This window comes from Ligilactobacillus sp. LYQ135 (assembly GCF_053711055.1).
In genome coordinates this window covers 57672-115342 of the sequence record NZ_JBSJYT010000005.1, presented here as the reverse complement: position 1 = coordinate 115342, position 57671 = coordinate 57672, and the positions used below count along the sequence as shown (strand labels likewise).

Sequence of the window (57671 nt, the reverse complement as noted above, 5' to 3'; positions counted from 1 at the left end):
GCGACGTGATTGTGGATCATTTCCGCCGGCTTTCATCATTGCATCCAAACGAGAAATGATTGCTACAAGTTGAGAATTATCCATTTTGTTTTCCTCTTTCTTTATAAAAATTCATCCTCTAAAAATAGGAACCATTGCCATTTTAGCAAATTTTGCAGAATAACAATAGACTAAATGAAGAAATTCACAAGTTTTTAACAAAATTTCCACTAACATACCACATTTTTACGGTTGATTTTTTCATACTTATTTTTCCTGCATTATTATAAAAACCATCAAATCACTTTATTAACTTGATGGCTTAACATTTATTATTCTTTTATTCTTTTAACTTTTTGCGGTTTTTGGACTAACGCAATCATTCCTAAAAACATTCCAAAGTAATAAGTTACAATTCGCCATAAAATCATTGCTAAAACTAATTTACTATTTGAATGAATATATAGAGAAAAAATTGCATCAAAACTAAATTCTGCTCCACCTGTGCCCCCAGGAACAGGAAAAAGTGAAATAACCATTACAATTAATACATGCAATGTCGTTACTTCAATTAAGTTTACGTGCTGAACTCCAAGTGATAGGAGAATAAAATAAGGAATAATGTAATATAGCATTAATTGAACTAGAGTAATTAACGCAATTTTTACAATTGATTTTTTATCACGCTTTAACCGTAAACTTTCTTGGTAAAATGTATCAATTTTAACATCAATTTTTTGTTTCCATTTAGGATATAATTCCTTATTTGGAATCCATTTTAATGGTTTTAAAACAATGTTCACCAATTTACGTGTAAATTTATTCCAATACATTACCATTAGCAAACCAACAATAACTGCAAAGTGAATCAAAAAACCAAATGCAATTAACACTGCCATTACATGCATTTTTGCAGCAATCAAATGGAATCCAAAAATCATGCAAATTATAAAGTTTACGACAATCATTGCTTGATACACAATAAATTTCATTAATAAAATTGAAGTTGCTTGCCCTGCATCGACTCCTGTTTGGGCTAAAGCAATAATTTGAGCTGGCTGACCACCTGATGCAAACGGAGTAATTCCATTAAATAATTGCTCTACCATTGGTACCCGTAAAATATCACGCCATCTTAATTTAGAGTATCTCTTTTTTAAAAGGAAGCGCACAATTATAGCCTCGCAAACAAGCGAAAGGAACATTAATCCAAATGCAACTAATAACCATTGCCATTTTAAATTTCTAAGACTCATTAATAGTGTATGTTTGGGAACATCTTTAATTGAGTATCCGAAAATACACACGCCAATTGCAATCATAATTGCAAGCATTATTTTATTTTTCCGTGACATTATTCTTAATCCTTTATTAAACTAGTGTAATAATCTAGCCAAATTTGAGCTAAGCGTTCTTCTGAATAATAGTTTGCTCCCATTTGAGATTTATTTTTTAAATCTGCTAAGGCCTTTTGATCATTACTTAATCTTACAAGTTGTTGATCCATTTCATCGACATTTTTAGCACCTTGATAATATCCTTTAATGATTGCTTTATATAGATCTAAATCACGTAACATTACAGGTAATCCAACGTTAAATGCTTCTAAAACACTCATTGGAAAAAGTTCATTATATGAAGGTAACAAAAATAAATCAGCAGCATTATAATAATCATTCATTTCTGAACGATCTAAAATTCCTGGAAAAATCAAATTTGCTGGGGGATTATCAACGACTTTTTTTAATTCGCTATATCCATCGGTCATTTTTCCAAAAGAAAACCCCCCTGCCCAAATAAATTCAATTTCTGGATGACGTCTTGCTAGTTCAATAAAATCAGGCACTCCTTTTCTTTCTTGAACTTGACCTACACCAATCACCGTAAATTTTTGTTCTTCAATTCCTAATTTCGCTCTTGTTTGTTTTTTCTTCGCTAAATTTTGCGGATAAAATTCCTTTTTAGAAACAAAATTAGGAATATACATAATCTTTTCACTTGGAATTCCATATTTTTCTAATTTTTTACCAAAAACAGGATTCACAACTACAATTTGATCCATTCGCTTATAAAAACTGATCATATACTTATAAAATACTTTTTTTGCAATCCAAGGAAGATTTAAACTTCCCTCAATTGTTTCTGGTAAAAAGTGAACGTATCCAACTTTAACTCCTCTTCCAGGTAAAAATGTTTCTAAATAAAAAAGCGGATCGATCGTATGATAATGACTTATATCCGCTTTTCCTAATTTATTGATCACAATTTTAATTTTATCTGGAAAACGTTCTTGTAATAACCGAATCAATTCTGAATAAGCACTTCCGACACCTTGTCCTTTAACGCTTAAAGCAGAAGAATACATATGAATGTTTAACATTGCGATCTCCTTATACATTTTTTGCACTTACAACTTTATTTTGTGGATCATATTGAGCAATACATTTTTGATAAAATTCAACTACTCGTTTACCAAATCGTTCAGCAGAAGTCGCTTTAAGCTTTTCTGCTAAAACTTGCGGATCATGGTATTGTTTAGGATTTTTCAAATATTCAACTACATCATCAACAAATTCATCTAAAGTTGAAAAGGTCTTTCCAAGACAAGCATGATCCAATAATTCATCCGTATATGGACTATGTGTAGTTACCACTTTAAGTCCTGATGCTAATGCCTCATTATAAGTAAGACCTTGTGATTCAGAAACGGAAGTTGATACAAATAAATCAGCCATATGATAATAATGTGCAACTTGATCATTATCAATTTCACCTGTAAAAATAACACTACTTGTTAAATGTAGCTTTTTCACCTGTGCTTCTAAGTCTTCTCTTGCTGGACCGTCACCACAAATCATCAACTGAGCAGTTGGGATTTTTTCTTTTATTTTTACAAATGCATCAATTAGTTGGTCAATATCTTTTTCATAAGCTAGTCTGCTTAATGTTAATAATAACGGCGTATTTGCAGATAATCCATAACGTTTACGATAGTTAGTTTGATCTTCTTTTTGAAATTTAACTAAATCAACGCCTGTGGGAATTACAGTAATCGGTTCTTTGACTCCATACCCTTTTAATGTATTTAACACCCGTTCACTTGGAGCAATAATTCCGCTCATATTTTGTAAATAGGTTCGCGAAATTTGCTTTACATGCACAGGTTTTAATAATTTACCATTAGCAACATAGTGTAAATAGTCTTCATACATCGTGTGGTATGTATGCACACATGGAATCTTCATTTTTTTAGCCACATACTTTCCCATGACTCCAAGAGAAAATTCTGTTTGAGTATGCACAATATCAAGTTGAAGTGCTTCGGCAATATGTAAAGCACGATGAGCGCCTCGAATTGCAATTCGCCGATCTGTAAATGATACAAACGGAATACTTGTAAAACGAAAAACATTACGTTCAAAAACATTTTTATCTACTCCTGGATCAGTTGTAGTAAAAATATAAACATTATGTCCTTGTCGCTCTAACTGATTACGTAAAGTCTTAATTGAGGTTGCTACGCCGCTTACTTGTGGATAATAAGTATCCGTAAAAATTCCAATATTCACGAGCATCCCTCGCATTTCGATTAGTCAGTGTTTATTATATTATTTTCAAAATTGATTTTCAATGAATGTTTAATGTTTTTTTAAACAAAAAAGACCATGACCAATGTCATAGCCCTTTATTACAATAATTAAGTCAATATAGTGCTTTTTATTAAGAAATTCTTACTTAGTATATTCTTCAACTAATTTTTGAACTTCAGCCTCTGTTTCGCAATCTAACGCTTTATCAGCTAGTTCTTTCATCTTATCAGTTGATAAGTTCTTAATGAAGCTTCTTGTCTTCAAAATTGAAGTTGCACTCATTGAGTATTCATCCAAACCTAATCCTAAAAGAACTGGAACTGCAGTTGGGTCGCCAGCCATTTCACCGCACATACCTGTCCATTTACCTTCTTTATGAGAAGCATCAATAATGTTTTTAATTAAACGCAAAATTGATGGATTAGTTGGTTGGTAAAGATATGATACGCGTTCATTTCCACGATCAGCAGCCATTGAATATTGGATTAAGTCATTTGTTCCAATACTGAAGAAATCAGCGTATTTAGCTAACTTATCGGCTAACATTGCAGCTGCAGGAATTTCCATCATCATGCCAACTTCAATATCATCTGCAACTGGAATATTTTCCTTAATTAACTTCGCCTTTTCTTCTTCATAAATTGCCTTTGCATCTTTAAATTCTTGAACAGTTGCAATCATTGGGAACATAATTGCTAATTTACCATAATGAGATGCACGTAATAAGGCACGTAATTGTGTCCGGAAGATTTCTTGACGATCTAAGCAAATCCGAATTGCCCGGTATCCTAAGAATGGATTTTCTTCATCTGGTAATGGTAAGTAAGGCAAATCCTTATCTCCACCAATATCCATTGTCCGAACAACTACTTGCTTGCCATTCATACCTTCTAATGCTTCTTTATAAGCTTTAAATTGATCTTCTTCAGAAGGTAATTCTGAAGCATCCATGTATAAGAATTCTGAACGGAATAATCCCACTGCTTCGGCACCGTTATCATTTGCACCAGCAACATCTTTTGGAGTACCAATGTTAGCGGCTAAAATAACTTCTTTACCATCAGCAGTTACTGATTTTTCATTCTTTAAACGTTCCCATTCAGCTTTTTGTTCAGCAAATTCTTGTGCTTTCTTAGCATATTCATCTTTTTGTGCATCAGTTGGATCAACAATGGCTTTACCGTTAATACCATCAATAATAACTGTGTCACCTTCATGAATATCAGTTGTAGCAGAACCAGAACCAACGACTGCAGGGATTTCTAATGTCCGTGACATAATGGCCGAGTGTGATGTGCGTCCACCAATATCAGTAATAAATCCTTTCACATAGTTACGATCTAATTGAGCTGTATCAGATGGTGTTAAGTCATGTGCAACAATTACAACTTCTTTATTGATTAAAGCTGGACTTGGCAAAGTTACTCCAAGTAAATGACTCATTACACGCTTTGTAACGTCGCGAATATCACCAGCACGTTCTTGCATGTAAGCATTGTCTTCCATAGCTTCAAACATTGAAATGAATGTGTCAGTTACACTCTTTAAGGCTGTTTCAGCATTAACTTTATCATCTTTAATCTTTGATTCAATTTGGCCAATCATTTCAGGATCAGCTAAAATTGTTAAGTGAGCTTCAAAAACTTCGGCTTCTTCTGCACCTAAGTTTTGCTTTGCTTTTTCTTTAATCGTTTCTAATTCCTCTTTTGAAGCTTCAATTGCTTTGTGTAAACGATCAATTTCTGCTGCAGGATCATCAATTGTTTTTTCACTAAATGATAAATCCGGTTCCACAAGCATGTATGCTTCAGCAGTTGCAATTCCATCACTTGCAGCAATTCCGTTTAATGTTTTTGACATTATTCAGCCAAGCCTTCCTTTTTCATTGTTTCATCAATTGCAGCGATTGCATCTTTTTCATCTGCACCATCTGCACTGATTGTAACGTCAGCATTTTGGCCTACACCTAATGACATAACACCCATGATTGATTTCAAGTTAACTGATTTGTCATTGTATGTTAATGTGATGTCTGAGCTAAATTTACTTGCTGTTTGAACCAACAATGTAGCTGGACGTGCGTGAATTCCTGTTTCTGCAATTACGTGAAAATCTTTCTTTTCCATGATATATCATGCTCCTTTAAAATAAATTAATTAAATTTCTAAATATAACATTTGAAAGCCTTTTTATTTTTACGAACACGTTTTCATAAAAGTAAAACAAAAAAAGACGTTCCGCATGGATAAATATTAACATGTTACAAATTAAATAGCAAGCGCTTTTTTTTATAAATTGGAATTGCTTCCATCATCGAAATGATAGACAACTCCGCCATTGCGTTTCGCTTCACCAACAATGCTTTTCTTATATTGATAATTCATTAATACCTTTTGAAATTCCATAAAGTGATCCATATCAACATCATATTCTTTTATTTCACCAGTTCTTAACTCATCAAGAATTTTTTGATAATCAGTCGCCATTGCAAATGCTCCTTTAAACTTATATTTTTCTAGATTATAACACGATTTAAAAGTTATAACTTGCACTTTCAGGTAAAATTTGTATAATATAATAGCAAAGGTCAAAGTTGGTCAAATGTTTTTTGACTATTGATCAGTTATTATATGAAAGGACGTGAGTCTATGCTATGTCAATATTGTCATAAAAATCCAGCAACAATCCATTTAACCACTAGCATTAATGGACGACAAGCATCAATTGATCTTTGTCAAAATTGTTATCATCAATTAAAAGATCAAGTTGCTAATAACGGAATGAATGATCCATTTGGCTTTGGCAATTTAGGAGACTTTTTTGGTGCAATGGCTGGAAATGGCAACGCTCAACGCCAACAAGTTCCTCCTACTCAAGGAGGCCGCATGGGTACAGGAAATGGAAATAATTCTATTCTTGACCAATATGGAATTGATTTAACTCAAGAAGCTCGTAAAGGACGAATCGATCCTGTAATTGGCCGTGATAAAGAAATCAATCGTGTAATTGAAGTTTTAAATCGAAGAACTAAAAATAATCCTGTTTTAATTGGTGAAGCCGGTGTAGGTAAAACGGCTGTTGTTGAAGGATTAGCTCAAAAAATTGTTGATGGCGATGTTCCGCAAAAACTTTTAAATAAAAAAGTTATTCGCTTAGATGTTGTTTCATTAGTTCAAGGTACCGGAGTTCGTGGTCAATTTGAACAACGCATGCAACAATTAATGAATGAATTGAAAAAAGCTGACAATATCATTTTATTCATTGATGAAATTCATGAAATTGTTGGTGCTGGTAATGCTGAAGGTGGAATGGATGCAGGAAATGTATTAAAACCTGCCCTTGCACGCGGAGAACTTCAATTAGTTGGTGCAACTACCTTAAATGAATATCGTTCAATTGAAAAAGATGCAGCATTAGCTCGACGTTTACAGCCTGTTCAAGTTAATGAACCAAGTATCCAAGAAGCATTGAAAATTCTTAAAGGAATTGAATCAAAATATGAAAGCTATCACCATGTGAAATATACTGATGAAGCTTTAAAAGCTGCGGTAACTTTATCTGATCGTTACATTCAAGATCGATACTTACCAGATAAGGCGATCGACTTGCTTGATGAAGCCGGTTCACGGAAAAACCTAACTTTAGAATCAGTTGATCCCGAAGTCTTAGATGAAAAAATTAAAAACGCTGAAGAACAAAAACAATCTGCGTTAAAAGAAGAAGATTATGAAAAAGCTGCATATTACCGTGACCAAGTAAATCGTTTTGAAAAAATGAAAGAAGATGCAGTTGAAGATACCACTGTTCCAACGGTTACTGAAAAAGATATGGAAAAAATCGTTGAAGAAAAAACTGGTATTCCTGTAGGTGAATTAAAGACTAAAGAAAAAGAACAACTTAAAAACCTAGCTGAATCACTTGAACAACACGTAATTGGTCAAAACGAAGCAGTTGATAAGGTGGCACGTGCAATTCGGCGTAACCGCATTGGATTTAATAAATCTGGACGTCCAATTGGATCATTTCTTTTCGTTGGTCCAACTGGAGTAGGTAAAACTGAAACTGCTAAACAATTAGCACGTGAACTTTTTGGAACTGAAGATGCAATGATTCGCTTTGATATGAGTGAATATATGGAAAAACACTCTGTTTCAAAATTAATTGGTTCTCCTCCAGGTTATGTAGGCTATGAAGAAGCTGGCCAATTAACTGAACAAGTTCGCCGTCATCCATATAGTTTAATATTATTAGATGAAGTTGAAAAAGCTCATCCCGATGTAATGCATATGTTCTTGCAAATTCTAGATGACGGTCGCTTAACTGATTCTCAAGGTCGAACTGTTTCATTTAAAGACACAATCATCATTATGACTTCAAATGCTGGTAGCGGCGATTCAGTTGTTAATGTTGGTTTTGGTGCTGACAGTGAGGGTCAATCAAATTTAGTCATCAATAAATTAACTAACTACTTTAAACCTGAATTCTTAAATCGTTTTGATGATATCGTTGAATTTAACCCACTATCCAAGAATGATTTAATGAAGATCGTTAACTTGATGCTTGAAGATGTCAACAACATGCTTTTACAACAAGGACTAACAATTCATGTGACTGGACCAGTTGAAAATAAATTAGTTGAACTTGGTTATGATCCTAAGATGGGAGCCCGTCCATTAAGACGAGTAATTCAAGAAGAAATTGAAGATAAAGTTGCTGACTATTATCTTGACCACCCTACTGTTAAGCATTTAACAGCTAAACTTGAAAATGATGAAATTAAAATTGGCAAAGAAGAAAAGAAGACTACTGATTAAAATTAGAAAAAGACTGTAACATAAGTTGCAGTCTTTTTTTACTATGTTTATTTAGATATTTTTACGTATAATCTTTGTTTTTTCTAAAGTTTTATTAGATTTTATAGCGGTTACACTATATGTTGTTCTATATTTAATGTATAATATAAATGAAGATAAAAGTAAGGAGGACATTATTTATGCAACTTATCGATGTCACAAATAGTTATGCCCGTATTATTAGCCAAGAGTTGCTTTCATCCTCGGCACATTTCATTAAGGTGTATACCCTCGGCAATTCAAAGGTCGTTTATAAAAAGAAACAAAAAACTGCTGAGATTGTCATTTCTAATAATGTACGTCCTGTAACAGATAAAGAAATTGAATTTGTTTCTGATCAATTATTAGGTGATAAAGCTGCTGATGCTACTGTGACTGATCAGAAAAAAGTGGTTGAAATCAGTTTACATCATTAATCGCTAAAAATCACAATCAAAAATCATGGCTTTAAGTCATGATTTTTTAAATTAGCTGTTAAAAAAAGACAATAATTAATGTATAATTAAAAGAGATAACCATTTATTTAGGAGGTGAAAAAATGGCATTTAAGTTTATGAAAAAAGTTCAGCAAACATTCAATGGTCGCCGTGCTAATCGCAAAAAAATGCATAAGCGTTTACCAGAGCGAACTAATGAATTAAATGAAAATAATTCTGCAGTAAAAACTGAACCTACTACAGCATCAACTGCTGTTGAATCATCTCTTAAAACTATTGATAAATCAACAGACAATAAAACAATTTCAACATCTACTTTCGATGATGCTGAAATTAAAAAAGAAAACCGACCTGATGATTCCGTAAACCAAGATGACATTTCTGCTAAAGAAAATCTTCTTGAAAATGCTAAGGAAAATCATCCTTCAGTTAAGCAAGAATTAAAAAAAGTTTCAACTCATCAAGATTCAACGATCATTGTTATTTATCAAGATGAAAACCATAAAAGTTTAAGTTCACCCCAAATTATTTCAGGTAAACGTGGTGAAACAATCAATTTTAATTTTAAAGAATTTAATCACTATGATTTAATCAATATTGCCGGATTTACATCTGTTTTTGTAGAACCATATGGCTCCATTACATTAACATACCGACGGCAAAGCGGTGCTAATATTTGGCTTTTCAGTCAAGATATTGACGATATGCATATGCTTGGAAAACCACGCTTTGTAACTGGAAAAGTTGATGAAAAGTATGCATTAACTCCCCCTGATTTTATTGGATATAATCTTTTACGTGCAGAAGGTCCAGTTAAAGGAAGTTTTAATGAAAAACAACAAGTTGTTACATATTATTATCGTGATGCAACTTGGAAAGAAGTTGACTTTAACGTTAAGTATTTAAAAATGAAAGTTTCTCAGCCCGGCTTTGATGCTCCAAGAGGAAATGATACTTATATTACTTTAGCTAAGGGAACGGTTTGGCAAGTATTTGAATCCGTCCACTTAACTAATGGCGAGCGTTGGCATTGTTTAGGAGGAAACTTATGGATCAAAGAAGACTATGATTTAGTTCAATTTGTTGATTCTCTTCCTCAATATGCAATCAGTGATACAGAAGGATATCAATTCTCAATTGATTTAAACGTGCCTGCAATCGTTGATTTTGTTCCTGGAAAGAAATTAACACTTTACAGTCGACCTTTTGGAGATCCTATTGACTCCATTGAAGATGGTTCCATTGTAACAATTACAGAACGTCAAGGTGGCCGTGAAATGCAATGGTTTAAGGTTGATGATCGCGGGTGGACAATTCGTCAATATCTTGATTTAGATATCGAACATAAAGTCGCTCAAGAACATGGTAGATTAAAATAATATAAATAAAAGACGATGACTTAAGTCATCGTCTTTTATTTATATTATAGTTTAGCCGTTAATTTAACATCTGGATATTTATCTGCAAACCACCGTTCAGCAAATTCATTTTCAAATAAGAAAAGTGGCTGATCTTGACTATCTTTAACTAAAATATTCCGTGAACTTGACATTTTTTCATCTAATTGTTCTGGATCAATCCAGCGAGCAATCTTATGTCCCATTGGTGTCATTACAACTTCTGAATTATATTCATTTTGCATTCTAAATTGAAAAACTTCAAATTGAAGTTGTCCAACTGCACCTAAAATATAATCCCCTGTACTATATGCACGGTAAAGTTGCACAGCACCTTCTTGAACTAATTGTTGAATTCCCTTGTGATATGATTTTTGCTTCATCACATTTTTAGGAGAAACCCGGACAAAAAGTTCTGGAGTAAATTGTGGTAATTTTTCAAACTTGATATTTTTTTTACCAGTATAAATCGTATCGCCAATTTGAAAACTACCTGTATCATATAGCCCAATAATATCACCAGCAACTGCGTTTTCAACGGTTTCGCGATTATCTGCCATAAATTGAGTTGAGTTTGAAAGACGAATTTTTTTGCCAGTTCTTTCTAAGTGAACGTCCATTCCCCGATCAAATTCGCCTGAACAAATTCTGACAAAAGCAATGCGATCACGGTGATTAGGATTCATATTTGCTTGAATCTTAAAAATAAATCCGCTGAAATTCTTTTGAATTGGCTCCACTTCCCCACCATTTGCAGTCTTATGTGCAGATGGAGCTGGAGCAAATTGTAAGTAAGCATCTAAAAATGTTTTTACTCCAAAATTAGTTAATGCTGAGCCAAAAAATACTGGTGTTAAGTCTCCAGTTGCAATTTTAGCTTCATCAAATTCGTTTCCAGCATTCTTGACTAAATCAACTTCTTCTAATGCTTGTTGGAAAATACTTTCTTCTTGTAATGGATTACTTTCAGCTAAATTACCTCCTTCATCTAATGCCAGGAATTTTTCGCCCTTATCTTCACGTTGGTAAAGTTCAATTCGATTGTTGTAAATGTCATATAATCCCTTCAAACCTTTACCCATTCCAATTGGCCAATTCATTGGATATGCTTCAATTCCAAGAGTTTCTTCTAATTCAGCAATTAAATCTAATGGTTCACGACCATCACGATCCAATTTATTCATAAATGTAAAAATTGGAATCCCTCGCATTTTACAAATTTGGAATAACTTTTTAGTCTGTGGCTCAATCCCTTTAGCAGAATCAATTACCATAACCGCAGAATCAACCGCCATCAAAGTTCGATACGTATCTTCTGAAAAGTCTTCGTGTCCAGGAGTATCTAAAATATTTATTCGCTTACCACTATAGTCAAATTGCATTACAGAACTTGTTACTGAAATTCCACGTTTTTTTTCAATTTCCATCCAGTCTGATTTTGCAAAATTACCTGTTTTCTTTCCCTTAACGGTTCCGGCTTGACGAACGACTCCTCCAAAAAGTAAGAGTTGTTCTGTAATCGTCGTTTTCCCTGCGTCAGGGTGAGAAATAATCGCAAATGTGCGGCGTTTATTAATTTCTTCTTTTAATTGACCTTCATCCATCATTTTTATTCTTTCACCTCAATGTTACTTTGGTACTGTCAATGTTTCACCTTGTTTTACATCTGTTGATGAACCTAAATTATTAAGTTCTTGAATCTTTTTGACAGTTGTTTGATATTTTTCCGCAATTGTTCCTATTGTTTCACCATTTTGAACAGTAATTGTTTGGGTTGCTTCTGAACTTGATTTAGCCGCACTACTTTCGGATGCTAAACTACTACTTTTACCTTGGTTAACTGAACTAGTACTTGATTTGGCAGAACTTGATAATAATGAAATTGAATCAGCATCTGCTTTACTTGATTGCTTTTTACTTGGACGGTTTTGGGCTAATAAGTATCCACCGCCTAAAATTAAAGCAACTAATAAAATAATCAAGAAAATGATTTTAGGAATATGCTTCTTTTTCTTCTTTTTCTTTTCATTTTCTTTTTGAAGTTGATCTTGATATATTGGATCAGCTCCCTTTTCGCTAAAGAAGGCTTTGCGCATTCTTGGTTCATCTTTACGCGTATACCCATTCCGGAATTGTTCAATTTTAAATTCTTCGTAGATACTACTAATATTGAAGTCCATTTGTTCTTGTTGTTTTTTAGCAATAAAATCATTTTTCTCTGGACGTGATAATGCGTTATACCAATCAAGTGAATAGTTATATTGTTGAACTACAGATTGAGTTGGCCCAAAGTCTTGGACTTCTCCATATTGAAGCCATAATGCACGTTCGCAAAAGCCTTCAACTACAATACTTTTAGAATCTGAAATAATAAATGAAATTCCTTTATCCTTTAATTCTTGGACTTTATTAGCCACCTTCAAATAAAATGGTTGGTCTAAAATGCCAAAAACATTGTCTAATAATACTAAATCAGGTTCTAAATAAACAGCTAAAGCAATTGATAAACGGGCATATTGTGCAGTTGAGTAATACTTTACAGGGACGTAAATCCACTCACCTAATTCTGTGAAATTTAAAATTGCGTTAGTAATATGGTCACCTTTAAAATCATCAATTTCTGACTTTAAAATTGCTTTACGAATATTTTCTAACCCAGTTAAATTCTCATCTAGTGAATCTTTCGTTCCGGCATAAGTAATTTTTGAACGAGTAGTAATAAATCCCGTTGTTTGTTCATCTAAACCAGCAATAATATGCATTAATTCAGATTTTCCAGCACTATTCGCTCCCACGATTCCAATCGCTTCACCATCATTAATATCTAACGTTACACCACGTAAAATCCAAAGCTTTTGTTCTTCATTTTTTTTATTTTTCTTTTTATTTGTTTTCTTACTGTTCTCTAATGGAACTTCTTTTGTAATGTATTTAATTTCTAATTTACCCATCTCGTCACCAAATTTCCGATATTATCCTAGAATAATACTACAAAATTATTTTTGATTAAGCAACAATCTATCTTAAAATTCTCGCATCTAAAGCCTTTTATAAATAAAAAAGTTGCAACCAATTGCAACTTTCTAATTATTATTAATAACTATCTTTTAGTTTTCATAACCGTAATCTTCAATTTCAGATTTACCTGGACGATTCATCAATGTTTCAATTTCATTAGGAATATTGGCGTCATTGTAAAGGACATTATACATTGCATTACAAATTGGTAAATTCAAGCTCAATTGTTGGGCTAATTCATATGCAGCCTTGCAAGTATTAATTCCTTCAATTACCATTCCCATATTTTTGATAATATCGTCTAATCTCTTACCCTGACCTAGTTGATCACCACAACGCCAGTTACGTGAATGAACACTTGTACATGTTACGATCAAATCACCTACACCACTTAATCCCATAAATGTAAGTGGATCAGCCCCCATTGCTACACCTAAACGACTAATTTCAGCTAAACCACGTGTCATTAAAGCGGCCTTAGCGTCATCACCATATTTTAATCCATGTAAAATTCCTGCACCAATTGCAATGATATTTTTAAAAGCTGCACCGACTTCAACGCCAACTACATCAGTATTAGTATAGATTCTTAAATAATTATTCATAAAAATCTTTTGAACTGCATGTGCATTATCAATATCTTCACTTGCAGCTGTAATTAAGGTAATGTCTTCATTAGCAACTTCTTCAGCATGACTTGGACCTGAGAAAACGACCATTCCTGAACGATATTGAGCTGGAATTTCTTCAGTAATGACTTGAGATAAACGTTTATGAGTACCTAACTCTAATCCCTTACTTGCATGGATTAAAATTGGCCGAATATTAAGTTCTTCCAAAACTGTCCGCAATTGTTGAGCAACTAACCGAATAACTTTAGTTGGAACTGCAAAAAGTACAAAGTCTGCACCTTCAACTGCTTCCTTTAAATCTAAAGTCGTATATAATTCTTCTGGATAGGTATAATCTTCAATATAATGTTCATTTGTATGGTTTTCATTCAACTCTTTTACTTGTGCTTCCGAGTTTGTCCATAACACAACTTTGTTTCCATTTTGAACAAGTACACTTGCTAAAATACTGCCCCATGAACCGGCACCTAAAACAGCGATTTTCTTTGTCATGTCATTTCATCCTATCTTTTTTTCGATTTAATCTACAATTAAAACTATCACAAATTTGTGCTTTCATCAATGATTAAGTCAATTATTATATTTTTATTTTGATTCCTGACTTACTTTTTCATTTTCATCCTTTAATTTTAAAACATTGTACATAAATTTAATAACTACCTTGGAAACCGCATATAATGGCACACCTAAAATCATTCCAAGTAAGCCAGCAATGTTTCCTGCAACTAATAAAATTACAATAATTGTTAATGGATGCAAATGAAGGGACTTTCCAATTACATTTGGATAAACTAAATTTCCATCAAGTTGTTGAACTACTACACAAACAACAATGACCCAAAAAACAGTTGGTAATGATTTAGAAAAAGCTAAAAATAATGCGGGACATAATCCAATGTATGGTCCTAAATATGGAATAATGTTGGTCAAACCAGCAAAAAGACCAACTAATAACGCATAAGGAATTCCAGTTAAACTATACCCAATTGCTGAAAAAGTACCTACAAAAAGGCATTCAATCATTTGCCCTGAAATATAACGTGATAATGTTTTACTCATTTCATGCATTAATTGAGCCACTTTACTTTGTTTACTTTTAGGAAAAACTTTAATCATCGAAGGAACGAACTTGGCTCCATCTTTTAGCATGTAAAACAAAATAAACGGAACAGTGACCGCCGTTACAGTCACATTTGTAATTGTGCCGATAATTGACCCAATACTTGTTGTAAGTGACATTGCAAAATTTTTCAACATAGATGTCAATGAGCCTTCAAATTTATTTAAGTACTCTTGAATGTTGAGTTTTTCAATCCATTCCGCATGGCCATTATTTACAATATGAGTAATAAAGCCTTGCAAATCATTTAAATATCCTGGTAAACCTAATAGTAAGGATTTAATTTGTTGAACTAACCGCGGAATAAAAAATGAAATAACTAACGCTAAAATTGAAATCAAAAGCAAAAAGACAATCGCAATTGCGAGTGGTCGTTTAACTTCAAACTTCCTAATTTTAATTTTAGTCAACAAATTAACAAGGGGATTCAATAAATAAAATAAAAATCCAGCAATCAAAAATGGTCCAAATAGCGTTTGGAAAAATGTAAATACTGGACTAAAAACAAATTGAATCTTTGTAAAAACAAAAATTACACACACAAGTAACAAAAACTCCGCTGACCAATACATCAGTTTACGCTTTCGTTCTTCGTTAAAAAACATAAGTTTCCTCCTGGTAATATCTAATTTATAAAAAAAAGACTGCGTGGATCGGTCGCAGCCTTTCAAGAGTTATAAACCGGTATTTACTGTCGGCGCGACAACTCTAGGTACCTATTATACCAAATTTCAACATACTCTTTTGAAAAAGGACCTTTTCCATTATTAATCCAATCAACTAAAGTTAATACATTATGTTTTAAGATCTTATCAATTTCCTTGGAGTAGTGCCATTTTTTACTGTGTTCCTCATATTCATCAACATCTAGTAATCGCTTTTCGCCATTCGGAAATATCTTTACGTCTAAATCATAGTCAATATATTTTAACGCTTCCCGATCCATAATCGATGGCGAAGCGAGGTTACAGTAATATGAAACACCATTGTCGCGAATCATCGTTACAATGTTAAACCAGTAATGCTTATGAAAATAAATTAATGCTGGTTCTCTAGTAACCCACCGGCGTCCGTCTGCTTCAGTTACTAAAGTATGGTCATTACAGCCAATAATTCCATTATCACTGGTTTTAAGTACCATTGTATCTCGCCATGTTCGATGTAAACTACCGTCGTGTTTATAACTTTTAATGGTAATAAACTCGCCTTCTTTAGGCCCTCGTGAATAATGCATATCGAATATCGAACCTGCTTTCTATAAACACAGGTGTGTATTACACCGACATCACGAATATTATACCAAAAATTAATCAAAATTCCTAAAAATTTTTTTATCATTAATTAACTTTTTATATACAGGAATGTCCATACTATAGTTATTATTAGCATCCCAATTAACTGAATTAGAAGAAAAAATCACTGCGGTTTGTCCATCTTTAGAAATATCACCAACCGTTTCAAAGCCAAATTCAGCTCCGTGAAAATGATACCCTTCATATTTTGTTGAAGCCATTCCCGGAAATTTTCGACTTAAAATATATAGTCCTGATACATATTTTGAATTTGTTTTCCCACTTGAATATAAATCCGCAGTTTGAGTTGGCGTTAATAATTTTGCACTTAAAAACGCGTGCAATGTTTGATATAAATCTCCATTTGACATGTATAAGTTACCTGTCCCTAATTGATTAGTGTAACCACTGGTAGGCTCATAACGCACTTTATATGGATTTTTTTTACTAAATGTATATCCTTGTGCCTTTTGCTTTTTATGTTGTGAAATTTCCTGATAAAAATACGTGTTCTTCAATCCTAGTGGTTTTTTAATTACTTTATTAAAATACTCATAATAACTTAACTTAGATTCTTTTTGAATAATTCCCGCAGCCAATACAAAGTTTACAGGCTGATATTGAAAATTTCCAATATGTGACTTAATAATTTTAGTATGCTTTACAGTGTAATTTACAAACTGTTGATCAGACATGGCATGAAATGGTAATTTTTCATCTAAAATTCCTGATGTCATCGTTAATAAATTACGTAACGTGACATTATTAGCATTTTTTATTTGCGGATAAAATTGACTTAACTTTGTATCCAATGAAAAATGATTAGCAAGTGCCACTTTCATCAACATCATTGCAGTCATTCCTTTTTGAATAGATGCAATTTGAAAAGTAGTTTTTCCAGAATTTTTAATTTTTTGTGCTTTATTAGCATATCCAAATCCTTTTTGGTACACTAAATGACCATTTTTTACTAAAGTTACCGTTCCAATAAAATTTTTCTTTTTAACTAACTGTAAAACTTCTTGTTCGGTATTTGTTCCTTTAATTAAGTTTACATCTTGATCAAAAGATTGTGTCGTTGAATTATTAGCACTAATTTTTCCAAAAGCTACTCCTAAACAAATCCCTAATGTCAAAATCAATGCAATCAATCTGTTTTTTTTATTTTCTCTTAAATTTAACAACTGCCTCACACCTTGCTGTTTGTGGAAACATGTCAATTGATTGAATATATTCAACCTCATAATCTTGAGTTAGTTTTACTAAATCACGTGCTAAAGTTGATGGATTACATGAAACATACACAAATTTTTTAGGCTTAAATTGGTGAATTGTTTTTAAAAGACTTTCATCCAAACCGCTTCGTGGCGGATCTACAACTAATGCATCTGGAACAAATCCTTGTTTAGTCCACTTATCAAACCATTCATCTGCTGTTCCGGTTTCGTAAATCGCATGTTTAATATGAGACATTGCTGCATTTTCGCGAGCATCTTGAATTGCTTCATCAATAATATCCATTCCACGAATTTCTTTAGCATCTTGTCCCACGTATAATCCAATTGTTCCTACCCCACAATATGCATCCACCAAAGTTTCGTCATTTTTCAAATCTAAAGCTTTTTTGACTTCATCATATAATTTAATGGTTTGTTCTGGATTTAATTGGAAGAAAGCACGTGCAGAAAGCTTAAATTCAATGTTTCCAAGTTTTTCATTTAAATATGATTCTCCAGCAAGTTTAATCGTTTCGTCACCCCAAATCAAAGAATTACGCTTAGGATTAATGTTTTGCATTACTGAAACGACTTGAGAAAATTTTTGACGTAATTCAGTAATAATTTGATTCTTTTGTGGAAAATTCAATCGAGTAGTAATAAAAACTACTTGAAGTTGGTTATATGCTTGTGATTGCCGAATAACAATTGTTTTTAAGTCACCTTGATGTTTTTTTTCATCATAAATGGAAACATTCCATTTTTTTAATAGTTTTACGATGTATCGCATTACTTCCATTGTTTCTGGCATTTGAGTACTAAAAGTTGGTAAATCCACCAAGTAATGTGAATTTTCCTTATATAATCCTGCCTTGATGGTACCATCTTTCATTTTCCGAACTTGAAATTGTGCTTTGTTGCGATATTCATATGGATAGTTCATTCCAATTGTTGGTTTAATTATAAAATTGCAATATCCTTTTGGCTTAAACTTTTCAAGTGATTGTTTAATAATATCTTGTTTAAACTTAAGTTGTTCAGCATATGCTAATTGCTCTAATTCAATTCCCCCAACATCATATTTATCTTTGGGTTCAACACGATATGGACTTTTTTCTAGAATTTTAACCATTTTCCCAGATAAATACTTGGGTTTCACCGTTTCAATTTTCACTTTTACGAGTTCATTTGGAAGTGCTTTGGGAACAAATACAATTTTTCGTTGATAGTAACCAATTCCCTCCCCATTAATTCCTAGTTTTTTTATTTTTACACGAATAATTTTTCCTGGATTTATTTTGATTGATTTCTTTTCTTGGTTTTGCATGATAAACTCCTCTCAGCAGCTTCAATTATAGCATTAATCCTAGATGCTCGTTATAATATTATTAAATATCATAAAGGAGCAAAGTTATGGCAAAAATCACTGCAATTCAAGCACAAAAACGTAAAGGACGTTATAACATTTTTATAGATGGCCAATATCGTTTTCCTGTTAGTGAAGAAGTCTTGATTAAATATCAACTTCATAAAGGACAAGAAATTACCAATGAGCAAATTACTAACATTACAAACGCTGAGCAAATCGCTAAAGCATATAATCGAGCACTTGACTTTTTATCATATCAATTAAGAAGTGAAAAAGAAATCATTGATGATCTTCAAAAGCATGAATTTGTCGCTGATGAAATCGAATTGGTTTTAAAAAAATTACGAACTAATCGCCTTATCAATGATTTAGAATATGCTAAAAGCTATGTTCGTACCATGAAAAATACCTCAGATAAAGGTCCGCGCATCATTCGCCAAAAATTACGCCAAAAAGGCATCGGCGAAAATGATATTGACAAAGCTTTGCAAGAATTTTCAGTTGAAGAACAACTTGAAAATTGTTTCAAAATTGCGTCAAAATTAAATAATAAATATCGCCGTGAATCATTTAAAAATAAAGTTCAAAAAATTAAGCAAGGTTTACTTACTAAGGGTTTTTCAAATCCAATCATTGCTCAAGTAATTGACCAGTTAGACATTGCCAAAGACGATGACACTGAATTTAATAAATTGAAAGTAGCTGGCGAAAAGCTTCTTAGACGTTACGATTACCATCCTAACTTAAAACAAAAGCAAAAAATAAAAATGTCTTTATACCGGAAGGGATTCTCTTTAGATGAAATCAACCGTTTTATTGATGAATATTAAAAAAGCCGCGTCTTCATGCGGCTTTTTTGTTCCTATCTTTGTTTTTGTGCTTGTTCCACTTTTTTCTTTATTTTATATCCAAATTTGTGTTCTTTAGGAATCACTTTTCCATAGCGGTGTTCTTCAATAAAGGCATTTAAAATTGCCCCTAGTAGAATAATTATATTTGAAAAATTCATCCAAAATAATAAAACTAAAAAAGTTCCTAAAGTCCCATAACTTAAAACTCGATATGCAAAGTACTTCACATAAATAGTGAATATTCCAGTTAATGCCATCCATCCTAGAGAAGCAATTAATGCTCCCGGCCATACTGAAAGCCAGTGAACCTTTACATTTGGTAATACAATATAAATTAAACACAAAATGATAAAAATGATTATAAATGTCACTGACCACCGATATTTCAGGAAAACTTCCAAATATGTCAGTGGTAATTGAAAAATAGGAGTTAAATATTCCAACACAATTTGACCAAAACTATAAATTACAAATACCGTTACAAGAAGTGCACCAAAACTAATTGTAATTAAGATCGATAAAACTGTAGTTGCAATAAAATCTTGGGAATCGCCTACTCCAAAAATTTGATTCATTGATCTTTTTAAAGCATTAATCCCCCGACTTCCGGCCCATAATGTAAAAAGCATTGAAAATGAAGCAATACTTCCAGAACCATGCATTAAAAATCGTTGTACAATGGGACCAAAAAAAGTATAAATTGGTTCTGGTAATGCCACTTTTAAATATGGCATGATCCGCGCCGCATTAATATGCATCAATGGTAAAATGTTCCCAATAAAAATAATTACTGGAACCACTGTTAATAATACATAATAAGTTACAATAATTGCTGTATTAAAAATATCGCCCTGGATCACCTTACTTAAAACTTCCTTGATAAAAGTTTTAAATTTACATCCTAGCTTTCTCATAAAAATAATTCCTTCAACAATATTCACGTACTTTTTCGTACACATATATATTTAACCACTAAATTAACCAATATTTTTTTAAATTATAGTTACAATTATTCAAATTTATGTAAAAAATTAACTTTAAACGCAACGAAGAGGCTGTGACAGTCGTCATGGCCTCTTCGTTTAGTCATAATGAAATTATTTAAATTGATTATTTAAGTGTTTTGGCTAATTCTTTAATATATTCTTTCAAATCAGCACTTACTTCTGGGTGTTTCAATCCAAATTGAATTGAAGTCTTCAAGTAACCGAATTTGTAACCAACGTCAAAGCGTTCACCTTTAAATTCATGCGCAAAAACGCGTTGAATTTGATTCAAACGATCAATTGCATCTGTTAATTGAATTTCGTTACCTGCACCTGGTTTTTGAGTTTCTAGCATATCAAAAATTTCAGGTGTTAATAAGTAACGTCCAATAATTGCTAAATCAGAAGGTGCTTTGTCAACATCTGGTTTTTCAACAAACTTGTTAACATCAAACAAACCTGGTTTTGTTTCTGTAACTGGATCGATGACACCATACTTATTAACTTCTTCATGAGGAACATTCATTACTGCTAATGTTGAAGCATGAGTTTCTTCATAACGATCAATTAATTGTTTTGTCAATGGAACTTTGTCTTCCATAATATCATCGCCAAGCATGACAACAAATGGTTCATTGCCAACGAAGTCTTTAGCCATCAAGACCGCATCACCTAAACCACGTGGATGTGATTGGCGAATGAAGTATAAGTTGATGTCTGTAGTTTGTTGAACTAATTTCAATAAACCTGTCTTACCTTTAGCAGTAAGATTTTGTTCAAGTTCTGGAACAGAGTCAAAGTGGTCTTCAATTGGCCGTTTACCCTTTCCTGTAACAACTAAAATATCTTCGATTCCAGATTTTCGAGCTTCTTCAACAATGTATTGAATTGTTGGTTTGTCGATAATTGGAAACATTTCCTTAGCTAAAGCTTTTGTAGCTGGTAAGAAACGTGTTCCTAAACCAGCTGCAGGAATAACAGCTTTTCTAACTTTCATTGTTATACCCCTTATCTACTTAAATTGGTATGTTATTCAAATAAAATAATTAAATATCTAGGTTAATTATACCAGTATATCATTGTATTACAAGTAAATTCTGAATTCTTAGTAAGGATTTACTTATTTAAAACGCTTAAAACCCGTAAAATTAATAAAAAGTCCTTCAAACCACACTCATTGTGCGATTTAGAAGAACCAACATAATACTTAAAATAATCAAACTATTACTTTATTTAAATTTATATAAATATTTTTCATCCATTGATGGATCTTGAGAAGTTAAAATTTTAGGACCATTTTTTGTAATTACAATTGTATGTTCATATTGACATGATAATCCTCCATCAGCAGTACGTGCTGTCCATCCATTAGGATCATCCATAACTGCTTGCCAAGTTCCGGTGTTAATCATTGGTTCGATTGTTAAAGTCATCCCTTCACGCAACCGAATTCCTTTACCTTTTTCTCCATAATGAGGTACATTAGGTGATTCATGCATTGTTGGCCCAATTCCATGACCAACAAATTCTCGAACATCACCATAATCATTTTCATCTTCTGTATAATGTTGAATGGCATAACCAATGTCACCTAAGCGATTACCTACTTGTGCTTGGTCGATTCCTAAGTAAAGTGCTTTTTTCGTCACTTCCATTAAACGTTCAACTTCTGGAGTGGGTTTGCCAACTACATAACTCCAACAAGAATCGCTCATTGCACCATGATAATTAACAACAGTGTCAACTTTAACTAAATCGCCTTCTTTAAAAATCAAATTCTTACGCGGAAAAGCATGGCAAATTTCATCGTTTATACTTACACAAGTGGCATATTTGTATCCTTCAAACCCAACTTGTTCTGGAATTGCATCATGTTCTTTAAAATATTTTTGAGCAAATTTTTCAACTTCCCAACTTGAAACCCCTGGCTTAATAATGTCACGTAAGCCAATATGCATTCCAGCTAGAATTGCTCCAGAAACTGCCATTTCTTTAATTTCACGCGGCGACTTTAATGTGATCATTAATCATCCTCCATTTCTAACTACATAGTTATTTTTAATTATAACTCAAATTATTGATATTTGGTAAATTCATTTTAAGATCCGTACTGTTTTACATAAAAATTTGATATAATAAAATAAAATGTCATTTAGAAAGGAGCGCGATTAAATTGGCTAAAGCTGAAATTGTTTTCGCAACTATTACTGGCAACAATGAAGATATCGCTGATATTATTGCAGAAAATCTTGAAGAAGCTGGATTAGATGTCCAAGTGGATGAAATTTCTCAAGCTGATGTAAGTGACTTTGAAGATGCTGATTTATGTATTGTATGTCCCTATACCTACGATGAAGGGAACTTACCTGATGAAGGAATGGATTTCTTTGATGATCTTCAAGAAACTGACTTAACTGGTAAAATTTATGGTGTTGCTGGATCTGGCGATACATTTTACGGAGAATATTACTGTACTGCTGTTGATGAATTTAGTCGTGTACTAAAAGAAGCCGGTGCAATCCAAGGGGCTCCAGATGTAAAGATCAATTTATCACCTGATACTACAGAAGATTTAGCTACATTGGATGAATTTACAAATAAATTAATTGTAAAATTAGAGGGGCAACACTAAATAATGACTAAAAAACTTTCAATTATTGTTCCTTGCTATTGTGAAGAAGAAGCAATTCCATTATTTTATGATGCAGTTCAAAAAATTGCACCTCAACTTAAAAATATTGAATTGGAATACTGGTTCATTGATGATGGCTCAAAGGACAATACTTTACAAGTATTAAGAAAATTAGAAAAGAAAGATCCACAACATGTTCATTATGCTGCTTTTTCAAGAAACTTTGGTAAAGAAGCTGGATTATATTGCGGATTACAACAAGCAACTGGGGATTACGTTGCTGTAATGGATGTGGATTTACAAGATCCACCTGAACTATTACCTAAAATGCTTGGTTATCTAGAATCTGGTGAATATGACTGCGTAGGAACACGCCGGATTAATCGCAAAGGTGAACCACCAATTCGTTCATTTTTTGCTCACATGTTCTACAAATTAATCAATAAGATTTCTGACACTGAAATTGTTGATGGTGCACGTGATTATCGTTTAATGACCCGCCAAATGGTTAATGCAATCCTTTCAATGAGTGAGTATAATCGTTTTTCAAAGGGAATTTTCAGTTGGGTAGGTTTTAGAACAAAGTATCTTGAATACACTAACCAAGAACGGGTTGCTGGTAATACTAGTTGGAACTTTTGGAGTTTACTAAAATATTCAATTGATGGCATTGTTTCATTTTCACAAACTCCTTTAAATATTGCTGCATACGTTGGGGTGCTTTCATCAGTAGGTTCAGTAATTGGAATTCTTTTTGTAATTATTCGTAAACTATTATATGGAGATTCTTCCGTATTCGGATGGGCTTCAATGGTTTGCATCTTCTTATTTATCGGAGGAATCCAATTACTTTGCTTAGGAATTGTCGGTAAGTATATCGGAAAAATTTTCATGGAAGTTAAACGTCGTCCAATTTATATTTTGAAAGAGAAAAAATAATAAAAAACTTGTATGTAAGACTACATACAAGTTTTTTATTCCTTAAACACATTATTTACAAAATTAATAAGCAACAAATAACTAGTAATACAAAGGAAAACTCTTATCTTTTATACATTGGCTCTAAGATTCATTTTCTAGTCCAGTTGATACTTAAACGGCTATATAAACCGTTTTTATGTCAATTTTAACTTTTTTAAAATACTTGATTCCTTCTTTAGTTTTCGTTATTTCATTTTTTACGGTAAAATAATAGTGAAAACTAAGGAGGTCTTTTTGTGGATTTTTCATTAAAAAAAAGAAATGCTAACTTATATTTAAAATATACAGGTCTATTTATTCTAGTGGCCTTCTTTGTGTATGGTACATATTTTATTACCGGACATTCTTTAATTTGGTATATTGATGCTGCTAATCAACATTTACCATTATTAATAGATTTTAAAGAGGATGTCACTAAGTTTATTCATCATCCCTCCTTTAGCAATTTACCAATGTGGTCATCTCATCTTGGATTAGGTAATGATGCCTTTCAAATCTATTCTTATTATTTACTAGGAGACATTTTTACCTACATTGCCTTGCTATTTCCAGCAAGTAAAATGATAATCGCATATCAACTAATGATTATTTTGCGTTTATATTGTGCTGGATTAGCCTTTTGTTGGTGTGCTAAATATTTTAATCTAAAAACTACATCTATTTTAACTGGTTCGCTTGTTTATGTTTTCAATGCATTTTTATTGTATTCAAACATTGCACAGCCTTTTTTCACTTTACCGTTCATTATTTTTCCATTTTTAATTGTTAATTTAGAGCGAGTCATTCAAGGAAAATCCATATGGCCGTTAATGTGGACCTTTACTTGGATGCTTTTAAATAATTTTTACTTTGCATATATTCTTGGAATTGGAACTTTTATTTACTTGGTTTTACGCTTGTTTTGGAGTCGTCATGTTCATCGCAACTACGTTAAATTATTTGCCAAATTAGCATGGGTAACCATTTTAAGTATTTTAAATAGTGCGATTCTTTTACTTCCAGAAATTATTGCCGTAAAAAATTCAACTCGAGCTGGAAGTGATTTCACCAATGGCCTTAAAGTATATCCTTTGTATTACTATTTGAATCTTCCAGGTCAATTGATTAATGGTGGAAACCGCGATTTTTACTTTTGGAGTGCTTTAGGATTTGCAAGTATTGCATTTTTCGCAATTATTTATATTCTTAAGCATTTTAAACAGTATAAAATAATTGGTTCAACTTTAATACTCAGTGGAATCATGCTTTTAATTCCTGCATGTGCTGCCTTCTTTAATGGTTTTATGGCTCCTTCTAATCGGTGGACATTAATGCTTGCATTACCAATTGCACTAAGTTGTAGTATTTTAGTTGAAAATATCAATAATTTATCTGTTAAAATTATCAAATTATTTGTGATTTGGTGTGGCATTTACTTAGCATACATTAGTATTGATTACTTCTTCCAAAACAATGAAAAAATGTTTGTTCCTGTAATCTTCTTACTTGTATTTTTAATTTGTTTATTACTGATTTATCACTATCATTTTGTAAAATCTGCCACATTAATATTGATAGTAACTTTACTTAATGTCATCTTAAATGCTGTTTATTTTGAAGCTCCTTATAATGGCGGATATGCTGAAGAAATGCTTCCTCTTGGTTCTTTTAAGAAACTGAACACTTCAGCATATGGAGATTTAACAAACAATTTAACTAATGATGGTACCTATCGGATTTCCACTATTAGTAATAATGAAGTTTTTGGAAATAACTTTAAAATGTACAATAACTTAGATCCTAAAGTTAACGCGATTACTTCTTATTATTCGCTTCAAAATAAATATGTAGGACAATTTGCTTTAGACTTACAAAATAGTCAATATGAAGCTAATTATCCAATTCAACAATTTAATGATCGCAGTATTTTGGAAAACTTTTTAGGAGTTAAGTACTTATTTGTACAAAGTCATCAAAAAAATGCACAAAAAATTCCAGCTTCCTTTATTCCAGAAGCTGCAAGTGTTCAAAATATTAGTAACGGTGAAGAGATTATTCGATATAAATCTGAAAATGCTTTTCCACTGATGTATTGGCAAAATCACCAATTTAGTTTAAAGCAATATCAAAAGATGTCAGCATCTCAAAAAGAACGAGCATTAGCAAGCGGAGTAGTTGTTAATAATGCTAAAACTAATTTAAAAAAAGCTAGCGTAACCAATCAAGTGATCGAGATTCCATTTAAGTTAGTTTCAAGTAGAGGAAATCAAATTGATCCTCAACATATTGAACAACTTACCAAAGATGAAACTTATCAACTTGTTATTGATACTGATAAACTAACGCCAAAACAAAAAGAAGCTTTAAGGGATGCTGAAATTCACTTAGAACTTGAAAATATTAGTTATACTCCATTAACTTTAATGCAGCAAACTAAATTACAAGCTGTTAATGCTGATTATGATTCGAATAAGGGAATTTTAAATCAAGATTCACAACTTAATTTTTATAAATATTTCCGGAGTAATATCATTAATGGAACTCCAAACACTGGATTTACAATTAGTACTACAACTCCTTATGGAACCGAAACGCTTAAACAGCCTAAACCATATATTTTATCTTTTTATAAAGTCGTTAAAAATGGCATTATGAATCTTGGCTACTATCAAAAAGCTCCTAGTGAGATTCAATTAAAGTTGGCAAACTTAGGAACTTACTCATTTAAGCTTAAGGTTACTGCTACCCCACTTAATTCAAAGTATCAAGATCAAGTAAAACAAATTCAACAACATCAACTGCAAGATGTTAAATATGGAAATAACCAATTAAGTGGTAAAATTAATGCACCTCAAAACGGAGTGTTAACCTCATCTATTCCATATTCATCAGGTTGGAAAGTTTTTGTAAATGGACGGCAACAAAAAGTTTTACGCACCAATACAGCCTTTTTAGGCGTTAAGGTTGATAAAGGAATTAGTCATGTTAAATTTGTATACGAAACTCCGGGATTAAAAATAGGAACAATCATTACATTAGTTGGTTTACTTTTATCTTGTTTGAGTTGGCTTATTCCATTTTTAATTCATAAATTTAGATAAAAAGATATTGAACGGATTCTTTAATTAACAATTGTATTTTAGTAAAATTTAATCAAAAAAAGCAATTTCTTCATAGTGAAATTGCTTTTTTTATTTGTATTTTTTAAACAGCATCGATAATCGCTTAATCGCCTTTTATTTTGTCACTAATTTTTCAATAAATACATTAAATTTATTAAGCTTTATCAAATTAACTAATTTTACTATATCATTTCAAAATAGAATTTTTTTCACCTTTTTCCAGGAAAACCAATAAATAATTCCATATATAACACTAAAAATTAATACAGTTAATGTTATTGGCAACGCAATTATACTAATATTACCTAGCATTTTAATTGCAGTACTTGATAACAAAACATATCTATATCCTAAAAAAATTACTATTCCATTTAGTATTCCCAAAATTAATGGTGGCATAAATAATAGAAGATTATTTTTCATAGCAATACTTTTAAGAGTATTTTTTGAGTATCCAACTAAATCTAGTATTCTAAATTCTTCTGTCATATCTAAACTTTCAGTTAATGTCGTAAAATACATTACACAACTAATGCTAATAAATAATAAAACCGCTATAAATCCTATCATCAAGAAAGCTGGACTATTATATTTTGTAACTTCTTTTTTTACATAATATGAACTCGTAAAAGGAACATGCATTCCTTTTACATCAAAATATAATTGACGGCTATCTCTTAAATTTTTACCATTTATCGTATAAATTTTTGAAGTATTTCCATCAATTTTATTAAATAACTTATCAGAAATAACAATAGTTGCTATTCTACCATGAACTTGAATTGGAGAATAATTTGTGAATGTTAAATATAGTTTTTCTCCATTATTTAAGATAGTATCTTGCTTACTTTTTAAAGAATATACAGTATATAATACTCCTTGATTTTTACCTAATTCTATATTCTTAAAATTTTTCATTTGACTTTTGGATAATTTATTATATTCTGATAACTTCATTAATTGACAATTAGTAGTTTCTACATCATTAGATAATTGAACACCCTTCATTAATTTTACTTTTTTTACACTTACTGTTATTTGTCTTCCATTATTCTTTTTGGCAATAGTTTTTAATTCACTAATATCTTTAGCAGTCAATTTTTTATTAATTTCAATTGCTGAAGGAACCGTTTGTATCAAAGAATATTTTTGATATGACAGACTTAAAAATAAAGCAGAAGATATTCCAACTATAGCAGCAATTAACAAGGAAATGACACTCAATAAATTTGACTTTGTTCTTAATTTAAATAATGCTTGCGGCAAAAAAATATTATTTTTTTCATTAAAGATTATCCTAGGATTATTTATACAATATTTGATAACAAAAATTATACTATTTTTTATAGTATAAATAGTACCTACTATAATTAAAAATGCTGTTAACAACATCATTGGCGAATACCCTATCTTATTCCAAATAGAGTTATCTTCTTTAGATAAATTTAACACTAGCCCATATCCAATTAGTAAAAAAAGTACACCTATAACTGATTTTACTGTACTAATTTTCACCATAGCTTCACTATGTTGATTATATTCTGATAATTCTATAATTGACATTTTATTAATTAAAAAATAATTATTTATCATAATAATAATCAATAATATAAGCATTAGTATAAATGTACTAATATAAGGTTTTAGTTCACTATTTAAATTCCATGAAATATTTAAAGAAAGTCCTTTAATTAAACATAATTTTATTAGTAAATATAATATTGTACTAGTGAAAATGCTTAAAATATATGCTCCTAAAAATGAATATATATTTTCACTATTTAAAATTTTGCATATTTCGTCCTTAGATAGCCCAAGCATTGAATATATACCAAGCTCATTAGATCTTTGTTTTAAAAAAAATTTATTAAAATAGATAATATAAAATATAGTAAATAGCATAAACAATGTTAATATTACTGATGACATTGATTTCATTCGAGATGACCCTGCTAAACTATCAACTACTATCTTATCCGAAGCAAATAATTCTACAGTATTAAATAGAGTTAACATTAATAACACTGATAAAAAATAATTTTTATATAATTTGAAATTTTTTTTTAAATTTCTAATACCCACATTCCACAAGTTCAAAATAAAGTTCCTCCTCTCTCAATTTTTACAAGTGTTTCTGCTAACACCTTTTGAAAACTATTGTTTGTATCTTTTTTTAACACTCTTTGTTTAATTTGGCCATCTTTAATAAAGATAACTTCGTCTGCATAACTAGCTGCAAAGCTATCATGAGTAACCATCAAAATAGAAGTATCATAACTTTTATTAATTATTCTTAAATATTCCATTATGTTTTTAGCAGACTGAGAATCAAGTGCTCCAGTAGGTTCATCTGCAATAATTAATTGTGGAAACTTTATTATCGCTCGAATAATCGCAGCACGTTGTTGTTGTCCTCCAGAAAGTTCATAAGGATATTTATCTAATTGCTCACTTATTCCAAAATCATGTGCTAATTGCTCGATTTTTCGATTAATTTCTTGAGGACTTATTTTTAATAATGATAATGAAATTGCAATATTTTCCCTAATTGTTAAACTTTTTAACAATTTGTAATTTTGAAATATAAATCCAATCTGTTTTTTTCTGAATTCAGCAGATTGATTATTTGTCAAATTACATATATTTATCCCATTTACATAAATATTTCCTTTAGAAGGTTTATCTAAAGTAGAAATCATATTTAATAATGTTGTCTTTCCTGATCCTGAAGCCCCCATAATAGCTATAAACTTTTTAGCTGGAAGTTGTAGAGACAAATTTTTTATAATATATTCTTGATTATATTTTTTATAAACGCTATCTAATTTAATCAGTATTTCATTACTCATAGTATTCTCCTTAAAAATCTAATAATAATATTGAAGGTATCTCTTTGGGATATACGGTACGAAACAGTTCGTACACTATTCCAGTCATTCCAGTCATAAGATTATCAACATGTGTATATTGTGGAATACCACAAATCCAATTATTTGTACTATTGCATAAATTTGTTACAATTTTTTGAGCAATTTTTAGACTTGATTTATTCTCATTTATAGCAAAATCCGTTAAAAATAAATCAATATTGCCTAAATTACCATGACATAAACAATCACTTCCTCCAAAACCATCTGTCAAACTTTTTTCTTTAGCCATCTTAATATTATCGTTGAGTATATTTTTATTTAAAATATTATTTAAAATAATTCTATTTAATCCTATTCCTGAAGCACCATGACACCAATGAATTGGATCTGGAAATCCTTTCTTTTTCCTATTTTTTTTATTTCTCAAATCAATCCAATTATTATCAACAATAGATTGATTTTCTAAATTTATAGCATTCATTATTTTGTTATCGATGTTATTATCTTTTAAATATACATTAGCTAAACATAGCGCATATGTTATCCCACTTAAACCATGTGCCATTCCATTTAAATGTTGATTCATTATAATATCAGAATACCAACATTCTCTTGAATTCCATTTTTCTAAAATTATATTGGTGCACTTTTTTATTAGTATTATGGGTACCAATGCACTTTCTCTTTTTTTTATATTACATAAAACTATAAGAACACCTGATATTCCGTCAAGTAAATCTAACTTATTATTCTCAGTTAAATTTTCACTTATTAATTTTATATAGTATTTTGTTTTCAGTAAATAATTATTCTCATTCGTTAATAAGTACAAATAAAAATAAAAATATAAAATTGAACCTATACCATTAAAAACTGAAATATTATTATCAGTATTTTTTCTTTCAAATACTGTCAATTCATTTAATCCCTTGTCAAAAATTTGTTTATATTTTGACTTTCCTGTTATTTTATATGCTAAAGCAAATACTAGTAAAATTCCTGTTAATCCATTATATAAATAATAATTACAAGGACTTATTACCCATGTACTATTCGAATCTATTGAGATATTATACCAATTAACAAATTTTTTTCTTTGAACACTATTCTTTATAACAATATCTAAAATTCTATTAGCCTCAGTTATAATTTTTTCATTATCAATATTGATTTGTAATAATTTGCTATCATCATAAAATTCTCTTTTCCCTAAATTCCAATTTTTTACAGGTTTAGCCATCGATATTTTTATAAGTTCAATTTGGAAATTTATCTCCTCTTTATCAATATTTAGCATTTTTTCTTTATAAAAATCTATACTTTTGAAGTCAGAAGAAAACAGTATCCTTTGTCCATTCGAATTAAAAACTTTCTCTCCCTTACCATTTTTATAAAAAAAAGGTATATTTCCACTACATAAATCTTGAATTTCTGAATCAAAAATTTTTTTATTTATCATTGTATTATTATCATTGCTTTTTAATAAATTTAATAAATCATGTAAATTTTTTCTATTTCTAAAATAATAAGGATTACTACTAGTACTCAAAATTACGCTATATGTGCTAGTATTCTTAAATATTATTCTATATTTTCCTCTTGAAAAATAATTCCAAAAATCTGCATTGATAAATGCTCTTTTATTACTCAAAATTGTTTTTATCGTCTTTTGAAAACCTCTAATTATGTCAGTAAGGTAATCTCTTGGATCAATTTCTACACCTTTAGGTAAATTTTTTTTATTCTCGTTAATATAATCTGTTTTAACTAATTTTATATCACTAGAATTTATATTCACTATCTTTGACAATCTGTGCTTAAAAACTTGTCCTCCTTTTCCACATATCCCTGATAAATCATTTTCATTACCTGATAAATGAGCTGGAAAAAGACATGTCATTAGTACAGAATTTCGCAACTTAGAATAAATGCACTCAGTTGCATTTTCATTAGTTGAGTAAAAATTATCTTGAAATATAGTTTCGCAATCTACTAAGTAAACATTACCATTTGATACAATAATATTTTCCATATGTAAATCGGATATTTTAAACATATAGGCTATTGCAGCTAAAGTACCTAACTGAAAATAAACATTTTTTAGTTTGTTTTTACTTGTTTTTATATAACTAATTTCCTCATTCCAGCAGTAATCATTGTAAATTTCCATTTTAGGTATGTAAAAAGAAGATACCTTATATTTTCTTAACCATTCAACTACATGTGATATGCCTAAATCTCCAAAAGAATTACGTGGCTTATATATAATTTTTTTATTATTACTAAATGTTAATTTAATAACATTGCTATGTTTATTATGTGAATCTCCCAAACCTATTTCTAAATTTTTAATTGGAAATTTAACATTAAACTTATTTTCTAAAATTAATTTATCTCGATTAAATCTTCTTATAAATAATATATAAGACTCAATAATTTGATTAATAGATATTTTTAAATTATCAAACAAAAGAACATTGTTTTTTTTTAAATTCTTTATATATTCTTCACTGTCAATAAATTCATTATATTGCTCTTTTTTATCTTGTGACTTAAACTCATTATTAACTCTTTTAATATTAATATCAGTAATAAAAGTTTTCATTAAATGTTTGTCTATATAAAAAAGTAAATACCCCATTAAATATTCTGAAAAAACAATAGATTCGCTACCTAAATTTTTAAAAAAAACATCATATTTCTTTCTATCATCAACTGATATTAATCGAGCTAACAATTTAACATCTAATTTTTTAAATACTAATTTTGTCATTACTTATCTCCTTTCGCTAATTACTAAAAAAGAAGTTGTAATAAAGTACAACTTCTTCTTGTATTTCAATTATTAGCAGCAAACTAATACTGAATTTGGACAATCATCTGTTACAGTTCGAATCCATCCCATGCCTTTAGCACCTGAAATTTGTTCTAATTCTGTATCAGTTAATTCCTCAACGAAATTATTATTTTTCATTACTTTCACCTTCTTATAAATTTAGTTGATTAGTACTAACCATATTTATATAATATAATTAAATATAAATAATTTCAAGTTCTAACTATATATTTTTTTATATGTAAAATTAATAATTAATAAAATGAAAAAGAAAGAAGGAAATGGATTTATGAAATATATTGAACAAAATTCTTTATCAGAGTGTGGCTTGTGTTGCTTAGCAATGATATGCTCAGATTTTAAAATTAATGTATCTATTACTTCTCTCCGTGAAAAATTTTCTATTGGTCGAAATGGACTGTCATTTATGGATATGAAGAAAATATTTCATCAAATCGGACTAGAAGCAAAAGGATATAAAATAAAAAAACTTTCAGATATTCCTACCCCATACATATTATTTATAAATAATAATCATTATGTATGCGTTAAAAAAATAACTAAACATAATAAAGCTATTATTTATGATCCTGCACATGGGATTTACAAAAAAGAAATTTCGCAAATGACCAGTCCTTTTATAATTTTAAAAATAATATCCAAATCAATTGTTAAAAACGTTGATTATACTACTAATAACCGAATAATATCAGTACTTAAGGAATATTTTTCAGTAATAAGAAATAAAGTATCTTTAATATGTAAAATATTATTTTTAGCTATAATTGTTCAATTACTATCTGTAGCTATACCTATTCTATTTAAGTTCGTTATTAATGACTTTATTAATTCAAATTTAAATTTAGCCAAAGTAATTTATCTAGCTGTTTTTCTAATATTAACTTATGGAATCTCTTTTTACTTAAAAGGAAAATTAACTGTAAAATTACAAACAAATTTTAATAATAGTTTATCTGAACAATTTGTTAAAAAATTATTTTCATTACCATATAACTTTTTTTCATTAACAGACTCAGCTGATTTAGTTCATAGATATAATGGTAGTGTAGTTGTCAGAAACTTGCTCTCGCAAAAATTAATTAATATCTGGCTAAGCATAGGAACAATAATGTTAGCATTGATATATGTATTTACTCAATCTAGATTTATTGGTTTTTTCTTACTATTTATGGGAACTATCCAAATAATTGTATCCTTGATTGGAGTGCATCAAAAACAATATTTGTTAGGTAAAGAAATACTAGAACAGTCTAATTCACTTTCTAAATTTATGGATATGATAAATTTAATGCCTTATATAAAATTTAGCAATTTAGAACGAGTTGCTTTTAATAAATGGAGTATGTCGCAGCAAACTTATTCAAAGAGTATGATAAAAGCTGGAAATTTTTCAAATTATTTTTCTTCAATAAATGCTACAATTAACTACTTGACGCCAATAATAGCCACAATTTTTGCTACATTTATTACGTTACATCATCAATTAACAATTGGATCTATTTTTGCAATTTTTATGTTATCTTCATCAGTAATTTCTCCACTTTCACAATTAATTGACTCAATTGATGATATATTGTATTCAAATAAATATTTTGAAAGAATGAATGAAATACAAAAAAATAAATCTGAGATGCTAGATATGGGAATAAAAGTATCAGAAAATTCTCATTTAAATATAGAAATTAAGAATGTTTCATTTAAATATGATTTCAACACTAAGAATGACGTTTTAAATGATATTAATTTAAACATTAATGATGGAGAATTTATTGGAATTACAGGAAAAACAGGCAGTGGAAAATCTACTCTAGGATTAGTAGTACTAGGACAACTTCCAACTAATCAAGGAAAAATTCTAATTAATGGAAAAGATTTAAAAAAAATAAACAAATCATCTTTTAGAAAAAAATGTAGTATAGTTACACAAAAATCTACTTTTTGCACAGATTCTATCTTGAACAATATTACAATGTGGCAAAAAGTAGATGATAAACAACTCGAAAAAGTTTGCAAAATAGCATGTATTTGGGATGATATACAAAAACTTCCTATGAAATTTGAAACAGTTATTTCTAAGGATGATAATGTATTATCCGGAGGACAATTGCAAAGGATTTCTATTGCAAGAGCCTTATATAGTAATCCTAAAATAATTCTTTTAGATGAGGCTACCTCTGCTTTAGACGCTAAAACAGAAAATCAAATAATGATAAATATTTCTAAACTAAATTGTACTAGAATTTTTATTACACATAGATTAAATACTATTAAAGATGCAAATAAAATTATATTTATGGATAAAGGTCATATAGTTGCACGAGGACCCCATGATGATTTACTTAAAATCAGTCCTAAATACAGATCACTATATCAAAAATTTAGTAATAAATAGCCAAGCATAGTCCTAAAAAGTAAACATAAAGATAAAAATAGCGAAAATCATTTCTTAATTTGATTTTCGCTATTTTATTCTTAATTTTTGTTTACTTAAAATCTTCTGGTTTATGATCAGTTTGTTTAAAATAATATTGAATTGCTTCAACGATTCTTCTTGAGGCCTCACCATCGCCATATGGATTTTTAGCATGACTCATTTCATTATAAACTTTTTCATCATGCAATAATTTTTCCATCCATTTTTCAACATTTTCAGGGTCAGTTCCTACCAACTTCAATGTACCTGCTTTAATTCCTTCTGGACGTTCAGTAGTATCACGTAAAACTAATACTGGCTTGCCTAATGCAGGAGCTTCTTCTTGAACTCCACCAGAATCAGTCATAATAAAGTCACTTTTAGCAGCTAAATTATGGAAATCAACTACATCTAATGGCTTGATTAAATGAATCCGTGAATTTCCTGCTAAAACTTCATGAGCAACTTCTTGGACTGCAGGACTTAAATGAACGGGATAAATCACTTCAACATCAGGTTCATTGTCTACGACTTTACGAATTGTTTCAAATACGCGTCGCATTGGTTCACCTTGATTTTCACGCCGATGCATTGTTAGTAAGATTACTTTGTGATTAGGTTCAATTAAATCTAACACATCATGATGGTAATCATCATGAACAGTTTCTTTTAATGCATCAATTGCAGTATTTCCTGTTACAAAGATTTCATTTTCTGGATGATTTTCTTTTAAAAGATTTTGCTTACTTTGTTCAGTTGGAGCAAAGTATAAATCTGCCAATGCATCTGTCATTTGGCGATTCATTTCTTCTGGATATGGAGAATACTTATTCCATGTTCTTAGCCCTGCTTCTACATGTCCAACTGCAATTTTTTCATAAAAAGCAGCCAAACTTGCCGCAAATGTAGTTGTTGTATCTCCATGAGTTAAAATCATATCTGGCTTTTCTTTTTGCAAAACATCTCGCAATTGTTCTAAAACCGCTGTAGTAATATCTGTTAAAGTTTGTCCTTTATGCATAATGTTTAAATCATAATCTGGAGTAATTTTAAAAATATCTAAAACCTGATCTAACATTTGCCGATGTTGTGCGGTAACTGTTGTAATTGCTTCAATTTGTTCTGGATGTTTTTTTAATTCCAAAACTAATGGGGCCATTTTAATTGCTTCTGGACGGGTCCCAAAAACCGTCATAATCTTTAATTTCTTTCCCATTTTATTTTCTCCTCAACCATGTAAAAAATATTTTATATGATATTATTATATTAATATAAATAAGGAGGTTTTTGTATGACAATTCAAAATTTCGATAAAAAATTAAGAAATTACGCTAAATTAATCGTTAAAACTGGGATTAATGTTCAAAAAGATCAAATCGTAGTTTTATACATTAACGTTTCTCAACAAAAATTAGCGCATTTAATCGTTGAAGAAGCATATCAAGCTGGTGCTGGAAAAGTAATGGTGAAATGGAGCGATACTTTTACACAACAACAATTTTTTAAGTATGCTTCAACTGAAAACTTAGAAACAATTCCTGATTTTATGAAAGAAGAAGCAAAATATATTGCTGAAAAACGGTGTTGCCGCATCTCAGTAATGTCTGAAGATCCAGGTGCATTCGCTGGCATTGATCAAAAACGAGTTGCAACTTATCAAAGTGCAAATGGTAAAGCATTGATGCCTGTACGCAAGGCAACTCAAAATAATGATTTAAGTTGGACTGTTGTAGGTGCTGCTGGTACTAAATGGGCAGAAAAAGTCTTTCCTAATTTAAAAGGACAAGCTGCAGTTGATCGTTTATGGGAAGAAATTTTTAAAACTACGCGGATTGATCAAGATGATCCGATCAAAGCTTGGGATGAACATGACAAAAAACTCCATGCAAAAGAAGACTGGTTAAATGAAGAACAATTCAGTGCATTACATTACACTTCTCCTCGTACTGATTTAACAATTGGATTACCTGAAAATCATGTTTGGGAAGGTGGCAGCAGTGTAAATGCTTTAGGAACTAAATTTATGGCTAACATGCCAACCGAAGAATGTTTCACAGCTCCTGATTGTCGGCGTATTGATGGTTATGTAACTTCAACTAAACCGCTTAGTTATGCAGGAACAATTATTGAAGATATGAAATTTACATTTAAAGATGGTAAAGTCACAAATGTAACTGCTAAAAAAGGACAAGAAGTTTTAGAACATCTCCTTCAAATTGATGAAGGTGCTAAATCACTTGGCGAAGTTTCCCTTGTTCCTGATCCTTCTCCAATTTCTCAATCAAAAATCACTTTTTATAATACTTTATTTGATGAAAATGCCAGTGATCACCTTGCATTAGGAGCAGCATATCCTTTCAATATTAAAGGTGGCACAAAAATGAGTGAAGCAGAATTAAAAACTAAAGGCTTAAACTTTAGTCAAACCCATGTTGATTTCATGATTGGTTCAGCGGATATGAATATTGATGGCATTAAAAAAGATGGTACAATTGTTCCGGTCTTTCGTAATGGTGATTGGGCATAAGTACATAACAGAAGAAGTTGTGACAAAACACTAGAAACGGGCATACTGTAAGGAAAAATCCAAACGAATCACGCAGTGAAGATTCGGAGGTTTTTGAACTTACAGGCATGCCCATTTGTTTTGGAGCACGATTATATGGATATAGTAGAAATAGAGGCTGGACTTACGTCACAGCCTCTTTTTACTTTAAGCTAATTCACATCTAGCTTTATTCCTTTGAAATATAGATATATAGCTCTGTTTTAGAAAAGCCAATTGAATATTTAACACCATTACTCTTGATTGTCTTTGAAGTAGTTTGAGTTTTATTTTGACTCTTGGTTTCCTTTTCAAAGTCCTTCATAACTTGTTGTCCATCAGCACCAACTGCTTGACTTAGTGCCATAAATGACGTTCCAAATGTTTTCATTTGATTTTTATTTTTAAAAGTCTTAGTTGGAATAATCATTGTAGCACCAACCATTTGACCATTTTGAACATTAGCACGCAAAGTGAATACATTATCTTTAATTAGATTTTTGATTCCACTTGTGTTGGTTGGCAACTGTTGCTTTTTAGTTGTCGTTTGTAATTGTGCCATTTTTTGTTGAACTTGCTGAGCTTTTTGCAATTGAGTTGCATTTTTCATCATTTCCGTTGGATTATTTTTGATTTGCTCTGCTAATTTCAACGTTTTGATTTCATCATTAGATAAATGACTCATCACAATAACTTGATTGTATTTCTTTGAAATATCAGAATACTTTCCAAGTGCATCCGCTTTTTTGACTGTTACTTTCTTCGTTACAGTTTCTTTTCCTTTATTTGCTTTTAGTGTAACTGTTTGTTGCTTAGTACTCAACGGAACTGATATAACAAAGGTTTTATTACTTACTTTTACAGAATGCTTTTTCCCATTATCAATTTGATAAGTTAAATGATCTTGATAATCTGCACTTCCTTTAACAATTGCTACCATGCCATATGCTGAATAACTTTTTTTAGTAGTTGTTATTTCGGGATTACCACATCCACTTAAAACTAATACAATACTTGCACATAAAATCGATGAAATCCATTTCTTAGTCATTTAACTCACCTCCTAATCTAATGAAACATTGCCTTCAAATTGTGAATTATATAAATCAGCATAGAACCCATTTTCTTTAAGTAAACTTTCATGAGTTCCCGTTTCAACAATTGAACCATGATTCATGACAATAATGTTATCAGCATCTTGAATGGTTGAAAGCCGATGAGCTACCACGAAACTTGTTCTGCCTTCAAGTAACCGTTCCATTGCATGTTGAATTTGTAATTCTGTTCGAGTATCAACACTTGATGTGGCTTCATCTAAAATTAAAATTTCAGGATCAGCGACAAATGCCCGTGCAATTGTTAATAATTGGCGTTGTCCTTGAGAGATATTTGATGCTGATTCATCAAGCAAAGTTTGATAACCATCAGGTAATTGATCAACAAAGTCATCAACATGAGCTGCCTTAGCTGCAGCTAAAATTTCATCATCTGTAGCATTTTCATTCCCATATTTTAAGTTGTCCCAAATTGTTCCCGAGAATAACCACGTATCTTGTAACACCATTGCAAAGTATGAACGCATCTTTTCGCGACTCATATCACGAGTGTCTTTCCCATTTAATCGAATTGAGCCACCTTTAATATCATAAAATCTTTCTAGCAAGTTAATAATAGTCGTTTTTCCTGCTCCCGTTGGTCCAACGATTGCAGTCATTTCACCTTTTTGCACTGTTAAATTATAATCTTCCATTAAAATTGGTGAATCATCATAACCAAATTTAACATGTTCAAATTCAATTAATCCTTTTGGTTGTTTTTCAACTGGTAATCCAGATGGATCATTTGTCATATCCTTTTCATCTAAAACTTCAAAAACACGTTCAGCTGAAGCAACCGTTAATTGAATTGAGTTTGCCAAGTTAGCTAATTGTGAAATTGGTTGAGAAAAACTAGTTGTATATTGAAGCATTGCTTGCACATTTCCTAGTGAAATTTGACCATGAGTAACTTGCAAACCACCGACAATTGCCACACAAACATAACTCAAGTTACTAATGAATGCCATTAGGGGCATCATAATTCCTGAAGCAAACTGAGCTTTCCAAGATGCTTGATATAGTTTTTCGTTTTCCCTTTCAAATTCATCAATTGTTTTTTGTTCATAGTTAAAACTTTTAATTACATTCTGACCAGCATAATTTTCTTCAACATAGTTATTTAATAAACCTAAATGCTTTTGTTGAGCTCCAAAGTTCTTTTGTGATTGAGGAGCAAAAATAGCAATTCCAATCATGCTTAAAGGAACTGTCATTAAAACAATCAACGTTAATTTCCAACTAATTGTCAACATTAGCCACAATGTCCCTACAATTTGAACAATTGAAATGACTAACTGAGTTAAGTTTTGTTGCAATGTTGAAGCAATGTTATCCATATCATTAATTTCACGACTAATTAAATCCCCATTTGAGTGGGTATCATAGTAGCTTACTGGCACAGTTTTCATTTTATACTTCATTTGCTTGCGCATTTTATAAACTGTATTTTGTGCCATGTTATTCATGGTAACGCGTTGAATAAATGTTAAAACTGCTGAAACTACGTACATTAAGGTTACTGTCAATAGAATGTGCCCAATTTTTTCAAAGTCAATTGGCCAATGATCCATTGTAATCCCCGCTTTTTGCATTGTGGTTCCCTTCATTACCCCTTCAAAAATAGCAGTTGTTGCTTTTCCTAAAATTTTAGGTGTATTAATTTGTAAAATTTGCGCTGTGATTGCCAAAATCAATACGAAAATGATCGCTATAATTCGATTTTTCATATATTTTAAAAGTCGCCACGTTGTTTTCCAAAAATTACGTGGTTTTTCAATTGTCCGTCCATTCCTAGGCATTTTCTTCACCCGCCTTATCATCACGAATTTGTGATTTTACAATTGATTGGTAAACAGCATTGGTTTGTATTAATTCTTTATGAGTGCCACAACCAATCATTTTACCTTTATCAAGAACGATGATTAAATCCGCATCAGCAACCGTAGACACTCTTTGCCCCACAATTACAACCACATGCTTTTGAATTTCTTCATCATTCTTTAATGCCATTCGCAAGTTTGCATCGGTTTTGAAATCCAATGCAGAAAATGAATCATCAAATACATAAACGGAGGCTTTTTTTACAAGGGCACGTGCAATTGCTAATCGTTGCCGTTGTCCTCCAGAAAAATTAGAACCACCTTGCTCAACATGTGCATCTAATTGACCATCTAAATCTTTAACAAAATCATCTGCTTGGGCAATTTTCAATGCATGCCAGATTTGTTCATCCGTCGCATTTTCATTTCCGTATTGCATGTTTTCACGTAAAGTTCCAGTAAATAAATTAGCTTTTTGAGGAACAAATGCAACATGTTCACGCACATCATGTAAAGTGGCTTGCTTAACATTTACATCGTTAATTTTGACACTCCCTTTAGTTGCATCATAAAAACGTGGAATCAAATTAACTAGAGTTGATTTTCCTGAACCAGTTCCTCCAATTACAGCAACTGTTTGGCCTGCATGCATCTTAAAGTTAACCCCTTCAAGAGAATTTTTCTTTGAATCTACATAGTGAAAATCAACGTGATCAAATTCTAATGAAGATTCTTTATCGCTTAAACTAACTGGATTTTGAGGGTCTGTAATGGTAGTTTGAGCATCTAAAACTTCATTTAATCGTTTAGCTGATGCTTGTGCACGTGGCACAAATACAAAAACCATTGAAAACATCATAAAACTCATCAAAATTTGTGAAGCATAGGTAATGAAAGCAATCATATTACCAACTTCAATTGTTTGAAAAGCAATTAAATGACTTCCCCAGTATGTAATCACGACATTAGTCATACTCATAATCAAAGTCATTAAAGGCAACATTAAACTGGTAATGTTATAAACTTTGATCGCGTTTTTCATATAATCTTTATTGACTTTATCAAAACGTTCTTGCTCAAAGTCATCACGTCTAAATGCTCGAATAACACGTACTCCTGTCAATCCTTCACGGAATACTAAGTTAACTTTATCAAGTTTCTTTTGCATTGCTCTAAATAGCGGATTGGCAAAATAAATCACGATTCCCATGATAATCGCAATCACGGGCAATACAACTACGAAAATTAATGTTAAAGTTGGACTTTTACGATATGCTAAAAAACTTGCTCCAATTAACATACATGGTGCCATTAACATCATTCTCAAAAACATTAAAATCACGTTTTGAACTTGAATAATATCATTAGTTGTTCGGGTAACTAATGAAGAAGTTCCAATTTGTTCCATTTCATCGTGAGAATAATTAATTACTTTACGATATACATCGCTACGTAAATTTTGCCCTAATTTTTGCGAACTTTTTGCCGAAAAATAAACATTAACTCCTGCAGCAATCATACTAATCAAGGAGCAACCTAACATTTGTCCGCCAACAACCCAAATATAATGAATATCACCAAGTGCAATTCCGTTATTAACAATGTTTGAAGTTAAAGTCGGTAAGTATAATGAAGTAATAACTTGAATTGCCATAAAAATAACTGCCCAAATCACCTGATTTAACGGGATTCGATTCTTTACAATTTTCGTCATCTTTTCACCTATTCTCTAATTCCATATTCAATCCAATCTAAAATCTTATTAAAATGATTAATAGCCTCTTGGCGTGGATCTTTATTTGTAGTTTGTTTAATATAAAAATAATAGTGTGTTGATTGCATTAACATCGAAATGATGTGATGTAATAAAAGATTTTCATTTTCTGGAGTAAGTTTTATTCGCAATAAACTACTATCAATCATTTGTGCATTAAAATATTCATTTGTTCTTTTAGCTGAATGTTTGCGAATTCTTTTTTGCGTCTTTTCATTTTGAAATGACATCATTGTATTATGCCAAAAACGAGCTTTTTTAGAATCTGTCATTTCATCTAAAAAAATTGCAAAAAATTCCGGTAAAGTTGAAAAAATATCACCATGATGTTGTTTCAACAACTCAACCCATCTTTCACCCCATCTTTTTGAATATAAATTCAAAATGTAACTATGAAGATCTTCTTTGCCATCAAAATACTGATAAAAACTACCGCGTGGAATTTTAGCAGCCCGAATAATGCTACTAATTGAAGCTTTATCAATTGTAAATTCTGAAAACTCTTCAAATCCTGCAGCAATTAATCGCCGGCGTTTTTCTTCTGGCAAATTAAAAAACGTACTTGTTGGCATTTAATTCATCCTTTCGTAAAATTTATGACAATCTGTCATATGACACCTTGTCATATTAACGCTAAAAAAAATTGATGTCAACCTTGACATCAAAAAATGCGCTTGATCGGAATTGAACCGATGACCTACCGCTTAGGAGGCGGTTGCTCTATCCTACTGAGCTACAAGCGCCTTGTATACTTAAGTATAATTAATTTTTGAGTTTGAATCAAGATTGTTTTTAGGTTAAAAACTCTGCTTAAAGAATGAATCTTTTCTTTTTTATTTTTAAATATTCTCTTAGAATCTTAATTTATGTTACATTTTTTGTCATAAACCGTGTATAATAAATAAATGTACGATTTTTCGTTATCAACTTTATGACAAAGGAGAAACTAAATGGGCGAAAAAAATACTAAAAAAATCGCAACAGGTGCGTTAGTGTTAATGATCTTTACAACGATCTTCGGTTTTGCTAACACTCCTGTAGCCTTTATGCAAATGGGATACGGTGCCATTTTATGGTACATTTTAGGCGCATTCTTATACTTCCTTCCAAGTAGTATGATGTATGCCGAATACGGATCAGCTTTGAAAGAAAGCAAAGGTGGAATTTATTCATGGCTAGATGCATCAATTAGTGAAAAATGGTCATTTATTGCTACATTTATCTGGCTTTCAGCTTGGGTAATTTGGCAAGTAATGATTTCACAAAAAATCTGTGTTACAGTTTCAACAATCATCTTTGGTCATGATACAACTGGTAATTGGCACTTATTTGGTTTAAATTCAACATTGACAGTTGCATTAGTTTCAATCATTGGCGTACTTGTAATTACATGGCTTGTAAACCATGGGATTGATACAATTGCTAAAATTTCATCAGTTGGTGGTTTAGCTGTCATGTTATTAAACGTTGTGTTAATTCTTTCAAGTGTCGTTATTTTATTCAAAAATAACTTCCAATTAGCACAACCAATTCACAACATTTCAAATTTTGCTACTTCAGTTAACCCTGAATTTCAAAATCCAATCGCCATGATCAGCTTCATGATCTATGCAATCTTTGCATATGGTGGTTTGGAATCAATGGGTGGTGTAACTGACTCATTAGATAAACCAGAAAAAACATTCCCTAAAGCAATCATGATTAGTACAGTTGTAATTGGAATTGGTTATGCATTGAACATCTTCTTATGGGGAATTTCAATTAACTGGAATCATGTAGTTAACCATCCAGATGTTAACTTAGCTAACATTACTTATGTTTTAATGCAAAACTTAGGACTTGAATTAGGTAAAGTCTTTGGCATGTCAGCTTCAAGTGCTGCGGTAATGGGAACAGTCTTCTCACGGTTATCAGCTCTTGGAATGCTTTGTGCATACTTAGGATCATTCTTTGTATTGATCTATTCACCATTGAAATCATTTATTTTGGGTTCACCAAAAGAACTTTGGCCAGAAAAAGTTACAAAATTAAATAAAAATGGAATGCCTTCAATGGCTTTATGGATTCAAACAACAATTGTTTGTGTATTAATTGCTGGAGTTGCGATTGCTTCAACATTGATTCACCAAGATTCAAAATTCTTATTTAACTTGTTAACATCAATGAGCAATGTTTCTTCAACATTACCATACTTATTCTTAGTTGGTGCCTTTCCATTCTTTAAGAAACGCACTGACTTGGATCGACCATTTGAAGCTTTCCATAACCGTACAGTAATGCTTACAATTGTATTTATTACATGTGCTGTTTTAGTTATTGCTAATGGATTTACAATTATCCAACCATTCATCGATCAAGATTGGGTTTCAGCAATCGCAACAGTCGCTGGTCCATTAGGTTTTGGTACATTTGCTTATATTCTTTATAAGACACGTTCAAAACGTTTAAAAAATAAATAAGTAATAAAAAAGCTGTGATTGTAAAATCACAGCTTTTTATTACTATCAGTAAGTTTGACCTGCCTATTTATTCTTTTTATGCGCTTTTGGTTTACCCTTATTTTTGCGGTTACGCATTCTATTTTTCTTTTTCTTCTTTTTATCAGTAACTTCTACTGATGGACTTGTTTGTTTTTTTCGTTTCTTTGATTTGCTTTTTTCTTCAATTGGCTTTTCAGTTACAAGTTGTCCTTTATATAAAAAGGCAGTTTGAATATCAAAATTACGATTACTCATTAATTGTTTAAAATTACGTAATTCATGCTCATTACCTAAATTAATAACTACTCCTTGAGCTTTCATGCGTCCAGTTCGACCAGCACGATGAATGTAAGTTGTTTCATCTTTAGGAATGTCATAGTTAATTACTGCAGGTAAGTTTGGAATATCGATTCCGCGTGCAGTTACATCTGTAGTTAAAATAAAAGTAATTTTTCCCTTTTTTAAGTTTCGCAATGCTTCTTGCCGTTGAGTTTGGCGCATTGTACTATTCAATTCAGCCACTGGAATATTATGATGTCTGAGTTTTTCATAAACATCTTTTACAGTTGCAACTTGTTTAAAGAACACCAACGCACGCATTCCATCTACATTTGCTAGCTTTCGTAGTAAATCAACTCGTTTTCGCGTAGGAGTTTCTAGTAAATAATGCGTAACATCTCCTTGAGTATCATCGATATCAGTTACATCAAAAACATGTGGTTCAATGCCAAACCATTTATGAAATTCGTTAAAAATTGGTGATTTAGTTGCTGAGAAAAATGCAAGTTGCATTTGCGAAGGAGCATGTCCTAAAATTTTGCGAATCATTTCCATTGATTCTTTTTCCTGAAGCATTTCATCTGCTTCATCGATCACAGTTGTCATCACGTGATGCATTTTTAGCTTACGTTGTTCGATTAATTCTAATACTCGCCCAGGAGTACCCACAACAATTTCTGGATGCTTTTTCAACTTTTCAATTTGCCGTTTAATATTAGCATTCCCAATTAACGAAATTGTCTTTAAATTAATCAATATACTCCATTCACGAATCACATCAGTAATTTGAGCAGCCAATTCTTGCGAAGGTGCAAGCACTAATAATTGCGTCCCATCTGTTGGCATTAATTTTTCAAGTAATGGTAATGCATATGCTAATGTTTTACCTGAACCAGTTGGTGCAATCCCTAAAATGTTTTCGTCGTTAACTAACGCTTCATAGGTTGCTTCTTGAATTGGAGTTAATTTTTCAAAACCTTGTTCATCAAAATGCTGTTTAAATTTTTCATTCATAGTATTCTTCCTTAATTAAAATGTGCTTCTTCCATTTTAGCATTATTCGGAATAGAAAAGCGAACAGAATTACAGCATTTGAAATTGTTGATTTTTTTCAAATAAATAACCCATTTGTAAAAGCAAATCTTCACGCCCTTTAGCGGCTTGAAATTGAATTCCCAATGGTAACTTTTGTTTATTTACATAAGTTGGTAATGAAATTGCGGGTTCTCCAGTTAAATTTGCTAATTGAGTAAATGGAGTTAACTGCAATGATGGTAACCATTGATCATAAATAATTTGCTGCTGTTCTTTGGAGTTAAACCGAGTAATTTGCTCCATCTTTTCTAAATTTTCTTTTGAAACTAACTGCTGAGTATTAAGCGGGGCTGCAAATGCATTGGTTGGAGTTAAGATCAAAGGATATTCTTGATGCAAGTGAGCCATGTGAGCGGCTGCTTCGTCCCAAGTTTGAAGTGCTAAGCTGTAATCAAATGCCTTAATGTTTTTTCCTGTCTGATAAAGTGCCCAGCTTAAAGTTTCAATGGTGCTTTTCTTTACTTTAGATTCAATTGGCATAAACATCGCAGCTGTTTCAGCTGCATTCATCAAATAATAACTTTGAATTAATTTTTGATCATCCATCGGCAATGAAATTTCGTTCACTTCAAATCCTTGTTGATGCAAAAAATCAACTACTTGATAAACTGCTCTTTTAGCAGCAATACTAACTGGAGTATTTACAGGAGAAGCAACTGTATAACCGATTTTAATTTTGGTGCTTGGCTTTTTTAGCTGTGAACAAAAACTCGTTTCAAATAAAGGCCATTGAAAAACTGCAGCTGTTTGTACCGTTTGAAAAAGATCTAAAAGCATTGCAGTATCTTTTAAATTACGTGTAATTGCGAAATTAACCGAGGCTCCTTGCCAAGAACGCCAATTAGTTGGTCCGGCAATTATACGTCCACGGGTTGGTTTTAATCCAATGCAACCATTCCACGCTGCTGGAATTCGAATCGAGCCACCACCATCATTTCCTAATGCGATCGGAACCATTCCTGCGGCCACGGCAGCCGCTGAACCGCCGGACGAACCACCTGCATTATATTTTAGATTCCATGGATTCAATGCATCTCCATATAACTTCGAATCAGTAATATTTTTAAACCCAAATTCTGGACAATTCGTTTGCCCAATAATGATAAAGCCTGCTGCTTGTGCTTTTTTCACAAAATTACTCGTTTGTTTGGCAATTTGCCCTGCAAATAATTGACTGGCATTCGTATCGGATTCGCCTTTTAGGGACTGCCCTAATCCTTTAATCAAAAGCGGAACTCCTAAAAAAGGTTGGCCATTATCCTTTAGATTCCGCGCTTCTTGCAGTGCCTTTGCTTTTCTTAAATGCACGACTGCATTTAGTTTTGAGTTTTGTTTTTCAATATTAGCAACAGAAATTTGCACTAATTCTTCACTACTAATTTCTTTTTTCCTAACCATTGCAGCAAGTTGATATGCTGGAAGTTTCATTAATTGTAAATCATCCATAGTAAAACTCCTTATTTATCTGATGTAAAAATAAGATTAGCTGATTTTCTTAATTCAAACAATACTTGGTTAACTTTTACTGCCATTTCTAGTCAGGTTTGCATTTTTTGCTTATATTGATGATCATCAAAATTTTCAATAACCTGAGCAAAATCTAAAATTTCAGATTCTAAGTGTTTTTGCTTAGAATCACTAATCGTAATCTGATGACGGCATCAATTACACTAACTTGATTCATATATCAGCAGCATTATCAATTTGAGATGTTTTTTTATTTATTAAGCGGTTCCGTCATATGATGAATCCGCTTAAATATTACTATCAAAATGTTCCTTTTTATCAGCACTACTTAAATTAGTAGAGTCTTCAATGCCCTCGATGTTTTTGATATCGTTTTTGTTTTTTTAATTCAAATTTTCGTTGTTTTTGTTTCACTCGAATTTCGCGAATGGATTTCTTTTTCTCATTTTTAATTTGCTCATGTTGTTTTTGAATAGCTTGTTGTGCTTTAGATCCTTTATAATGACCTTGAACTTGTTTTTTAGCCATTCTTTGTAATCTTTTAGGATTTTTATGCTTAACTATAGTTTGAACACATTTAGCTGAATAAAATGTGATTTTATCTAGTTGAAAAGTTACTAAACGTTGAATATCGTAAATTTTAGGATCACTACTTCCTAAATTTATTTTTGCAACTTGATAACTTTTATCATTGATTTTTTCAAAAACTCCATAGTAAAACGCATCTTCAAATATGATTGTTAATTTCAACGAATTCATGAATTGTTCCTCCTTAATCAATTACACGAAAATGGACAACCTAAGGAGGAAGGTTACTGCAAAATTGCTTTTGGTCTGGACTACCAACCAGAACTGTGTTTTTATTTCGTTACTTTAATGATAACATATTAATAATAATTAATTTTTAAGAAGGTAGACTAATGAATAAACAACGCTGCTCATGGGCAAAATCTTCTTTAATGATGAATTATCATGATAATTATTGGGGAATTCCTTGCCATGATGATCAACAATTATTTGAACTTTTAACACTTGAAACTTTTCAAGCGGGATTAAGTTGGGAAATTGTTTTAAAAAAACAAACTGCATTTGAAGAAGCCTTTGATTCCTTTAACATTGCATCAGTAGCTCGTTTTTCAAGTCAAGATGTTGAACATTTTCTACAAAATAAGCAAATCATCCGCAATCGCAAAAAAATTAATGCAATGATTCATAATGCAAAAGTAATTCAAAATTTACCATGTTCTTTTGATCATTATCTTTGGCAATTTACTAATAATATAACTATAAAAAATCACTATCAAACTTACGCTGACATTCCTACTAAAACTCCACTATCAATTAAAATAAGTCAGCAAATGAAAAAAGATGGTTTTAAATTTACAGGTCCAGTTGTGATTCAATCATTTATTGAAGCAGCTGGTCTTGTTAATGATCATGAAATTAGTTGTTTTAAATATTAATCAATAAATATAATTTTTAACTTTTAATATATAATTTATATTGCATAAAAAAGTACTTACTTTGATTATAATCTCAAAGTAAGTACTTAAATTAACTATTTTTCCAACACCGTCACACTTTCCACATGTGGTGTTTGTGGAAACTGATCAACTGGTTGAATTGGTTGGGTTACGTGATAACCTTCATCCATAAATTGTTGCAAATCACGTACTAAAGTTGCGGGGTTACAACTGACATAAACAATTTTAGTTGGTTTCATCGCAGTTGCACTTTGAATTAAACTTAAAGTCAAGCCTTTACGTGGAGGATCAACCATAATTACATCCGGAGTGATCCCTGCTTGGTTCCATTTTTCCATCCATTCTTCAGCATTGCCGACTTCAAAATCCACGTTAGTTAAATTATTAAGCTGTGCATTTCGCTTAGCATCCACAATTGCTTTTGGTACGATTTCTACTCCATAAACTTTTGCAGCATGCTTTGCCATGGTTAATGAAATTGTTCCAATTCCACAGTAAGCGTCAATGACCGTTTCTTTACCTGTTAAATCTGCTTTCTTGATTGCCTCAGTGTATAACTTTTCAGTTTGTTGAGGATTAACTTGATAAAATGAGTGTGCAGAAATATCAAATTTTAAGCCATTCAACTCGTCTTGAATCGTCGAATTACCTGCTAGTTTAATATCTTCTTTTCCTAAAATCACATTAGTATTTTTGCTATTCACATTTTGAATCACACTTTTCACATCTGGAAGTGTCTGCATAATTTCCATTGCGATTTTATCCCCATGTGGAAAACTTTTTCCGTTAGTTACAATTACCACCATCACTTCATGTGAATAAAAGCCGCGTCTTACCATTAAATGCCGAATTAATCCTTTGCCAGTAGTTTCATCATATGCTGATAAGTCATACTTGTTCAAAATCTTCAATACTGCTTGGAGCACTTCATCGATACGTTTATCTTGAATCATGAAATTCTTCAATGGCATAAAATGATGACTTCCCTTGCGGTAAAAACCAACTTCAAGCTTGCCATTAATCTTTTGCACAGGAACCTGTGCTTTATTGCGATAATGATATGGATTATCCATTCCAATTGTTGGATTAACCTTAATTTGCTCTAAGTGTGCTTTTTTTAAGAGTTGTTGAATTTGATTTTGTTTAAATTTTAACTGTGCTTCATATTTTAAGTGTCCCAAAGGCGTGATCCCGCTTTGTTGTTCGTCATTTGCAACTCTATCAGGACTAATAGTTAAATATTTTAACGCTCGCGCATATCCAAAATTTTTACGGGTCTTAACAACGACTGCTTCAATCTTTTCATTTGGTAAAACTCCCGCAATGAATAGTGGATAATTATCAACTTTAGCTACTCCCATTCCTTCATAAGTTAAATCATCCACAGTTAATGTTAATTTTTGATTCTTTTTCACAGGTGTTTGCACATTCTATCCTCCTCAAATAAAAAAGAGAAGTATTTTCCACAACTTCTCTTTTCATATTACTATTTTTCTTCTTCGTTTTGTGGATCCATCTCATTATCTTGCTTTTGAGATAGATTTTCAACCCCTTGAACCAATTTTTCACGGGTATCTTCCGCTTCATCTATTTCTTGTTGCATAATTGCATTTTCTGGAATGTCTTTCACATTAGCAAAAATTTCAAGATGTTGTTTTAAATTCTTAAATGTCATTGGTGCATCGCCACCATATTCACCATCAAGATTAATCATCATCTTTTCACCATTAACTGGTTTAGCTACCAATTTAGATGTTTTTACATATAAAATGCGTGGATCATTGACATGATCTCCGTTTAATAAGCGCGTAAATAATTGCAACATTTCAAGTAAATTACTTGTTTTTACAACCATTAACGTAAACATTCCATCATCAAGTGAAGCATCTGGAGCGATTTTTTCAAAACCACCAACTGAATTAGTTAAAGCCACGAAAAACATTGAAGCTTTGCCATCAAAAACACCATCATCATATTCTAAGTGCATGTCAATTTGCTTCATTCCAGGAAGCATTTCCGCTCCCTTCACAAAGTAAGCTAAGTATCCAAAAAGTGATTTTACATCTGATGGAACTGAATATGTTAATTCTGTTAATGATCCTCCAGCTGCAATGTTTACGAAGTAGTTTTGTCCTGCCATTCCAATATCGACTTTAATTGAATCACCCTTAGCGATTACTTTGGCAGCTTCAACTGGACTTTCACGCGGAATCTTTAAAGCTCTAGCATAATCATTAGTTGTTCCAGCAGGAATGATCCCTAATTTAGGACGATGTTTTAAGCCGGCAATCCCATTAACAACTTCATTAATCGTCCCATCACCACCTGCAGCAACAATTAAATTAAAGCCTGTCCGTGCAGCTCTTTCAGCTTCATTACGCGCGGAATTTTCTTCTGGCGTAGTCGCAAAGGCACTTGTTTCATAACCTGCGCGTTCTAAAATATTTAAAATCTCAACTAGATCATTTTTGATCGCTTCTCTCCCAGAAGTCGGATTATAAATAATGCGACAACGTTTTTGCATCCTATATCCCTCTAAACTTTGTAATTATTAATTGTGGAAAATTACCGTTTCTTCAAACTTGCTGTTAAAAGTTGGTTTACAACTTTTGGATTAGCTTTTCCACGAGTTTGTTTCATAATATTACCAACTAAGAAACCAAATGCACGATCTTTACCGTTCTTAAAGTCTTCAATTGATTGTTGGTTATTATCTAAGACTTCATCAATAATTGGTTGCAATTTAGCTGGATCTGAAAGTTGAACCATCCCTTTTTCTTCAACCCATGCTTTTGGTTCAGTATCATTGGTAATAATTTCCTTAAAGACTTTTTTAGCAATCTTAGATGAAATTGTCCCATCTTTGATTAACTTAATCATTGTAGCCAAATGCTCAGGTGTCAAGGCCGTTTCATCAAGTTCAATTTGCTTTTCGTTTAAGTAAGCATTCACTTCACCCATTAGCCAGTTTGAGGCCAATTTTGGATCAGCACCTTGAGCAACAGTTGCTTCATAAAAGTCTGACATTTCTTTTGTTTGAGTTAAAACTTTAGCATCATATGCTGGAATGCCCCATTCATTGATGTAGCGTTCCCGGCGTTTATCAGGCATTTCAGGGATTGATTCACGAACTTCATTCATCCATTCATCTGAAATATGATACATTGGTAAATCTGGTTCTGGGAAGTAACGGTAATCATTTGCTTCTTCTTTTGAACGCATTAAAATGGTTGTTCCAGTTGGCTCATCAAAACGGCGAGTTTCTTGTTCAATTTCGCCACCTTTAAGGAGGATTCCGCGTTGACGTTTTTCTTCGTATTCAATTCCTTTACGCACATGTTCAAGTGAGTTTAAGTTCTTCATTTCTGTACGCACTCCTGGCTTGTTTGAGCCAATTGGTTTAACAGAAACGTTTACGTCTGCACGCAATGAACCTTGTTCCATTTTTACGTCAGAAATACCAGTAAATTTAATAATTTGCCGTAAGCGTGATAAATATGCATATGCTTCATCAGCAGAATGTAAATCTGGCTTTGAAACAATTTCAATCAATGGAGTTCCTTGACGATTCAAATCAACATATGAGTAACCATCTGGATTGTGGGTATTTTTCCCTGCATCTTCTTCCACATGCATTTCTTCAATCCCGATTTTACGTTTAGTACCATCTTCTAATTCAATTTCTAACCAGCCATCATGTGCTAATGGAGTTTCTTTTTGAGTAATTTGGTATGCCTTAGGATTATCTGGATAAAAGTAATTTTTTCGATCAAAGTGTAAATCTTGATTAATTTCACAATTTAACGCCATTGCAGCGCGCATTCCAAATTCTAAAACACCTTTATTTACTTGAGGTAAAACTCCTGGATAAGCCCAATCAATTACATTTGTGCTTGTATTAGGTTCAGCGCCATACACAACAGGTGCAGGTGAGTAAGCCTTTGACATTGTTTTCATTTCAATGTGGACTTCTAATCCAACTGTAGTTTCAAAGTTCATTAATTTTGACCTCCAATCTGTGGCATTTTTTTATGAAAATCAGTTGCTTGCTCAAAAGCATAGCCAGCTTGATAAAGAGTAGCTTCATCAAAACGAGGAGCAACTAAATGAATTCCAACTGGAAGACCATCTTTAGCAAATCCACCTGGTAATGACATTGCTGGAACACCAGATAAGTTCGTTGGAATTGTCAACAAGTCATTCATGTACATTGCAATTGGATCATCAGTTTTTTCACCAAAACCAAATGCTGAAGTAGTCGTTGTTGGTCCTAAAATTAAATCATAGTCTTTAAAGACATTTTCAAAATCTTGACAAATCAAAGTCCGTACGCGCGTTGCTTTGCCAAAGAATTCATCATATAAGCCAGATGAAAGTGAAAATGTTCCTAGCATGATCCGCCGTTTAACTTCGTCACCAAAGCCTTCTGAACGAGTTTTCACATAAACATCTTCAAGATTTTTAACATCTTTTGCTCTGAAACCATAACGAATCCCATCAAACCGTTGTAAGTTTGATGATGCTTCTGAAGATGCCACGATGTAGTACACTTGAATTCCATTCAAAGCGTGTGGTAAAGAAATTTCTTCAACCGTTGCGCCTAAATCTTCAAAAGTCTTAATTGCATTTTCAACTGCTTGCCGAACTTCAGCTTGAAGATCAACGTCCATAAATTCTTTTGGTACCCCAATCTTCATGCCTTTAATTTCTTTTCCAATCTTAGCAGTAAAGTCAGGCACTTCACGAGAAGAAGTTGTAAAGTCATGCTTGTCTTGACCAGCAATTGCATTTAAGATCAATGCATTGTCTTTAACTGTTCGAGTCATTGGTCCAATTTGATCTAAACTAGATGAAAAAGCAATCAAACCATAACGAGAAACCCGTCCATATGTTGGTTTTACTCCTACAATTCCGTTGAATGCTGCTGGTTGTCGAATTGAACCACCTGTATCTGAACCTAAAGCAGCGATTACTTCACCAGATGCAACTGCAGCAGCTGGACCACCAGAAGAACCACCTGGAACTTTAGTTTGATCCCATGCATTTTTAGTAGTTTTAAATGCAGATGTTTCCGTTGAACTTCCCATGGCAAATTCATCCATGTTCAGCTTGCCTGCAACAATCATTCCTGCATCTTCTAACTTAGTAACTACCGTTGCATTGTATACCGGCATGAAGTTTTCTAACATTTTACTTGCAGCAGTTGTTTTAAGATCCTTAGTTACCATGTTATCCTTAATTCCCACTGGAATTCCATCTAAAACATTAGCTGCATCAATTCCACGTTCATCAATCATTTGTGCTTGTTTTAACGCATTTTCTTTATTCATTTCAAGAAAAGCATCAATTTTTTGATCACGTTTTTCAATTGTATCAAATGTTGATTTGGCTAATTCAGTTGCACTCATTTCTTTATTTACAAGCATTTCATGCAAACTTGTCAAATCATTTTTCAAATAATCCATTATTCGTCATCCTCCCCTTCATCTAAAATTGCAGGCACTTTAATATAGCCATTTTCATGTTCAGGGACGTTTTTCATCAATTCTTCACGTGGCATTGGCTTTTGTGCAACATCTTCACGCATGACATTAACAGCATCTGTCACGTTAATTGTTGGTTTAACATCAGTAGTATCAATTTTACTTAATTGATGTGACATATTCATAATATCTTCAATTTGATTCGTGAAAGTTTCTAACTCTTCGTCACTAAATTCTAATTTTGATAAACTAGCAATTTTTTTGACTTCATCTTTCGTAATTTTCATCAAATATCCCTCTTTTCTTTCCAATTCCATTATTTGTATTTTATCACATTTTGATTTATACAATTTTAAAAGCTGAATTTCATTGCATTAGTTTGTAAATACATGACTTTCAAACTTACCATCACCTTCATCACGTGACAAGTAGGCTTGGGTCTTACCATCAGATCCTAAAATTTGAATTGTAATTGGGATCTTAGTTGGTAAGTAACTTTGCGCAGCCTGACCAACATATTGAGTAAAGCTAATGATTTCTGTTTCACTATAGAATTGAGTTGTAATGTTTACATTCATTTCTTCAAGCGTCTTACCATCATATTTTGCTTGTGCTGTAACACCTGCTAAGTTAGGGAAGAAGTTTTGAATCTTACTCTTAAAGTTTTCAAAACTCTTTTCATCATTATCATTTGGCACTGAGTTAGTTGAAGTTGCTGGGAACACAACATTTTTAATGTCTAAGTTCTTCCATGATCCTAATTCAGTTCCATGATTACTTACTGCGTAAGCATAGAAAGTTCCACCAACTAAACTATCATTTGGCGCTTGTTGGAACATTGCAATTACAATTGGGGTATCTTCTGAAACACCATCAATTTTACGAACCCGTTTTAAGACTTCTTGAGCTGCTTTTTTACCTTCTTCAACCATCTTTTCACGCGAAATTGACTGTGTATATGTAGCTCCATATTGTTCTTTTTGATAGTAATCTTTGCGGTTCATTCCGATTCCAATTGTCATTCCGGCTAATGAAAGTTTTCCGTCTTCATCTTTCATATAATCTTGTTCGCCAATTTGTTGAATATACATTGGATTACGGTTAGAACCATTTCCGTTACTTTCAGGGTTTAATCCATCGGGGTTACTCTTAGATTTTCTTCCTAACCAATCTTCAACTGTGCTTGAAGATAAGTATTGTCCTTCTTGAAAGACATAGTCTTTAGTTGAAAAGAATTTTTTGGAAATATCTGTCATTCCAAGATCAAAGCTCTTCAAGTTCAACATATTTCCTGAATTTTGTTCAACTCCAATGCCCCGTGACTTACTTGTTTTATAGCGTCCATTTTCAATTACACCTTGATATTGACCATTTGTAGCAGTTCCAGTGGTTTGAACACCACTTGATTTTGAATTGGAATTTGATGAAGAATTATTTGATGATTTACCACATCCTACTAGTAATAATGCTGATAAACAAATTCCAATCAATGCACTAACTTTCTTTTTCAATCTTCTTCCTCCATTTGTTGTATAAAGGTTGCCTCGTTTATTATTTTAACATTTAATTCTTCGGCTTTGGATAGCTTACTTCCAGCATCCTTACCAACAATTAACAAGTCGGTTTTGCGAGAAACACTGCCAATCACTTTCGCACCATGAACTTCAAGCCACTTTTTAGCATCAGCTCGTTTTAAGTGTTCTAATTTTCCAGTTAACACTACGTGAAGTCCATTAAAAGGACTATTTTGTGCTTCTTCTTGAATTTCTTCTTCTGAGCGTCCTAAATACTTCATGTTAACATCAACTTGTCGAAGTTCAGTAATTAATTTTTTGACTTGCTCACTGCTAAAGTATGTGACAACACTTTCAGCAATAATTTCACCAACAGTGTTAATTGACGCAATTTCTTCTATTGTTGCTTTTTGAATTGCTTCTATTGTTTTAAAATGTTGTGCAATCAATTTAGCAGCTTTGGCACCAACATGGCGAATTCCTAATCCAAATAATAAACGTTCTAAAGAATTATGCCGACTTTCATCAATCGCTGTAAGTAAATTATTTGCTGATTTGTCTTTAAACTTATCAAGTTCTAATAATTCATTAAAAGTTAACTTATACAAATCAGCCACATCTTTAACATAACCTTTATCATATAATTGCGCTACAATTCGCGTTCCCAATCCGCGAATATCCATCGCATTTCGGGAAGCAAAATGAGTAATACTTTCTTTAACTAAAGCCGGACACATTGGATTAATACATCTTAACGCAACTTCGTCATCTAAATGAACTAATTTAGCATGACATTCTGGACAATGTATCGGAATTTCGTATGGCTTTGAGTCACTTGGGCGCTTACTCTTAACTACCATAGATACTTCTGGAATAATATCGCCTGCTTTGTGCAACTTAACAGTATCGCCTATCCGAATATCCTTTTCCTTAATATAATCCGGATTATGCAATGAAGCCTTACTTACAGTTGTCCCTGCTAATTGAACTGGATCCATTACTGCAGTTGGTGTTACTACCCCAGTGCGCCCAACTGTC

At 31.8% G+C, this 57671-nt stretch carries 47 protein-coding genes and 1 tRNA gene (2 of these 48 cut by a window edge); 11 read left to right on the top strand and 37 right to left on the bottom strand.

Annotated elements, in window-relative coordinates; all coding sequences use genetic code 11:
* From ACWCL1_RS05880 to ACWCL1_RS05850, 7 genes are all read right to left on the bottom strand, one after another.
* Positions 1-84 carry the 5' portion of a YkuJ family protein gene (locus ACWCL1_RS05880; protein WP_454545977.1) on the bottom strand. The gene continues 150 nt to the left of window position 1, outside the view, so the window shows 84 of its 234 coding nt (coding positions 1-84); it begins with the start codon at positions 82-84; its stop codon lies off the left edge, out of view.
* A gap of 227 nt (positions 85-311) precedes the next feature.
* Positions 312-1334: a lysylphosphatidylglycerol synthase transmembrane domain-containing protein gene (locus tag ACWCL1_RS05875; RefSeq protein WP_454545976.1), complete on the bottom strand. Its 1023-nt coding sequence runs from the start codon at positions 1332-1334 to the stop codon at positions 312-314.
* Between the two features lie 5 nt (positions 1335-1339).
* Entirely contained in the window at positions 1340-2359 is a 1020-nt protein-coding gene (locus tag ACWCL1_RS05870) for a glycosyltransferase family 4 protein (RefSeq protein WP_454545975.1), read from the bottom strand.
* A gap of 10 nt (positions 2360-2369) precedes the next feature.
* A complete protein-coding gene (locus ACWCL1_RS05865) occupies positions 2370-3548 on the bottom strand; it encodes a glycosyltransferase family 4 protein (RefSeq protein WP_454545974.1) in 1179 nt (392 codons plus the stop codon).
* Between the two features lie 162 nt (positions 3549-3710).
* Entirely contained in the window at positions 3711-5429 is a 1719-nt protein-coding gene (gene ptsP, locus ACWCL1_RS05860) for a phosphoenolpyruvate--protein phosphotransferase (RefSeq protein ID WP_454545973.1), read from the bottom strand.
* Positions 5429-5695, bottom strand: a complete 267-nt coding sequence (locus ACWCL1_RS05855; RefSeq protein ID WP_454545972.1) for a phosphocarrier protein HPr — start codon at positions 5693-5695, stop codon at positions 5429-5431. The genes ptsP and ACWCL1_RS05855 overlap by 1 nt, the downstream gene beginning before the upstream one ends.
* A 162-nt stretch (positions 5696-5857) precedes the next feature.
* Positions 5858-6055, bottom strand: coding sequence for a hypothetical protein (locus ACWCL1_RS05850; RefSeq protein ID WP_454545971.1), 198 nt, complete (start codon positions 6053-6055; stop codon positions 5858-5860).
* Between the two features lie 162 nt (positions 6056-6217).
* Between ACWCL1_RS05850 and ACWCL1_RS05845 the strand changes: the two genes are divergently transcribed.
* From ACWCL1_RS05845 to ACWCL1_RS05835, 3 genes are all read left to right on the top strand, one after another.
* The gene (locus ACWCL1_RS05845; RefSeq protein WP_454545970.1) at positions 6218-8383 is read left to right on the top strand and encodes an AAA family ATPase; all 2166 of its coding nucleotides are present in this window, start codon (positions 6218-6220) and stop codon (positions 8381-8383) included.
* 179 nt (positions 8384-8562) lie between these two features.
* Entirely contained in the window at positions 8563-8838 is a 276-nt protein-coding gene (locus tag ACWCL1_RS05840) for a DUF1827 family protein (protein WP_454545969.1), read from the top strand.
* 122 nt (positions 8839-8960) lie between these two features.
* The gene (locus ACWCL1_RS05835) at positions 8961-10238 is read left to right on the top strand and encodes a MucBP domain-containing protein (RefSeq protein ID WP_454545968.1); all 1278 of its coding nucleotides are present in this window, start codon (positions 8961-8963) and stop codon (positions 10236-10238) included.
* 44 nt (positions 10239-10282) lie between these two features.
* Here the strand turns inward: ACWCL1_RS05835 and ACWCL1_RS05830 are convergent, their stop codons facing one another.
* The 7 genes from ACWCL1_RS05830 to rlmD (ACWCL1_RS05800) all read right to left on the bottom strand — a co-directional run bounded on the left by ACWCL1_RS05830 (position 10283) and on the right by rlmD (ACWCL1_RS05800) (position 18862).
* A complete protein-coding gene (locus ACWCL1_RS05830) occupies positions 10283-11860 on the bottom strand; it encodes a peptide chain release factor 3 (protein WP_454545982.1) in 1578 nt (525 codons plus the stop codon).
* Between the two features lie 24 nt (positions 11861-11884).
* On the bottom strand, positions 11885-13207 hold the full coding sequence (locus ACWCL1_RS05825) for an ATP-binding cassette domain-containing protein (protein WP_454545967.1): 1323 nt from the start codon (positions 13205-13207) through the stop codon (positions 11885-11887).
* A gap of 156 nt (positions 13208-13363) precedes the next feature.
* Positions 13364-14398, bottom strand: a complete 1035-nt coding sequence (locus ACWCL1_RS05820) for an NAD(P)H-dependent glycerol-3-phosphate dehydrogenase (RefSeq protein WP_454545966.1) — start codon at positions 14396-14398, stop codon at positions 13364-13366.
* A gap of 93 nt (positions 14399-14491) precedes the next feature.
* Complete coding sequence (locus tag ACWCL1_RS05815; RefSeq protein WP_454545965.1) at positions 14492-15631, bottom strand: AI-2E family transporter; 1140 nt, start codon at positions 15629-15631, stop codon at positions 14492-14494.
* A gap of 83 nt (positions 15632-15714) precedes the next feature.
* The gene (ntdP, locus tag ACWCL1_RS05810) at positions 15715-16260 is read right to left on the bottom strand and encodes a nucleoside tri-diphosphate phosphatase (protein ID WP_454545964.1); all 546 of its coding nucleotides are present in this window, start codon (positions 16258-16260) and stop codon (positions 15715-15717) included.
* Positions 16261-16332: 72 nt separating this feature from the next.
* Entirely contained in the window at positions 16333-17502 is a 1170-nt protein-coding gene (locus ACWCL1_RS05805; RefSeq protein WP_454545963.1) for a serine hydrolase domain-containing protein, read from the bottom strand.
* Positions 17480-18862, bottom strand: a complete 1383-nt coding sequence (rlmD, locus tag ACWCL1_RS05800) for a 23S rRNA (uracil(1939)-C(5))-methyltransferase RlmD (protein ID WP_454545962.1) — start codon at positions 18860-18862, stop codon at positions 17480-17482. The genes ACWCL1_RS05805 and rlmD (ACWCL1_RS05800) overlap by 23 nt, the downstream gene beginning before the upstream one ends.
* 86 nt (positions 18863-18948) lie before the next feature.
* Between rlmD (ACWCL1_RS05800) and recX the strand changes: the two genes are divergently transcribed.
* Positions 18949-19734, top strand: coding sequence for a recombination regulator RecX (gene recX, locus ACWCL1_RS05795; protein ID WP_454545961.1), 786 nt, complete (start codon positions 18949-18951; stop codon positions 19732-19734).
* Between the two features lie 32 nt (positions 19735-19766).
* Here the strand turns inward: recX and ACWCL1_RS05790 are convergent, their stop codons facing one another.
* The 3 genes from ACWCL1_RS05790 to map all read right to left on the bottom strand — a co-directional run bounded on the left by ACWCL1_RS05790 (position 19767) and on the right by map (position 22765).
* On the bottom strand, positions 19767-20669 hold the full coding sequence (locus tag ACWCL1_RS05790) for a YihY/virulence factor BrkB family protein (RefSeq protein WP_454545960.1): 903 nt from the start codon (positions 20667-20669) through the stop codon (positions 19767-19769).
* Positions 20670-20865: 196 nt separating this feature from the next.
* Positions 20866-21738 carry a UTP--glucose-1-phosphate uridylyltransferase GalU gene (gene galU / locus ACWCL1_RS05785; protein ID WP_454545959.1) on the bottom strand — a complete coding sequence of 291 codons (873 nt, stop codon included), beginning with the start codon at positions 21736-21738 and terminating at the stop codon, positions 20866-20868.
* Positions 21739-21970: 232 nt separating this feature from the next.
* Positions 21971-22765: a type I methionyl aminopeptidase gene (map, locus tag ACWCL1_RS05780; RefSeq protein ID WP_454545958.1), complete on the bottom strand. Its 795-nt coding sequence runs from the start codon at positions 22763-22765 to the stop codon at positions 21971-21973.
* Between the two features lie 149 nt (positions 22766-22914).
* Between map and ACWCL1_RS05775 the strand changes: the two genes are divergently transcribed.
* The 3 genes from ACWCL1_RS05775 to ACWCL1_RS05765 all read left to right on the top strand — a co-directional run bounded on the left by ACWCL1_RS05775 (position 22915) and on the right by ACWCL1_RS05765 (position 27434).
* On the top strand, positions 22915-23373 hold the full coding sequence (locus ACWCL1_RS05775; protein ID WP_454545957.1) for a flavodoxin: 459 nt from the start codon (positions 22915-22917) through the stop codon (positions 23371-23373).
* A 3-nt stretch (positions 23374-23376) separates the two neighbouring features.
* The gene (locus ACWCL1_RS05770) at positions 23377-24312 is read left to right on the top strand and encodes a glycosyltransferase family 2 protein (RefSeq protein WP_454545956.1); all 936 of its coding nucleotides are present in this window, start codon (positions 23377-23379) and stop codon (positions 24310-24312) included.
* A 278-nt stretch (positions 24313-24590) separates the two neighbouring features.
* Positions 24591-27434: a YfhO family protein gene (locus ACWCL1_RS05765; protein WP_454545955.1), complete on the top strand. Its 2844-nt coding sequence runs from the start codon at positions 24591-24593 to the stop codon at positions 27432-27434.
* Positions 27435-27647: 213 nt separating this feature from the next.
* Here ACWCL1_RS05765 and ACWCL1_RS05760 read toward each other — a convergent pair whose 3' ends face one another.
* From ACWCL1_RS05760 to ACWCL1_RS05745, 4 genes are all read right to left on the bottom strand, one after another.
* Positions 27648-29552 carry an FtsX-like permease family protein gene (locus ACWCL1_RS05760; protein WP_454545954.1) on the bottom strand — a complete coding sequence of 635 codons (1905 nt, stop codon included), beginning with the start codon at positions 29550-29552 and terminating at the stop codon, positions 27648-27650.
* Entirely contained in the window at positions 29549-30304 is a 756-nt protein-coding gene (locus ACWCL1_RS05755; protein ID WP_454545953.1) for an ABC transporter ATP-binding protein, read from the bottom strand. Before ACWCL1_RS05755 ends, ACWCL1_RS05760 begins: the two co-directional genes overlap by 4 nt.
* A 10-nt stretch (positions 30305-30314) precedes the next feature.
* Positions 30315-33098, bottom strand: coding sequence for a type 2 lanthipeptide synthetase LanM family protein (locus tag ACWCL1_RS05750; RefSeq protein ID WP_454545952.1), 2784 nt, complete (start codon positions 33096-33098; stop codon positions 30315-30317).
* Between the two features lie 72 nt (positions 33099-33170).
* Positions 33171-33299 carry a type A2 lanthipeptide gene (locus ACWCL1_RS05745; RefSeq protein ID WP_454545951.1) on the bottom strand — a complete coding sequence of 43 codons (129 nt, stop codon included), beginning with the start codon at positions 33297-33299 and terminating at the stop codon, positions 33171-33173.
* A gap of 151 nt (positions 33300-33450) precedes the next feature.
* Between ACWCL1_RS05745 and ACWCL1_RS05740 the strand changes: the two genes are divergently transcribed.
* Positions 33451-35574: a peptidase domain-containing ABC transporter gene (locus ACWCL1_RS05740; RefSeq protein ID WP_454545950.1), complete on the top strand. Its 2124-nt coding sequence runs from the start codon at positions 33451-33453 to the stop codon at positions 35572-35574.
* A gap of 91 nt (positions 35575-35665) precedes the next feature.
* Here ACWCL1_RS05740 and wecB read toward each other — a convergent pair whose 3' ends face one another.
* Positions 35666-36811: a non-hydrolyzing UDP-N-acetylglucosamine 2-epimerase gene (gene wecB, locus ACWCL1_RS05735; RefSeq protein ID WP_454545949.1), complete on the bottom strand. Its 1146-nt coding sequence runs from the start codon at positions 36809-36811 to the stop codon at positions 35666-35668.
* Positions 36812-36886: 75 nt separating this feature from the next.
* On the opposite strand from wecB, the gene ACWCL1_RS05730 reads away from it, so the two are divergent.
* Entirely contained in the window at positions 36887-38122 is a 1236-nt protein-coding gene (locus tag ACWCL1_RS05730) for an aminopeptidase (RefSeq protein WP_454545948.1), read from the top strand.
* Between the two features lie 208 nt (positions 38123-38330).
* On the opposite strand, the gene ACWCL1_RS05725 is transcribed toward ACWCL1_RS05730, so the two are convergent.
* The 5 genes from ACWCL1_RS05725 to ACWCL1_RS05705 all read right to left on the bottom strand — a co-directional run bounded on the left by ACWCL1_RS05725 (position 38331) and on the right by ACWCL1_RS05705 (position 43574).
* Complete coding sequence (locus tag ACWCL1_RS05725) at positions 38331-39191, bottom strand: hypothetical protein (protein WP_454545947.1); 861 nt, start codon at positions 39189-39191, stop codon at positions 38331-38333.
* A 12-nt stretch (positions 39192-39203) separates the two neighbouring features.
* Positions 39204-41057 (bottom strand): ABC transporter ATP-binding protein, encoded by a 1854-nt coding sequence (locus ACWCL1_RS05720; RefSeq protein WP_454545981.1) that lies wholly within the window; start codon positions 41055-41057, stop codon positions 39204-39206.
* A complete protein-coding gene (locus ACWCL1_RS05715; RefSeq protein ID WP_454545946.1) occupies positions 41029-42771 on the bottom strand; it encodes an ABC transporter ATP-binding protein in 1743 nt (580 codons plus the stop codon). Before ACWCL1_RS05715 ends, ACWCL1_RS05720 begins: the two co-directional genes overlap by 29 nt.
* Positions 42772-42779: 8 nt before the next feature.
* Positions 42780-43403 carry a TetR/AcrR family transcriptional regulator gene (locus ACWCL1_RS05710; protein WP_454545945.1) on the bottom strand — a complete coding sequence of 208 codons (624 nt, stop codon included), beginning with the start codon at positions 43401-43403 and terminating at the stop codon, positions 42780-42782.
* A gap of 97 nt (positions 43404-43500) precedes the next feature.
* Positions 43501-43574: transfer RNA gene (locus tag ACWCL1_RS05705), tRNA-Arg, on the bottom strand.
* 207 nt (positions 43575-43781) lie between these two features.
* Between ACWCL1_RS05705 and yjeM the strand changes: the two genes are divergently transcribed.
* Positions 43782-45290, top strand: a complete 1509-nt coding sequence (gene yjeM / locus ACWCL1_RS05700; protein WP_454545944.1) for a glutamate/gamma-aminobutyrate family transporter YjeM — start codon at positions 43782-43784, stop codon at positions 45288-45290.
* Between the two features lie 63 nt (positions 45291-45353).
* On the opposite strand, the gene ACWCL1_RS05695 is transcribed toward yjeM, so the two are convergent.
* The 3 genes from ACWCL1_RS05695 to ACWCL1_RS05685 all read right to left on the bottom strand — a co-directional run bounded on the left by ACWCL1_RS05695 (position 45354) and on the right by ACWCL1_RS05685 (position 48911).
* Positions 45354-46604, bottom strand: a complete 1251-nt coding sequence (locus ACWCL1_RS05695; RefSeq protein WP_454545943.1) for a DEAD/DEAH box helicase — start codon at positions 46602-46604, stop codon at positions 45354-45356.
* A 69-nt stretch (positions 46605-46673) separates the two neighbouring features.
* On the bottom strand, positions 46674-48131 hold the full coding sequence (locus ACWCL1_RS05690; protein ID WP_454545942.1) for an amidase: 1458 nt from the start codon (positions 48129-48131) through the stop codon (positions 46674-46676).
* Between the two features lie 366 nt (positions 48132-48497).
* Complete coding sequence (locus tag ACWCL1_RS05685) at positions 48498-48911, bottom strand: YjdF family protein (RefSeq protein ID WP_454545941.1); 414 nt, start codon at positions 48909-48911, stop codon at positions 48498-48500.
* Positions 48912-49072: 161 nt separating this feature from the next.
* Here ACWCL1_RS05685 and ACWCL1_RS05680 point away from each other — a divergent pair, with 161 nt between their 5' ends.
* The gene (locus ACWCL1_RS05680; protein WP_454545940.1) at positions 49073-49615 is read left to right on the top strand and encodes a DNA-3-methyladenine glycosylase I; all 543 of its coding nucleotides are present in this window, start codon (positions 49073-49075) and stop codon (positions 49613-49615) included.
* Positions 49616-49710: 95 nt separating this feature from the next.
* Here ACWCL1_RS05680 and rlmD (ACWCL1_RS05675) read toward each other — a convergent pair whose 3' ends face one another.
* From rlmD (ACWCL1_RS05675) to ligA, 7 genes are all read right to left on the bottom strand, one after another.
* Positions 49711-51063: a 23S rRNA (uracil(1939)-C(5))-methyltransferase RlmD gene (rlmD, locus tag ACWCL1_RS05675; RefSeq protein ID WP_454545939.1), complete on the bottom strand. Its 1353-nt coding sequence runs from the start codon at positions 51061-51063 to the stop codon at positions 49711-49713.
* 59 nt (positions 51064-51122) lie between these two features.
* Entirely contained in the window at positions 51123-52160 is a 1038-nt protein-coding gene (locus ACWCL1_RS05670; RefSeq protein ID WP_454545938.1) for a diacylglycerol kinase, read from the bottom strand.
* Between the two features lie 41 nt (positions 52161-52201).
* Positions 52202-53635 carry an Asp-tRNA(Asn)/Glu-tRNA(Gln) amidotransferase subunit GatB gene (gene gatB, locus ACWCL1_RS05665; protein ID WP_454545937.1) on the bottom strand — a complete coding sequence of 478 codons (1434 nt, stop codon included), beginning with the start codon at positions 53633-53635 and terminating at the stop codon, positions 52202-52204.
* On the bottom strand, positions 53635-55101 hold the full coding sequence (gatA, locus tag ACWCL1_RS05660; RefSeq protein WP_454545936.1) for an Asp-tRNA(Asn)/Glu-tRNA(Gln) amidotransferase subunit GatA: 1467 nt from the start codon (positions 55099-55101) through the stop codon (positions 53635-53637). Before gatA ends, gatB begins: the two co-directional genes overlap by 1 nt.
* Positions 55101-55406, bottom strand: a complete 306-nt coding sequence (gene gatC / locus ACWCL1_RS05655; RefSeq protein ID WP_454545935.1) for an Asp-tRNA(Asn)/Glu-tRNA(Gln) amidotransferase subunit GatC — start codon at positions 55404-55406, stop codon at positions 55101-55103. Before gatC ends, gatA begins: the two co-directional genes overlap by 1 nt.
* Before the next feature lie 87 nt (positions 55407-55493).
* Positions 55494-56630 (bottom strand): CamS family sex pheromone protein, encoded by a 1137-nt coding sequence (locus ACWCL1_RS05650; protein ID WP_454545934.1) that lies wholly within the window; start codon positions 56628-56630, stop codon positions 55494-55496.
* On the bottom strand, positions 56627-57671 hold the 3' portion of the coding sequence (gene ligA, locus ACWCL1_RS05645; RefSeq protein ID WP_454545933.1) for an NAD-dependent DNA ligase LigA. 974 nt of this gene lie beyond the right edge of the window; only the last 1045 of its 2019 coding nucleotides appear in the window; the start codon falls outside the window, past its right edge; its stop codon occupies positions 56627-56629. Before ligA ends, ACWCL1_RS05650 begins: the two co-directional genes overlap by 4 nt.

Coding starts and splice junctions, on each gene's coding strand:
- recX (WP_454545961.1), top strand. CDS start 18,949: ATGGCAAAAATCACTGCAATTCAAGCACAAAAACGTAAAGGACGTTAT.
- ACWCL1_RS05825 (WP_454545967.1), bottom strand. CDS start 13,207: ATGGGTAAATTAGAAATTAAATACATTACAAAAGAAGTTCCATTAGAG.
- ACWCL1_RS05715 (WP_454545946.1), bottom strand. CDS start 42,771: ATGACGAAAATTGTAAAGAATCGAATCCCGTTAAATCAGGTGATTTGG.
- ACWCL1_RS05690 (WP_454545942.1), bottom strand. CDS start 48,131: ATGGATGATTTACAATTAATGAAACTTCCAGCATATCAACTTGCTGCA.
- ACWCL1_RS05695 (WP_454545943.1), bottom strand. CDS start 46,604: ATGAATGAAAAATTTAAACAGCATTTTGATGAACAAGGTTTTGAAAAA.
- ntdP (WP_454545964.1), bottom strand. CDS start 16,260: ATGCATTATTCACGAGGGCCTAAAGAAGGCGAGTTTATTACCATTAAA.
- ACWCL1_RS05875 (WP_454545976.1), bottom strand. CDS start 1,334: ATGTCACGGAAAAATAAAATAATGCTTGCAATTATGATTGCAATTGGC.
- ACWCL1_RS05750 (WP_454545952.1), bottom strand. CDS start 33,098: ATGACAAAATTAGTATTTAAAAAATTAGATGTTAAATTGTTAGCTCGA.
- ACWCL1_RS05820 (WP_454545966.1), bottom strand. CDS start 14,398: ATGACAAAGAAAATCGCTGTTTTAGGTGCCGGTTCATGGGGCAGTATT.
- gatA (WP_454545936.1), bottom strand. CDS start 55,101: ATGGATTATTTGAAAAATGATTTGACAAGTTTGCATGAAATGCTTGTA.
- ACWCL1_RS05830 (WP_454545982.1), bottom strand. CDS start 11,860: ATGGATGAAGGTCAATTAAAAGAAGAAATTAATAAACGCCGCACATTT.
- yjeM (WP_454545944.1), top strand. CDS start 43,782: ATGGGCGAAAAAAATACTAAAAAAATCGCAACAGGTGCGTTAGTGTTA.
- gatC (WP_454545935.1), bottom strand. CDS start 55,406: ATGAAAATTACGAAAGATGAAGTCAAAAAAATTGCTAGTTTATCAAAA.
- ACWCL1_RS05815 (WP_454545965.1), bottom strand. CDS start 15,631: ATGTTTTTTAACGAAGAACGAAAGCGTAAACTGATGTATTGGTCAGCG.
- ACWCL1_RS05845 (WP_454545970.1), top strand. CDS start 6,218: ATGCTATGTCAATATTGTCATAAAAATCCAGCAACAATCCATTTAACC.
- ACWCL1_RS05720 (WP_454545981.1), bottom strand. CDS start 41,057: ATGATAAGGCGGGTGAAGAAAATGCCTAGGAATGGACGGACAATTGAA.
- wecB (WP_454545949.1), bottom strand. CDS start 36,811: ATGGGAAAGAAATTAAAGATTATGACGGTTTTTGGGACCCGTCCAGAA.
- ACWCL1_RS05725 (WP_454545947.1), bottom strand. CDS start 39,191: ATGACTAAGAAATGGATTTCATCGATTTTATGTGCAAGTATTGTATTA.
- map (WP_454545958.1), bottom strand. CDS start 22,765: ATGATCACATTAAAGTCGCCGCGTGAAATTAAAGAAATGGCAGTTTCT.
- rlmD (WP_454545962.1), bottom strand. CDS start 18,862: ATGCAAAACCAAGAAAAGAAATCAATCAAAATAAATCCAGGAAAAATT.
- ACWCL1_RS05670 (WP_454545938.1), bottom strand. CDS start 52,160: ATGCAAAAACGTTGTCGCATTATTTATAATCCGACTTCTGGGAGAGAA.
- ACWCL1_RS05770 (WP_454545956.1), top strand. CDS start 23,377: ATGACTAAAAAACTTTCAATTATTGTTCCTTGCTATTGTGAAGAAGAA.
- ACWCL1_RS05745 (WP_454545951.1), bottom strand. CDS start 33,299: ATGAAAAATAATAATTTCGTTGAGGAATTAACTGATACAGAATTAGAA.
- ACWCL1_RS05685 (WP_454545941.1), bottom strand. CDS start 48,911: ATGAATTCGTTGAAATTAACAATCATATTTGAAGATGCGTTTTACTAT.
- ACWCL1_RS05850 (WP_454545971.1), bottom strand. CDS start 6,055: ATGGCGACTGATTATCAAAAAATTCTTGATGAGTTAAGAACTGGTGAA.
- ACWCL1_RS05740 (WP_454545950.1), top strand. CDS start 33,451: ATGAAATATATTGAACAAAATTCTTTATCAGAGTGTGGCTTGTGTTGC.
- ACWCL1_RS05870 (WP_454545975.1), bottom strand. CDS start 2,359: ATGTTAAACATTCATATGTATTCTTCTGCTTTAAGCGTTAAAGGACAA.
- gatB (WP_454545937.1), bottom strand. CDS start 53,635: ATGAACTTTGAAACTACAGTTGGATTAGAAGTCCACATTGAAATGAAA.
- ACWCL1_RS05835 (WP_454545968.1), top strand. CDS start 8,961: ATGGCATTTAAGTTTATGAAAAAAGTTCAGCAAACATTCAATGGTCGC.
- ACWCL1_RS05790 (WP_454545960.1), bottom strand. CDS start 20,669: ATGAGAAAGCTAGGATGTAAATTTAAAACTTTTATCAAGGAAGTTTTA.
- ACWCL1_RS05855 (WP_454545972.1), bottom strand. CDS start 5,695: ATGGAAAAGAAAGATTTTCACGTAATTGCAGAAACAGGAATTCACGCA.
- ACWCL1_RS05710 (WP_454545945.1), bottom strand. CDS start 43,403: ATGCCAACAAGTACGTTTTTTAATTTGCCAGAAGAAAAACGCCGGCGA.
- ACWCL1_RS05840 (WP_454545969.1), top strand. CDS start 8,563: ATGCAACTTATCGATGTCACAAATAGTTATGCCCGTATTATTAGCCAA.
- ACWCL1_RS05680 (WP_454545940.1), top strand. CDS start 49,073: ATGAATAAACAACGCTGCTCATGGGCAAAATCTTCTTTAATGATGAAT.
- galU (WP_454545959.1), bottom strand. CDS start 21,738: ATGAAAGTTAGAAAAGCTGTTATTCCTGCAGCTGGTTTAGGAACACGT.
- ptsP (WP_454545973.1), bottom strand. CDS start 5,429: ATGTCAAAAACATTAAACGGAATTGCTGCAAGTGATGGAATTGCAACT.
- ACWCL1_RS05755 (WP_454545953.1), bottom strand. CDS start 30,304: ATGAGTAATGAAATACTGATTAAATTAGATAGCGTTTATAAAAAATAT.
- ACWCL1_RS05730 (WP_454545948.1), top strand. CDS start 36,887: ATGACAATTCAAAATTTCGATAAAAAATTAAGAAATTACGCTAAATTA.